The sequence below is a fragment of the Paraburkholderia hiiakae genome (assembly GCF_904848665.1).
In the GTDB taxonomy this organism is placed as follows: domain Bacteria; phylum Pseudomonadota; class Gammaproteobacteria; order Burkholderiales; family Burkholderiaceae; genus Paraburkholderia; species Paraburkholderia hiiakae.
Window position 1 is genome coordinate 1 of sequence record NZ_CAJHCQ010000020.1, and the last position, 56936, is coordinate 56936.

General features: G+C 65.3%; 52 protein-coding genes (1 of these 52 running past the window's edge). 24 read left to right on the forward strand and 28 right to left on the reverse strand.

The window, feature by feature from the left end; genetic code table 11:
- The 7 genes from JMY28_RS29675 to JMY28_RS29705 all read left to right on the forward strand — a co-directional run.
- The coding region (locus JMY28_RS29675) for a TOBE domain-containing protein (RefSeq protein WP_201699487.1) at window positions 1–613 on the forward strand (613 nt) is incomplete at its 5' end.
- Window positions 614–626: 13 nt separating this feature from the next.
- Window positions 627–1598 carry an ABC transporter permease subunit gene (locus JMY28_RS29680; protein WP_201699488.1) on the forward strand — a complete coding sequence of 324 codons (972 nt, stop codon included), beginning with the start codon at window positions 627–629 and terminating at the stop codon, window positions 1596–1598.
- Complete coding sequence (locus JMY28_RS29685) at window positions 1595–2506, forward strand: ABC transporter permease subunit (protein ID WP_201699489.1); 912 nt, start codon at window positions 1595–1597, stop codon at window positions 2504–2506. The genes JMY28_RS29680 and JMY28_RS29685 overlap by 4 nt, the downstream gene beginning before the upstream one ends.
- Before the next feature lie 88 nt (window positions 2507–2594).
- Entirely contained in the window at window positions 2595–4187 is a 1593-nt protein-coding gene (locus tag JMY28_RS29690) for a DUF3138 family protein (protein WP_201699490.1), read from the forward strand.
- Window positions 4188–4248: 61 nt separating this feature from the next.
- Entirely contained in the window at window positions 4249–5541 is a 1293-nt protein-coding gene (locus JMY28_RS29695) for an NAD(P)/FAD-dependent oxidoreductase (RefSeq protein ID WP_201699491.1), read from the forward strand.
- Window positions 5541–6845, forward strand: coding sequence for an NAD(P)/FAD-dependent oxidoreductase (locus JMY28_RS29700; protein ID WP_201699492.1), 1305 nt, complete (start codon window positions 5541–5543; stop codon window positions 6843–6845). Before JMY28_RS29695 ends, JMY28_RS29700 begins: the two co-directional genes overlap by 1 nt.
- Before the next feature lie 115 nt (window positions 6846–6960).
- Window positions 6961–7935, forward strand: a complete 975-nt coding sequence (locus JMY28_RS29705; protein WP_201699493.1) for an aldo/keto reductase — start codon at window positions 6961–6963, stop codon at window positions 7933–7935.
- Here the strand turns inward: JMY28_RS29705 and pdxR are convergent.
- Window positions 7883–9415, reverse strand: a complete 1533-nt coding sequence (gene pdxR / locus JMY28_RS29710; RefSeq protein WP_201699494.1) for a MocR-like pyridoxine biosynthesis transcription factor PdxR — start codon at window positions 9413–9415, stop codon at window positions 7883–7885. The two genes, JMY28_RS29705 and pdxR, sit on opposite strands and share 53 nt — an antisense overlap.
- 102 nt (window positions 9416–9517) lie before the next feature.
- Here pdxR and JMY28_RS29715 point away from each other — a divergent pair, with 102 nt between their 5' ends.
- Window positions 9518–9982, forward strand: coding sequence for a GNAT family N-acetyltransferase (locus tag JMY28_RS29715; RefSeq protein WP_201699495.1), 465 nt, complete (start codon window positions 9518–9520; stop codon window positions 9980–9982).
- A 24-nt stretch (window positions 9983–10006) separates the two neighbouring features.
- Here JMY28_RS29715 and JMY28_RS29720 read toward each other — a convergent pair whose 3' ends face one another.
- The 3 genes from JMY28_RS29720 to JMY28_RS29730 all read right to left on the reverse strand — a co-directional run bounded on the left by JMY28_RS29720 (window position 10007) and on the right by JMY28_RS29730 (window position 12535).
- Window positions 10007–10585: a DUF3501 family protein gene (locus JMY28_RS29720; RefSeq protein ID WP_201699496.1), complete on the reverse strand. Its 579-nt coding sequence runs from the start codon at window positions 10583–10585 to the stop codon at window positions 10007–10009.
- A gap of 39 nt (window positions 10586–10624) precedes the next feature.
- Window positions 10625–11977 carry a heterodisulfide reductase-related iron-sulfur binding cluster gene (locus tag JMY28_RS29725; protein WP_201699497.1) on the reverse strand — a complete coding sequence of 451 codons (1353 nt, stop codon included), beginning with the start codon at window positions 11975–11977 and terminating at the stop codon, window positions 10625–10627.
- 135 nt (window positions 11978–12112) lie between these two features.
- Window positions 12113–12535: a rubrerythrin family protein gene (locus JMY28_RS29730; RefSeq protein WP_158760823.1), complete on the reverse strand. Its 423-nt coding sequence runs from the start codon at window positions 12533–12535 to the stop codon at window positions 12113–12115.
- Window positions 12536–12842: 307 nt separating this feature from the next.
- Between JMY28_RS29730 and JMY28_RS29735 the strand changes: the two genes are divergently transcribed.
- Window positions 12843–13202, forward strand: a complete 360-nt coding sequence (locus tag JMY28_RS29735) for a DUF3564 domain-containing protein (protein ID WP_042268533.1) — start codon at window positions 12843–12845, stop codon at window positions 13200–13202.
- Between the two features lie 243 nt (window positions 13203–13445).
- Window positions 13446–14234, forward strand: coding sequence for a DNA/RNA non-specific endonuclease (locus JMY28_RS29740; RefSeq protein ID WP_201699498.1), 789 nt, complete (start codon window positions 13446–13448; stop codon window positions 14232–14234).
- A gap of 32 nt (window positions 14235–14266) precedes the next feature.
- Here JMY28_RS29740 and JMY28_RS29745 read toward each other — a convergent pair whose 3' ends face one another.
- The gene (locus JMY28_RS29745; protein ID WP_201699499.1) at window positions 14267–14857 is read right to left on the reverse strand and encodes a BPSL1445 family SYLF domain-containing lipoprotein; all 591 of its coding nucleotides are present in this window, start codon (window positions 14855–14857) and stop codon (window positions 14267–14269) included.
- A gap of 22 nt (window positions 14858–14879) precedes the next feature.
- A complete protein-coding gene (locus JMY28_RS29750) occupies window positions 14880–15812 on the reverse strand; it encodes a M23 family metallopeptidase (protein ID WP_236597106.1) in 933 nt (310 codons plus the stop codon).
- Window positions 15813–16156: 344 nt separating this feature from the next.
- On the opposite strand from JMY28_RS29750, the gene JMY28_RS29755 reads away from it, so the two are divergent.
- Complete coding sequence (locus JMY28_RS29755) at window positions 16157–16417, forward strand: hypothetical protein (RefSeq protein ID WP_201699618.1); 261 nt, start codon at window positions 16157–16159, stop codon at window positions 16415–16417.
- A 24-nt stretch (window positions 16418–16441) separates the two neighbouring features.
- On the opposite strand, the gene JMY28_RS29760 is transcribed toward JMY28_RS29755, so the two are convergent.
- The 3 genes from JMY28_RS29760 to JMY28_RS29770 all read right to left on the reverse strand — a co-directional run bounded on the left by JMY28_RS29760 (window position 16442) and on the right by JMY28_RS29770 (window position 19313).
- Window positions 16442–17683 (reverse strand): dienelactone hydrolase family protein, encoded by a 1242-nt coding sequence (locus tag JMY28_RS29760; protein ID WP_201699500.1) that lies wholly within the window; start codon window positions 17681–17683, stop codon window positions 16442–16444.
- A 79-nt stretch (window positions 17684–17762) separates the two neighbouring features.
- A complete protein-coding gene (locus JMY28_RS29765) occupies window positions 17763–18404 on the reverse strand; it encodes an HAD family hydrolase (RefSeq protein WP_201699501.1) in 642 nt (213 codons plus the stop codon).
- A 177-nt stretch (window positions 18405–18581) separates the two neighbouring features.
- Window positions 18582–19313: a Crp/Fnr family transcriptional regulator gene (locus tag JMY28_RS29770; protein ID WP_407945554.1), complete on the reverse strand. Its 732-nt coding sequence runs from the start codon at window positions 19311–19313 to the stop codon at window positions 18582–18584.
- Between the two features lie 125 nt (window positions 19314–19438).
- On the opposite strand from JMY28_RS29770, the gene JMY28_RS29775 reads away from it, so the two are divergent.
- Window positions 19439–19987: an Mpo1 family 2-hydroxy fatty acid dioxygenase gene (locus tag JMY28_RS29775; protein ID WP_201699502.1), complete on the forward strand. Its 549-nt coding sequence runs from the start codon at window positions 19439–19441 to the stop codon at window positions 19985–19987.
- 19 nt (window positions 19988–20006) lie between these two features.
- Here JMY28_RS29775 and rarD read toward each other — a convergent pair whose 3' ends face one another.
- Window positions 20007–20900 (reverse strand): EamA family transporter RarD, encoded by an 894-nt coding sequence (gene rarD / locus JMY28_RS29780; protein WP_201699503.1) that lies wholly within the window; start codon window positions 20898–20900, stop codon window positions 20007–20009.
- Window positions 20901–21362: 462 nt separating this feature from the next.
- On the opposite strand from rarD, the gene egtD reads away from it, so the two are divergent.
- Window positions 21363–22367: an L-histidine N(alpha)-methyltransferase gene (gene egtD / locus JMY28_RS29785; RefSeq protein ID WP_201699504.1), complete on the forward strand. Its 1005-nt coding sequence runs from the start codon at window positions 21363–21365 to the stop codon at window positions 22365–22367.
- 66 nt (window positions 22368–22433) lie between these two features.
- Here the strand turns inward: egtD and JMY28_RS29790 are convergent, their stop codons facing one another.
- Window positions 22434–22730, reverse strand: coding sequence for an acylphosphatase (locus JMY28_RS29790; RefSeq protein ID WP_201699505.1), 297 nt, complete (start codon window positions 22728–22730; stop codon window positions 22434–22436).
- A 134-nt stretch (window positions 22731–22864) separates the two neighbouring features.
- Between JMY28_RS29790 and hpnA the strand changes: the two genes are divergently transcribed.
- Both hpnA and JMY28_RS29800 read left to right on the forward strand, forming a co-directional pair.
- Entirely contained in the window at window positions 22865–23887 is a 1023-nt protein-coding gene (hpnA, locus tag JMY28_RS29795) for a hopanoid-associated sugar epimerase (protein WP_201699506.1), read from the forward strand.
- A 120-nt stretch (window positions 23888–24007) separates the two neighbouring features.
- On the forward strand, window positions 24008–24652 hold the full coding sequence (locus JMY28_RS29800; protein ID WP_201699507.1) for a hypothetical protein: 645 nt from the start codon (window positions 24008–24010) through the stop codon (window positions 24650–24652).
- 81 nt (window positions 24653–24733) lie between these two features.
- Here the strand turns inward: JMY28_RS29800 and JMY28_RS29805 are convergent, their stop codons facing one another.
- Window positions 24734–25912, reverse strand: a complete 1179-nt coding sequence (locus tag JMY28_RS29805; RefSeq protein ID WP_201699508.1) for a glycosyltransferase — start codon at window positions 25910–25912, stop codon at window positions 24734–24736.
- Window positions 25909–26778, reverse strand: coding sequence for a squalene synthase HpnC (gene hpnC / locus JMY28_RS29810; protein WP_201699509.1), 870 nt, complete (start codon window positions 26776–26778; stop codon window positions 25909–25911). Before hpnC ends, JMY28_RS29805 begins: the two co-directional genes overlap by 4 nt.
- 421 nt (window positions 26779–27199) lie before the next feature.
- Here hpnC and ispH point away from each other — a divergent pair, with 421 nt between their 5' ends.
- Complete coding sequence (ispH, locus tag JMY28_RS29815) at window positions 27200–28144, forward strand: 4-hydroxy-3-methylbut-2-enyl diphosphate reductase (protein WP_201699510.1); 945 nt, start codon at window positions 27200–27202, stop codon at window positions 28142–28144.
- Between the two features lie 12 nt (window positions 28145–28156).
- The gene (gene hpnH, locus JMY28_RS29820; protein WP_201699511.1) at window positions 28157–29308 is read left to right on the forward strand and encodes an adenosyl-hopene transferase HpnH; all 1152 of its coding nucleotides are present in this window, start codon (window positions 28157–28159) and stop codon (window positions 29306–29308) included.
- A gap of 105 nt (window positions 29309–29413) precedes the next feature.
- On the opposite strand, the gene JMY28_RS29825 is transcribed toward hpnH, so the two are convergent.
- Both JMY28_RS29825 and speB read right to left on the reverse strand, forming a co-directional pair.
- On the reverse strand, window positions 29414–30925 hold the full coding sequence (locus JMY28_RS29825; RefSeq protein ID WP_201699512.1) for a purine-cytosine permease family protein: 1512 nt from the start codon (window positions 30923–30925) through the stop codon (window positions 29414–29416).
- A gap of 52 nt (window positions 30926–30977) precedes the next feature.
- Window positions 30978–31931, reverse strand: a complete 954-nt coding sequence (gene speB, locus JMY28_RS29830) for an agmatinase (RefSeq protein WP_201699513.1) — start codon at window positions 31929–31931, stop codon at window positions 30978–30980.
- Window positions 31932–32080: 149 nt separating this feature from the next.
- Here speB and JMY28_RS29835 point away from each other — a divergent pair, with 149 nt between their 5' ends.
- A complete protein-coding gene (locus JMY28_RS29835) occupies window positions 32081–33001 on the forward strand; it encodes a LysR family transcriptional regulator (RefSeq protein ID WP_201699514.1) in 921 nt (306 codons plus the stop codon).
- 51 nt (window positions 33002–33052) lie between these two features.
- Here JMY28_RS29835 and JMY28_RS29840 read toward each other — a convergent pair whose 3' ends face one another.
- The 3 genes from JMY28_RS29840 to JMY28_RS29850 form a co-directional block, all read right to left on the reverse strand.
- Window positions 33053–35017 (reverse strand): SMP-30/gluconolactonase/LRE family protein, encoded by a 1965-nt coding sequence (locus JMY28_RS29840; protein ID WP_201699515.1) that lies wholly within the window; start codon window positions 35015–35017, stop codon window positions 33053–33055.
- A gap of 287 nt (window positions 35018–35304) precedes the next feature.
- Window positions 35305–35511, reverse strand: a complete 207-nt coding sequence (locus tag JMY28_RS29845) for a YbdD/YjiX family protein (protein WP_091995870.1) — start codon at window positions 35509–35511, stop codon at window positions 35305–35307.
- Window positions 35512–35542: 31 nt separating this feature from the next.
- Entirely contained in the window at window positions 35543–37630 is a 2088-nt protein-coding gene (locus JMY28_RS29850) for a carbon starvation CstA family protein (protein ID WP_201699516.1), read from the reverse strand.
- Between the two features lie 377 nt (window positions 37631–38007).
- On the opposite strand from JMY28_RS29850, the gene JMY28_RS29855 reads away from it, so the two are divergent.
- Together JMY28_RS29855 and JMY28_RS29860 are read left to right on the forward strand one after the other, a co-directional pair.
- The gene (locus JMY28_RS29855) at window positions 38008–39489 is read left to right on the forward strand and encodes a cache domain-containing protein (RefSeq protein ID WP_201699517.1); all 1482 of its coding nucleotides are present in this window, start codon (window positions 38008–38010) and stop codon (window positions 39487–39489) included.
- Complete coding sequence (locus JMY28_RS29860) at window positions 39486–40157, forward strand: response regulator (protein ID WP_201699518.1); 672 nt, start codon at window positions 39486–39488, stop codon at window positions 40155–40157. Before JMY28_RS29855 ends, JMY28_RS29860 begins: the two co-directional genes overlap by 4 nt.
- Before the next feature lie 68 nt (window positions 40158–40225).
- Here JMY28_RS29860 and JMY28_RS29865 read toward each other — a convergent pair whose 3' ends face one another.
- Window positions 40226–40834, reverse strand: a complete 609-nt coding sequence (locus tag JMY28_RS29865) for an MlaC/ttg2D family ABC transporter substrate-binding protein (protein WP_201699519.1) — start codon at window positions 40832–40834, stop codon at window positions 40226–40228.
- Between the two features lie 236 nt (window positions 40835–41070).
- Between JMY28_RS29865 and hpnN the strand changes: the two genes are divergently transcribed.
- A complete protein-coding gene (gene hpnN, locus JMY28_RS29870) occupies window positions 41071–43698 on the forward strand; it encodes a hopanoid transporter HpnN (RefSeq protein ID WP_201699520.1) in 2628 nt (875 codons plus the stop codon).
- Window positions 43695–44795 carry an MlaA family lipoprotein gene (locus JMY28_RS29875; protein WP_236597107.1) on the forward strand — a complete coding sequence of 367 codons (1101 nt, stop codon included), beginning with the start codon at window positions 43695–43697 and terminating at the stop codon, window positions 44793–44795. The genes hpnN and JMY28_RS29875 overlap by 4 nt, the downstream gene beginning before the upstream one ends.
- A gap of 105 nt (window positions 44796–44900) precedes the next feature.
- Here the strand turns inward: JMY28_RS29875 and JMY28_RS29880 are convergent, their stop codons facing one another.
- The 8 genes from JMY28_RS29880 to JMY28_RS29915 form a co-directional block, all read right to left on the reverse strand.
- Window positions 44901–45389 carry an acyl-CoA thioesterase gene (locus JMY28_RS29880; RefSeq protein ID WP_201699521.1) on the reverse strand — a complete coding sequence of 163 codons (489 nt, stop codon included), beginning with the start codon at window positions 45387–45389 and terminating at the stop codon, window positions 44901–44903.
- Between the two features lie 119 nt (window positions 45390–45508).
- A complete protein-coding gene (locus JMY28_RS29885) occupies window positions 45509–46174 on the reverse strand; it encodes a phosphorylase (RefSeq protein ID WP_201699621.1) in 666 nt (221 codons plus the stop codon).
- 53 nt (window positions 46175–46227) lie between these two features.
- The gene (shc, locus tag JMY28_RS29890) at window positions 46228–48303 is read right to left on the reverse strand and encodes a squalene--hopene cyclase (RefSeq protein ID WP_201699522.1); all 2076 of its coding nucleotides are present in this window, start codon (window positions 48301–48303) and stop codon (window positions 46228–46230) included.
- Window positions 48300–49568, reverse strand: coding sequence for a hydroxysqualene dehydroxylase HpnE (gene hpnE, locus JMY28_RS29895; protein WP_201699523.1), 1269 nt, complete (start codon window positions 49566–49568; stop codon window positions 48300–48302). Before hpnE ends, shc begins: the two co-directional genes overlap by 4 nt.
- Window positions 49568–50419, reverse strand: coding sequence for a presqualene diphosphate synthase HpnD (hpnD, locus tag JMY28_RS29900; RefSeq protein WP_201699524.1), 852 nt, complete (start codon window positions 50417–50419; stop codon window positions 49568–49570). Before hpnD ends, hpnE begins: the two co-directional genes overlap by 1 nt.
- 283 nt (window positions 50420–50702) lie before the next feature.
- A complete protein-coding gene (locus tag JMY28_RS29905; RefSeq protein WP_201699525.1) occupies window positions 50703–51647 on the reverse strand; it encodes a sensor domain-containing diguanylate cyclase in 945 nt (314 codons plus the stop codon).
- Entirely contained in the window at window positions 51644–52267 is a 624-nt protein-coding gene (locus tag JMY28_RS29910; RefSeq protein WP_110383369.1) for a chemotaxis protein CheC, read from the reverse strand. Before JMY28_RS29910 ends, JMY28_RS29905 begins: the two co-directional genes overlap by 4 nt.
- Window positions 52260–52628 (reverse strand): response regulator, encoded by a 369-nt coding sequence (locus JMY28_RS29915; RefSeq protein WP_201699526.1) that lies wholly within the window; start codon window positions 52626–52628, stop codon window positions 52260–52262. Before JMY28_RS29915 ends, JMY28_RS29910 begins: the two co-directional genes overlap by 8 nt.
- A 630-nt stretch (window positions 52629–53258) precedes the next feature.
- Here JMY28_RS29915 and JMY28_RS29920 point away from each other — a divergent pair.
- Together JMY28_RS29920 and JMY28_RS29925 are read left to right on the forward strand one after the other, a co-directional pair.
- The gene (locus JMY28_RS29920) at window positions 53259–55538 is read left to right on the forward strand and encodes a hybrid sensor histidine kinase/response regulator (protein WP_201699527.1); all 2280 of its coding nucleotides are present in this window, start codon (window positions 53259–53261) and stop codon (window positions 55536–55538) included.
- 177 nt (window positions 55539–55715) lie between these two features.
- Window positions 55716–56435 (forward strand): hypothetical protein, encoded by a 720-nt coding sequence (locus JMY28_RS29925; RefSeq protein WP_201699528.1) that lies wholly within the window; start codon window positions 55716–55718, stop codon window positions 56433–56435.
- Between the two features lie 38 nt (window positions 56436–56473).
- Here JMY28_RS29925 and JMY28_RS29930 read toward each other — a convergent pair whose 3' ends face one another.
- On the reverse strand, window positions 56474–56936 hold the 3' portion of the coding sequence (locus JMY28_RS29930) for an NADPH-dependent FMN reductase (protein WP_201699529.1). It continues 92 nt past the right edge of the window; the window shows 463 of its 555 coding nt (coding positions 93–555); the start codon falls outside the window, past its right edge; it ends in the stop codon at window positions 56474–56476.

Sequence of the window (56936 nt, forward strand, 5' to 3'; positions counted from 1 at the left end):
CGAACCGATGTCGGCGCTCGACAAGAAGATCCGCCAGAAGACCCAGCTCGAACTCGTGAACATCATCGAGAAAGTCGATGTCACCTGTGTGATGGTCACGCACGATCAGGAAGAGGCGATGACCATGGCCAACCGCCTCGCCGTCATGAGCGAAGGCCGCATCGTGCAGATCGGCTCGCCGGGCGAAGTCTACGAATTCCCCAACAGCCGCTTCTCGGCCGAGTTCATCGGCTCGACCAACCTGTTCGAAGGCAAGGTCGTCGAGGACGAGCCCGATCACATCTTCGTGGAAAGCGAAGACCTCGAAACGCGCATGTATGTGAGCCATGGCGTAACCGGGCCGCTCGGCATGCCCGTTGGTATTTCGGTGCGCCCGGAGCGTGTGCGGGTGACGCGCGAAAAGCCTGGCACGCCGCACAACTGGGCGCGCGGCGTGGTCACGGACGTTGCCTACATGGGCAGCTATTCGCTTTATCACGTGCGTCTTCCGGGCGGCAAGGTGGTCGTCTCGAACCTCTCCAGCTCGCACCTCATGAACGAGGGCGCGCCCGCCTGGAACGACGACGTTTATGTGTCCTGGTCGCCGGCCAGCGGCGTCGTGCTCACGCAGTAAGGAGGCCTGAATCATGAGTACCTCTCTTCCCGCTACGCCTGCTGCCGGCAATACCGGCAGCGGCGCCCGCCGCGGCGCACTCGCGCGCCTCTTCTCGCGCTTCGTGCCCTCGGGCCGCACCGCCGTGATCGGCGTGCCGTTCGTGTGGCTCACGCTGTTCTTTGCCGTGCCGTTCGTGCTCGTGTTCAAGATCAGCTTCGCCGACCAGATGATGGCGGTGCCGCCCTACACGAACCTGGTGCAGATGAAGGACGGCGTCGTGCATTTCGCACTGCAGCTCGGCCACTACGCGTTCCTGCTGCAGGACGACCTGTACATCGCCACCTACATCAGCTCGCTGAAGATGGCGGCGGTGTCCACCGTCCTCTGCCTTCTGATCGGCTATCCGATCGCCTATTACATTGCGCGCTCGAATCCGGCCACGCGCAACCTGCTCATGATGGGCGTGATGCTGCCGTTCTGGACGTCGTTCCTGATCCGCGTGTATGCGTGGATCGGCATCCTCAAGGACGACGGCCTGCTCAATCACACACTCGTGGCCATCGGCCTCATCCATTCGCCGCTTCGGCTCTATCACAGCGACGCGGGCGTCTATATCGGCATGGTCTATTCGTACCTGCCGTTCATGGTGATGCCGCTCTACGCGCACCTCGTGAAGATGGACCTCACGCTGCTCGAAGCCGCCTATGACCTGGGCGCGAAGCCCTGGGTGGCGTTCACGCGGATCACGCTGCCGCTCTCGAAGAACGGGATCATCGCGGGCAGCCTGCTCGTCTTCATCCCAGCTGTTGGCGAGTACGTGATTCCCGAACTGCTCGGCGGCGCCGACACGCTCATGATCGGCCGCGTGATGTGGGACGAGTTCTTCAACAACATGGACTGGCCGATGGCCTCTGCCGTGACGGTCGCGATGGTGCTGCTGCTGCTCGTGCCGATGGCCCTCTTTCAGCACAACCAGGTCAAGCAACTGGAGGACGGCAAATGATCAAGCCCAACCGTACACTTTCCGCGGGCGTTCTTACCCTCGGCTTCCTGTTCCTCTACATCCCGATCATCAGCCTCGTCGTGTACTCGTTCAACGAGTCCAAGCTCGTCACGGTGTGGTCCGGCTTCTCGCTGAAGTGGTACGCGGCGCTGCTGCAGGATGACGAACTGCTCAGCGCGGCGTGGCTGTCGCTGAAGATCGGTCTGATGACGGCATTCGCATCCGTCGTGATCGGCACGTGGGCCGGCTACGTGCTCGCGCGCATGGGCCGCTTCAGGGGCTTCGCGCTCTTCGCCGGCATGATCAACGCGCCGCTCGTGATTCCCGAAGTCATTCAGGGCATTTCGTTGCTGCTGCTGTTCGTCGCGATGGAACAGCTCCTCGGCTGGCCGAAGGGTCGTGGCGTCCTGACCATGTGGATCGGTCACGTGATGCTGTGCGTGTCCTATGTGGCGATCATCGTGCAGTCGCGCGTGAAGGAGATGAACCGCTCGCTCGAGGAGGCCGCGCTCGATCTTGGCGCTACGCCCTTCAAGGTGTTCTTCGTAATCACGCTGCCGCTGATCTCGCAGGCGCTCATTTCGGGCTGGCTGCTCTCGTTCACGCTTTCGATCGACGACCTCGTGCTCTCCGCGTTCCTCTCGGGCCCGGGCTCGACCACGCTGCCGCTCGTGGTGTTCTCGCGTGTGCGTCTCGGCCTGAATCCGGAGATGAATGCGCTTGCCACGCTCTTCATCAGCGCGGTGACGATCGGCGTGATCGCGGCCAACCAGATCATGTCGGCCCGCGAAAGAAAGCGCCTGCGCGACATGCAGCTCGCCTTCGTCCAGCCCGATGCCGCAGAAGCCATCAAGCCAGCCGCGCCCGCTGGCGCGGTGGGCGCACCTATCGGTCGCCGCGCGGCCTGATGAGGATTGCCAGGTAAGGAGGCGCGGCGCATGCCGCTCCTCACCGCACTCGAACCGATTGCAATAACGACCAACAAGGAGAATTTCGATGAAGAAGAAGTTAATCTGTCTGCTGGTGGCCGGGGCGCTGCCAGGGCTCGCGCTAGCGGACTCGACCAGCGAACAGATCAAAGCCCTGCAGGCACAGCTGAATGCCCTGCAAAAAGAGGTGAAATCGCTCAAGACCGAACTGGCGCAATCGAAGCCCACCGCGAAAACGGCAGCCGCAGCGCCGGCCACACCGGTTACACCGGCCACCGCCGCCGCTCCGGTCGTGGACATCAGCTCGCCCGATTACGGCAAGGCGCAGGCGAATCTGACCAACGACCAGGTCGACGCGATGAAGCAACAAATCGCCAGTCAGCAGCTCAAGGTCGATTCGCTCACCGACGCCGCCAATACCGGTCCGCTCGCGGGCCTTTCGATCACCGGCTACATCGACCCGACGTATATCTACAACCGCGCGCCGGGCACGTCGTCGTTCCTGTTCGCGAACCATACGGGTGCGTACAACTACTTCAACAGCACGTTCGGCGATGTCTACCTCGACATCAAGAAGACCTTCGGCGTGGGCCCGATGGCACCTTCGGCCGAAATCACGCTCATGCCCAACCGCGGCAACGGCATCACGCTGCTGCAGAACGAGCATGGCGAGATCGGCAACAACATCCTGAACACGGCTGTCGTTACCGTGCCGGTGACCTCGACGGGCACGTTCGTCGCGGGTCTCATGCCGAGCTTCGGCGGCTATGAGGTGCAGCAGTCCAACCAGATGCTCACGCTCACGCATAACCTGCTCTACGATTTCTCGGATCCGGGCAGCTATGTGGGCGTCGGCTGGAACTACACGCCGGACGGCAGCCAGTGGGCGTTCAAGTTCATGGTCGGCAACGAGCAGTACCGCACCAACGGCGCGGTCGTGCAGACGGGCCAGAACGCGCTGGGCGACCCGATCACCACGAGCAACAAGATCCCGACGTTCACGGCGCGCGCGGATTACACGTGGTCGAGCGCGCTCGACATTGGCGGCTCGTTCAATATCGGTCGCCAGACGCTGCCGAGCGCATTCGATTCGACGACGGGTCAGGCCGTGTACGGCGTGGGTGGCCAGGCATCGAGCTCGGGCGGCTACTTCTTCTTTGGCGAAATGGACGCGACCTACACGCTCGCGGACATCCAGTACAACGCCGAAGTCGATTACGGCCAGCAGCAGCGCGCCGCGTTCAACGGCGGCAACGCGCAGTGGTACGGCTTCTCGCTGCTCGCGCACCGCAAGTTCAACGCGCCGGTGGTTGGCCGCATGGGCGTGACGGCACGCTACGACCTGCTCGCGAACGGCAAGAACGGCGGCGGCGGCGGCGGCATCGTGCTGAATTCGAACGGCATGGACACGGCCAACGGCTTCGGCATTGGTGCGGACTGCCTGGCGAATTCGCAGGCAGGCGGCGGATTCGGCTTCGAGTGCAAGGGCGCGACGCGCCAGGACGTGGCGCTCGACCTGCTGTTCTACCCGACGCAGCAAATCCAGGTGAAGGTGGAATATCGCCACGACTGGGCAACGCAGCGCGTGTTCCTGCACGACGACGGCTCGTACGGCAAGAGCAACGACTTGCTCGGCGCGCAGTTCATCTACTCGTTCTGATGAAGTCGCGGCGGGCGGCGCCCTTGTGCTGTCGCCCGCTGCTTCCTGGTACGCTTTTCCTATGCTCAAATTCGCCAATCAGCCTCATGCCCCGTCCTGGTACGCGGCCACCGCCAACGACACCACCACGCACCCTGCGCTGGAAGGTGCGATCGATGCCGATGTCTGCGTGGTCGGCGCGGGCCTCACGGGCATTTCCGCCGCGCTCAACCTCGCGGAACGCGGCCACCGCGTCGCGCTCGTGGAAGCCTCGCGAGTGGGGTGGGCTGCAAGCGGGCGCAACGGCGGGCAGTTGATTGGCGGTTTTGCCTGCGATATCGACACGTTCGCGCAGTTCATGCCCGAAGCCGAGGTCCGTCAGGTCTGGGACATGGGCCTGGAAACACTCGACATCGTGAAGCGGCGCGTCAAGCAGCACAACATCGACTGCGCGCTCACGGCAGGCTATTTCACCGCGGCGAACAAGGCGCGCGACGTGGATGCACTCCAGCGCTGGCGCGACGAAGCGGCGCAGCGCTTCGGTTACGACCGCTTCCAGTACGTGGACGGCGACGATGTGGGGCGCTATGTGGCGTCGGCGCGCTATGCGGGCGGCCTCTACGATCCCGATAGCGGCCATCTGCATCCCCTCAACTACACGCTCGGTCTGGCGCGCGCGGCGCGCGAAGCGGGCGTGCGCGTGTATGAGAACAGCCCCGTCACACGTCTGCGCGAAGAAAACGGCGGGCATGTGGTCGAAACCGCGCGGGGCAACGTGCGTGCGAAATTCGTTGTGCTCGCATGCAATACGTATTTGGGCGATCTCGCGCCGGCACTCTCGCGCAAGATCATGCCCGTGGGCACCTATGTGATCGCAACGGAAAAGCTGGGTGCCGAGCGCATGAATGCGCTGATGCCGGCTCAGGCCGCCGTATGCGACAGCCGCTTCGTGCTCGACTACTTCCGTCCTGCGCCGGACACGCGCCTGCTCTGGGGCGGGAAGGTGAGCTATTCCACCTTCGCGCCGCCCAATCTCGGCGACGCCATGCGCCGCGACATGCTGAAAACGTTTCCGCAACTCGCCGATGTGAAGGTGGATTACGCGTGGGGCGGCTATGTGGATATCACGATGAACCGCGCGCCGCACTTCGGCCGCCTCTCGCCCACGGTGTATTTCGCGCAGGGCTTCTCGGGCCACGGCGTGAACACGACGGGACTCGCGGGCACGCTGATCGCCGAAGCCATTCATGGCCAGGCCGCGCGCTTCGATCTGTTCGGCAAGATCCGACACCGCGATTTTCCCGGCGGCGCTACACTGCGAACCCCTGCCCTCGTGCTCGCGATGGCGTGGTATCGAATGAAGGACCTGCTTTGATGACACTCGACCTCGACGCCCAGGCGGACGCTCTCGCCCGCCACTCGTACTACGAAGCCACCGCCACGCGCCCCGCCGACGACGACCCCATGCTGGAAGGCACGCTCGACGCCGACGTCTGCGTGATCGGCGCGGGCTTCGCCGGGCTCTCGGTTGCGCTGGAGTGCCGCGCGCGCGGCCTTTCGGTCGCGGTGCTCGACGCGCATCGTCCCGGCTGGGGCGCCTCGGGCCGCAACGGCGGGCAGACGCTCGTGGGCTTCGCGAAAGACGAAGTGCTCGAAAAGCAGCTCGGCGCGCAAGGCATACGCGCGGCGTGGGCACTTTCCATCGAAGGCGTGAACCTCGTGCGCGAGCGCATTGCGCGCTATGGCATCGATTGCGACTTCACGCCGGGTTATCTGACCGTTGCGACGAAGACAAAACGCGTGCCCGATCTGCGCGCGTGGATGGACGCGGCGCGCGCACGGTGGGGCTACGACCGCCTCGAATGGCTCGATACCGACGCCACGCGCGCACGTGTGGCGTCGCAGCGTTATATCGCGGGCGTCTACGATCCGGTCTCGGGCCATCTTCATCCGCTCAAGTACTGTCTTGGCCTCGCTGCCGCCGCGCGCAGCGAAGGCGCGCAACTCTTCGCCCATACGCGCGCGCTCGAAGTCGTGCGCGGCGCACGGCCCGTGGTGAAAACCGCGCACGGCGAGGTGCGCTGCCGCTTCGTGGTGTCGTGCAGCAACGCTGCTCCGGGCGGCGTGTTGCCAGGCGCCGTGGCCGCACGCATCGCGCCCATCGCGTCGTACATCATTGCGACCGAGCCGCTGGGGCGCGAGCTGGCCGACTCGTTGATCGCGCAACGTTCCGCCGTGTGCGACAACAACTTCTTTCTCGACTATTTCCGCGTCTCGGCTGACGACCGCATGCTGTTCGGCGGCCGCGCCGATTCGACCGGCGCCGCGCCCGAACGCCTGACTGCGGCCATGCAAACGCGCATGAGCGACACGTTCCCGCAACTCGCCGCGGCGCGCGTGGAATACGCGTGGGGCGGCTTCGTCGATGTCACGCGTAACCGCGCACCCGACTTCGGCGCGATCGACGCGAATTATTACTACGTGCAAGGTTTTTCGGGGCACGGGGTCGCGCTCACGGGCATTGCCGGGCGTCTCGTTGCGCAGGCCATCGTGGGTGAGCGCGCCTCGTTCGATCTGTTCGTGCAACTGCGGCACGCGCGCTTCCCCGGCGGCCCCGCGTGGCGGCGGCCCGCGCTCGAAGTCGGCATGCTTTATCACCGCGTGATGGAAATGTTCTGAAACGGCACGGCCAGCACGTTCTCCCCGCTTGTTATACCCTTGCGAAAGTCCGCCGCCCTCGCGCGGCGCACGCACTTCTTCTGCTTGTATCGCCTTTTCGCCAGGAGCAACAGCAATGGATTACGTCAGGTTCGGCTCGACAGGGCTGCAGGTTTCGCGTCTTTGCCTCGGTTGTATGACTTACGGCGTGGCCGAGCGCGGCACGCACCCTTGGACGCTCGGCGAGGACGCCAGCCGTCCGCTGATCCGCCAGGCGCTCGACGCCGGCATCAACTTCTTCGACACCGCGAACACCTACTCGGACGGCACCTCGGAGGAGATCGTCGGGCGCGCGCTGCGCGACTTCGTCAAGCGCGACGACATCGTGCTCGCAACGAAGGTGTACAACCGCATGCGGCCCGGTCCGAACGGCCAGGGCCTTTCGCGCAAGGCCATCCTCACGGAAATCGACCATAGCCTCAAGCGGCTCGGCACCGATTACGTCGATCTCTACCAGATCCATCGCTGGGACTACAACACGCCCATCGAAGAAACGCTCGAAGCGCTGCACGATGTGGTGAAGGCGGGCAAGGCGCGTTACATCGGCGCTTCGTCCATGCATGCGTGGCAGTTCAGCAAGGCGCTCTACACCTCACGCCTGAACGGCTGGACCGAGTTCGTGAGCATGCAGGACCACGTGAACCTGCTGTATCGCGAGGAAGAGCGCGAAATGCTGCCGTTGTGCGCCGATCAGGGCATTGCCGTGATGCCCTGGAGCCCGCTCGCGCGCGGCCGCCTCACGCGCGACTGGAACGAGACGAGCGAGCGCGAGGCAACCGACAAGTTCGGCAAGACGCTCTACGGCGCCGACGCGGATAAAGCCATTATCGATGCGGTCGCAACGATCGCGCGTGCGCACAACGTTCCGCGCGCACAGGTCGCGCTCGCGTGGCTGCTGCACAAGCCGGGCATCACTTCGCCGATCATCGGCGCCTCGAAGCCGCAGCATCTCGAAGACGCCGTCGCGGCCCTCTCGCTCAAGCTATCCGACGAAGAGATCAAATCGCTTGAAGCGCCTTATCTGCCGCATGTGATCGCGGGCCATCAGTAAGCGACGAGGCCGCGGCCAAACGCTCGCGCACGATGCGCGCGAGCGTCTGCATAAGCGTGTCGGCAACGTGCGGCGGTGTTTCCGCATAGCCGAGCAGGAAGCCGTTGTAGCGCGTGGCGTCCGGTGCATCGACGCAATACGCGCTCAATGGCGAGAGATGCAGGCCGTGCGCGCGCGCGGCTTCGCTCACATCGGCGTCGGTGAGCGCTGCATCGAGACGCACGCTCAGATGCATGCCGCCCGCGTCCGCCGATACCGTCATCACCCCTGCCAGATGTTTGTCGATTGCCGCGACAAGGCCGTCGCGGCGCTCTTCGTAGAGCTTGCGCATGCGCCGCAAGTGGCGCGCGTAGCGCCCGCTTTCGATGAATTCCGCCAGCGCCAGCTGTTCCGCCACGCGCCCCTGGCGCACGAGCGTGTGATGCGCCTGCGCGAACTGCGCCGCCACACGCTGCGGCACGATCATGAAGCCGATGCGCAGGGCCGGAAAGAGCGTCTTGCTGAAGGTGCCGAGATAGATCACGGGCGCGTCGTCCGCGAGGCCCTGGATCGACGGCAGCGGCGGTCCATCGTGGCGCAGCTCGCTGTCGTAGTCGTCCTCGACGATCCACGCGCCGCACGCACGCGCCTGCTCGATCAGCGCGAGCCGCCGCTCGAGGCTCAGCACGCAGCCGAGCGGATACTGGTGCGACGGCGTGAGATAAACGAGTCGCGGCGGACGCTCGCGCCAGTCCTCGGCGCGCGCCGCCATGCCCGCGGCATCCACGCTCATCGGCACGAGTTGCAGCCCCGCCGCCGTAAAAGCCACACGTGCGCCCAGATAGCCCGGATTTTCGATCCACGCGCGTTCGCCCTCGTCCGCGAACAGACGCGCGCATAAATCGAGGCTCGACTGCGTGCCGTCCGTGACGAACACCTGGCCGGCCTGGCAGCGCACGCCGCGCGAAACCCGCACGTATTGCGCAATCGCCTGGCGCAGCGCCGGCATACCCGCGCTGTCGCCATAGCCAAGATCGTGCGCGCGCAACTCGCGCAACGCGCGCTCGACGGCGGTGCGCCATTGCGCGTAGGGAAACGCGTCGAGCGCGGGCACGCCTGGGCGCAGCGCCTTGGGACCGTCGCGGCCGGTGCGGCGCGGCGGCAGTTCGCGCACGCGGCGCGCGAGCGCAGGCGCGGGATCTTCGCGCAGCGCGGATTGCGCGGGCGTGGCCGCCGCAGTCGCATTGACCGCGTTGACGACCGAACCGTGGCGCGTAGCGCTGACAAAGCCCTCTTCCACGAGCCGCTCGTACGCATAGAGCACCGAATTGCGCGCAATGCCGAGTTGCTCTGCGAGCGCACGGCTCGACGCGAGGCGCGTGCCGCGGCCAATGTCGCCGTCGAGAATCGCGCGGCGCAGGCTCTCGTAAAGCAGGTCCTGCTGCGTGAGCTTGCGCACGGCGCGCTTCGCATAGGCCGTCATCATCAACGCGTAGTCCAAACCCGTGGCTCCATTGTTCTCGGTTTCGGTGGGACTAACAATGGTGCCACAAGTCGCTTACGCTTGGGGGTTTGGGCAAGCCTGCAAACAAGGAGACAACGCATGACCGACACGACGCTTCAAGTACGCGCCGTCGCACCCGACGATTTCGAGGCATGGCTGCCGCTATGGGACGGCTATAACCGCTTCTATGGCCGCTTCGACACAACCGCGCTGCCGGAGCACATCACGCGCACGACATGGTCGCGCTTCTTCGACGGCTATGAGCCCATGCACGCGTTCATCGCCGTGCGCGGCGAACGCGTGCTCGGCCTCGTGCATTTCATCTATCACCGCAACACGATTCTGGAAGGGCCGATCTGCTATTTGCAGGATCTCTTCACCGTGGAGGACGCGCGCGGCCAGGGCGTGGGCCGCGCGCTGATCGAGGCCGTGTATGCGCACGCGAAGGCGTCGAATTCGTCTCGCGTGTACTGGCACACGCACGAAACGAATCACACGGCGATGCGGCTTTACGACGACGTGGCCGTGAAGCCCGGCTTCGTCATGTACCGCAAGGACGTTTGATCAGGCGTGTGAAGCGCCTCGTCCTCAGGCGAGATCCTTGAGCAATGAGGCGCGCACTTCGCCGTCGATGGTCTGTGTCGGCACGCGGTAGTTCGGGTGATCGCAGCCTATCGTAAGCACGGCGCCTTCGCGCAGGCGCATTTTCATCTGCGGCGTGAGTTCGAAACGCACGAAGTGCACCGCCGAGGTCTTTTCGGCGTTTTCGCGTTCGAGGTCTTCATCGGCAATCGCGTAGACGGGCGGCTCGCCTTCCACCTGAACGAACACCTTGTCCTCGATGCCGATGAGCCGCGCGAGCGCCGCGCGCCGTTCGACTTCGCTTTCATATTCGAGCTGCATGGTCGCCTTCAGGTTGCCGTCGGGCACGAGCGGCAGATAAGCCGCGAGTTCGCCCTGAATGCCGTCTTCGTCGAAGATCTTTTCGATGTGCAGCATCTCCTGAATCTGATAGCGGATCGTGGTTTCGTCCTCGAACAAGAACGTGAGGTGATTGCCGAGCGACACCACGCGCTGCTTCTTGTGCTCGATGATGCGTTTGCGCATATCGCCCCGCACCCTGGCGTAGGCTTCCAGCGTCAACAGCGAATTTCTCGCGATCGTCATGAGTCTTGCCTCGTATATGTTGCGTGTTGGCGTCGGGACCTAAATGCCATAGGCGCGGCGCAGCAGGGTAATGGGGTGAGCGAGCGGCGGCTCGCCTAGCTGGTTTTCCGCGATGCCCTGCGCAATGTGATGACCGGCAAGCTGGCAATCGGACGAGATGAAGTTCGGCCCGGCCTGGCCTGGCTCGGCCTGGCCCATCTGCTTGAACACGGGCGTGCCGATCTTCATCGACATGGCGTGGAATTCCTTCTTCACGCCAAACGTGCCCGCGTGGCCCGAACAGCGCTCGACCACGGTCACTTTCGTCTCCGGCACGAGCGAAAGCAAATCGAAGGTCTTGCGGCCGATGTTCTGTACGCGCGCATGACACGGCACGTGATACGACACGTTGCCAAGCGGCGCGCGGAAATCGGTCTTGAGCAAGCCGTCGCGATGACGCGCCACGAGATACTCGAACGGGTCCCAGAACGCGTCGCTCACGGCTTTCGTGTTGGCGTCGTCGGGGAACATCAGCGGCAGTTCGTGCTTGTACATGAGCACGCAGCTCGGCACCGCGCCGATCAGCGCGTAACCTTCGCGCGCGTAACGCACGAGCATGGGCATGTTCTGCGACTGCTTGTGCGCCACGCCCTCCAGATTGCCCTGCTCGAGCAGCGGCATGCCGCAGCACCATTCGCTCTTTACCAGCTCGTAGGGGATCTCGTTGTGGTCGAGCACCGCGAGCAAATCGTGGCCAATGCCGGGCTCGTTGAAATTCACGTAACAGGTCGCGTAGATGGCCACCTTGCCCGGCGTGCGCTCGCCGTCGCGCACTTCGCTCGATGCCGCGCGTTTTGCAACGTTACGAAACTTATGCGTCGCGAAGTCGGGGAGCCACGCTTTGCGATCGACGCCCAGCATGTCTTCCATCGCGCCGCGCATCGCCTTCGTGTGGTTGATCGCGTTGACCGCTTGCGTGACGACGGGAATGCCGGCGATCTGGCCTAGCGCGTCGGTGTTCGAAAGCACGCGGTCGCGAAACTTCACTTCGCCCTTGCGATAGTGAACCGCTTTGGCCCGCAGCATGAGATGCGGAAAGTCCACATTCCACGGATGCGGCGGCACATAGGGGCACTTCGTCATGTAGCAGAGATCGCACAGATAGCACTGGTCGACGACCTTGTCGAAAGACGCCTTGTCGACGTCGTGCGCTTCGCCGGTATCGGTTTCATCGACGAGGTCGAAGAGCGCGGGAAACGCGCCGCATAACGACACGCAGCGCCGGCAGCCCGCACAGATATCGAACACGCGTGCGAGTTCCGTATCGAGCTGGGCCTGATCGTAAAAAGCGTCGGAGCGCCAGTCGAGCGGATGGCGCGTCGGCGCTTCGAGACTGCCTTCCTTGTGGGGCATGACGTCTCCTTCTTTTATTTATCAGCTAAATACGCGGCTAAACGAGCGCGCGCGTACGCGCGCCGGTGCTTGCCCGGCACGCGAAAGAAAAAGCGCGCGCGTCATGGGTGCGTGCCGGGAAGCACGCGACGACGCTCAATCCGCCAGAACCTCCAGCGCCTTCGTATAACGGTTGGCGTGGCTGCGCTCGGCCTTGGCGAGCGTCTCGAACCAGTTCGCGATCTCGTCGAAGCCTTCGTCGCGCGCGACCTTGGCCATGCCGGGATACATGTCGGTGTATTCGTGCGTTTCGCCCGCAATCGCTGCCTGCAGATTCAGGCGCGAGCTGCCGAACGGCAGCCCGGTTGCCGGGTCGCCTACCGCTTCCAGATATTCGAGGTGGCCGTGCGCGTGGCCGGTTTCGCCTTCAGCGGTCGAGCGAAACAGTGCCGCGACATCGTTTTGTCCTTCTACGTCGGCCTTGGCTGCGAAATACAGATAACGGCGGTTGGCCTGTGATTCGCCGGCAAATGCATCCTTGAGGTTCTGTTCCGTCTTCGAGCCCTTGAGCTGTGACATCTGTGCCTCCATCGTTCGACCTGATATGTGGGGACGCGACGCAATTCACCTTCGTGCAATGCAGCATGCGTGGGCGACTTCGCCGCACTATCAATCTAGGCTGTGGTGTTTGCGTTCCCAATTGTGAATTTCAATCCCCGCGATAGCGTCACCGGGTTTACGCGGGCGCAAACTTACATAAACGGGGCCGGTCGAGGCACGCGCGGTGCGCGCGACGATCTGTCCTGCACTCTTCGCTTTGCGCGCGCGCGGAGTCGTCCTAGACTTTAAAATTGCCGACGCCCCCGATCAATTTTGCGGAGATGCCATGCGACTTACAATCCTGATCAACGGTTCCGATCCAACCGTCAATCACGACTATGCAGTGCTTTGGCTCGACACCGACCAGCAACGCTGGTCCCGCGAGTCTCACGAAGGGATCGACCTGCCAGAATGGGGTGAATTACGCGACGTGAATGGTGTCACGTCGTTATGCGCGCCGCTCGAAAACGAGCCGCTGTGCACTCTGCGCGGTCTGCATGTCAACCGCCGCCAGGAAATCAGTTCCGCGCACGGCGACGCGACATGGTCGTGTGAAACCTCGCACTCGCCGATGGAAGGCCAATGGCGACTCCAGGCCGTGGACCGCCAGATGGTCCGCGCCGAGCATTCGCTTTTTGCAGGCTGATTTGTTGGTGGTGACCTGATCGATTGAATGCAGGCGGCATCATTTGCCGCCTCGCTCCCCGCGCAGCAACGCAACGCTGCCGCGCTCATTGCAGCTGCTTTAGCATCACCTCCCGCTTGCGCCCGCCCACCCGGCGGGCGCGCGTTTTTTTGCGCCGCGCTTTCCTCGCGCCTCCACGTGCCTGCATGCGCCCGCTATACTTTCAGCCCGCTTGATCCCACCCCAGTCCAGCCAGTCCCCTCGATGAAGAAGCTGTTCGCCTCACTGATTTCCTCCCTGCTGCTCGTCGCCGCCAGCCATGCTTACGCCGCGCCTGCCTGTTCGCAATTCGTACCCGACGGCCAGTTCCCGACGCTCACGAATCAACGGATGGCGCCTAAGACGCGCATGCTTTGCTACTCGGATTTCGTCGTGCTGCATTCGGGCGTTACGCACGGTCCGCTGTGGTCCGCCGAGCATCTGACGCGCGATCACCTCGAAGCCGCGAAGGACATGACGCGCACGAACCGCTTTTTCGAAGACGACCGCCTGCCCGAAGGTGAAGGCGCGACGCTCGCCGACTACAAGCGCAGCGGTTTCGACCGGGGCCACATGAGCCCGGCAGGCAACCGCTGGAATGCACAGGCGATGGCGGAATCGTTTTCACTCGCCAACATCGTTCCGCAGAATCGCGAGAACAATCAGCGCCTTTGGGCGCATATCGAATCCGCTGTGCGCAAGCTCGCATCGAAGTATGGCGAAGCCTATGTCGTGACCGGCCCGCTCTTCACGGGCGCACAACTGCAGACCGTCGGCGCGACGCGCGTGCTCGTCCCGACGCAGATCTTCAAGGTCGTGTACGTGCCTTCGCAGCAACTCGCGTTCGCCATCGTCGCCGACAATACGGCTGTCGATCGCTATGACGTGCGCTCGGTGCGCGATCTCGAAGCGCAGAGCGGCATTGCGTTCCCGGGCATTCCGGCGGATGTCGCGGCCAAGGAAAAGGTCTCGTTCAACGGCCGCGGCTTTGCCGTGAGCAAATGGGGCTGGTAGGCGGGTAAGGCGGGAGCCGCGCGACTGTAGCGCTAGATATCGAGCCGCGAGACTTTCGATCCCTCCAGCGAAACGCCCGCCATGAGGCCGCCGTTCGTCAGCACGAAGGCTTCGATGGGGTTCACCGCCGTCGAGGTATCGATCTTGCCGTTGGCGCCCATTTTCACGAGCGCGACGGTGGCGTCCGCGCCCACGCTCCAGCCGCTGCTGCGCTTGAAGCGGTCGAGCGAGGATCGCGTCATGAACGCATAGACGACGGCGCGCGACTGCGCGCCGATCTGGGCGCCGAACGAGCCCCCCATCGTCGTGAAGTAGCCAGGCGTGCGGCCTTCCACGCGCAGCGCGCCGCGTCCATATTCGGCGCCGATCACGAAACCCGCGCCCACGACTTCCGGAAACACGAGCACGCCACGCGCCTTGGCAATGAGTTCGCGAGCGCCCGACACGGTCCGATAAAGGCGTTCGAGGGTTTCATCGACACGCATGTCGATCTCGCGGCGCGCAACGGCATTCTCCGTGGCGGGATCGGCATCGGCGGAACCGGAGGTCGTCGTGCAGCCCGCGCTCGCCGCGAGCCATCCGGCAATGGCCAGCGAGCCGGCGAGGAATTCCCTTCTCTTCATCTTGATTCGGTATCCTTTGTAATTATCGAGGCGCCTTTGGCAGCCACGCGAGCGGATCGACGGGCTTGCCGTTCTCGCGCACCTCGAACATGAGGGCGGAGATGCCCGCGCCATCCGTGCCGCTCACGGCAATCGCCTGGCCCTGTTTCACCACGTCGCCCTCCTTCACGAGCAGCCTGGCGTTGCGGCCGTAGGCCGTGACCAGACGCGCGTCGTGCTTCACGATGACGAGCTTGCCGTACTCCTTCATGCCACTGCCGGCATAGACCACGCGGCCCGATGCCGCTGCTTTCACCTGTTGGCCCGGCGGCCCGGCAATCACCACACCCTTCGATTTCCCCTTGAAGGGCTGCGCAACACTGCCCTCGATCGGCCAGATGAAACGGGCGTTGCTGCGCGCGGCGGCGGGTTTCGGTGTGGCTGCGGGTGGCGCGCTCGCTGCGGTTGCCGACGGGGTTGCGGGCGTGGTCTCCGCATTGGCCGCCTTTGCGGCGGAAGGCTTCGCGGTCGTAGTCGCGGGCGCGGCAGCGGCAGCTGTGGCGGCCGCGGGCGGCGCGACGCGCAAGATCTGTCCCACTTGGACCTTCCCGTCGGCGGGCAGCTTGTTCCAGCTCACGAGGTCGGCGGGGCGCTGTCCTGAGGCTTTGGCAATGCGATAAAGCGTGTCGCCGGACTTCACGCGATAAAAGCCGGACGGGCTCGTTTCGGCCGCGCCGGAGCCCGAAGGCAACGCCGAAGCGCCAACGGCCGGAGGCGGCACGGCGGTCGTCGTGACGCCGGCGTCCGCGGCCTCCCCGGCCTCGTCGCTTTGCGCAGGACGCCACGGCGTGATCGTGCAGCCGCTCAATGTCAAATCAAGCGCGATGGCTAACGCGAGCGTTGCGCCGACCGCGATGCGCGAGGCCTCGGCACGTCGCGTGGCCCCTTGGTACTGGCCGCGCATCGTCAGGCCCACGGATCAGCGTTATCCGCCGTGTCCGCTCCCGCGTTTTCAGATACCTTATCCAGAATTTCCATCGATGACTCCTTGCTCGTACTGAGACAGATCGCCCGCGCCTGCGCGCGCGGGTGCGTCATCATCGTTGGTTTGCCTGTGGATGCCGTGGTTTAGCGCGAACGAGTTGACCTGTATCAGCGGGTGCGGCGTGGCTGCGTGTGGCTTTGACATCGACGTGACAAGTCCGCCTCAAATTTAGGCAGAAAAGACGAAGCGACCGACAGGAATCGACGAAGAGAATTGAAGGTGGGGGATTGGCTTTCTATAATGCAGCCCCCGTCACGCAGAAGGAGGATCAAACGGTGTTCGACTCATACGCAAACGACAACGACGTGCTCAACGTACAAGGCGACGCGCTCACGCTCACGAACGGCACGACGCGCGTGACGCTCGCCGGCACGCTGGAATTCACGCGCGACAAGCGCGGCCTCGCCGCCGCGCTGGCGCTGAAGGCGGTGCTCGACGACGTCGTGAAGAAGTTGCAGGCCGACCCGCACCTGCCCGCGAAGGTCGCCGACGAGCCGGACCAGAAACCCGGCGTCGTCGACAATCCGTTCAATTGATCACGCTTATGCGAATCAAGCGCTTTAAAACGGCTTGCCTTCGCTCTCGCGCCAGGCGCGCGCCATGAGCGTGTTCGACGGCAGCGTTTCGTCGAGCAGCTTCTTCGCGCTTTGGGCGCCCGCGATCGGCAGGCCGGTGGGATCGATCGCGCCGATCTGCGCAAGCACCGAAGCCTGGTCCCAGTAGATGTGCTCGTTATAGAGCTTGTTGCCGCGAAAGCAGATCACAGCAAGCATCGGCACTTCGAAGTATTTCCCCGTGGGCGCGAGGCCCGGCAGCAGCCAGTCGATTTCGCGGTCGTGCGTGCAGCAGAAGATGAACTCGTCGACCACGCGGTCCGAGCCGATCGTGCGCGAGATCGGGATCAGGCGTGTGTCCTCCGGGTTCGAATGCACGAAGTGGTGTGTGTAGAAGCGCTTGAGCTCGTCGTGGCCCACACCGCCAGTCATCGTGGGAATGTGGTTGACGTAGGGTTGCGCGACCATCGTCGGCATCACGTCACTCGGGTTGCGCGCGACGAACTCGTGATAACAGTGCTCTTCCCACAGCGCGTTGAAGTCGTAGATCGGGCCGAGCACGCGGCGCAGCATGGCGAGCGTGCGCGAGTACGCCATCATCGTGGCCGGCTTGTCGTACGTCGAGCGCGAAGACGAAGCGAACGCGTGATCGCAGCCTGGGTACGTATACAGCTCGACGCCAGGCTTGCCCGCCAGCGCCTGCGCGATGCGTTCTCGCGTCGATGCATCGCAATGGGCGTCGTCGGCGCCGAAATGCAGCATGAGCGGACACGTGATGCGTGCGGCTTCGTCCAGATTGTTTTCGAGGCCCACGGCGTAATAGCCGATCGCACAATCGACGTCGGTGCGCGTCGCGCTCAGGTACGCGAGCTTGCCGCCGAGGCAAAAACCCACCACGCCGACCTTGCCGCGATGCTGCTCATGCGCGCGCAGCGCGGCGAGCGTTTGCGCCACGTCTTGCATCGCAAGCTCGACGTCGAAGCGCTCGTAGAGCGAGAACGCCTTTTGCGCGTCGGCGCCTTCGTAGCCGAGATCGACGTTCGGCTCCAGACGCCAGAACAGGTCCGGCACCATCACAACGTAGCCTTCCTCGGCGTAGCGGTCGGCGAGCGCGCGCATGTAGCCGTTGACTCCGAAGATCTCCTGCAGCAGCACGAGGCCAGGGCCGCTACCCTCGGGCGGCAGCGCCGTGTAAGCGCGAAATTCGCCGCCGTCGTGCGACTTCACCTGGGTCCATTGTCCGTTCATCGGTGTGTCTCCTCCGTTCGTCCTGGTTAGTTGCGGTAGGTTAGCGTCGATCTCGCGCCGACGCAGCGCGTCGAACCATTCACGCCGCGCCGAAGCCGCCCGCCGCCGCGAGCGGCGGCAATGCCGACTCGCCACGTATCCACGCGTACTGTGCAAGCTCGGCCATTTCCTTGTCGCCGCGGCTGTCGCCATAAGCGTAGAGCGTGGCAGGCGGATTCGTCCCCCACCATGCGCGCAGCCGCGCGACCTTCTCCGGGCCCCAGCAGTTATTGCCCGCCAGATGGCCCGTGTACACGCCATCGCGCCATTCGAGCTCGCTCGAAAGCACGGTGCCGATGCCGATCGCCTTAGCCCACATACGCAGATAGATCGACGGCGACGCGCTCACGAGCACGACCTCGTGCCCGAGCGCCTGGTGTTCGGCCACGCGCGCGAGCATGTCGGGGCGCAGCAGCGCCGGCAGACGCCGCTCGACGAAGCGCTGCGCAGCGGCTTCGAGCACCTCGCGCCGCACGGGGCCCATGGCGGCGTACAGGAAGCGCGCCTTGGTCGGCCCGCGCGGCGACCAGCCGAGCGGAACGCCGATGAGCGAGGGCAAGCAGCGCAGCGCGGCGACAGCGAAGCGGGCGGGGCCGACGGCGTCGAGCATGAAGGCGCGAAAGCTGTCGGACGTGGTGATGGTGCCGTCAAAGTCGAATGCGGCGACGACGCGGTCGTTCATGAAGCGATATGAGCCATGCGTGGAAGAAAAGGCGACGCGACTGGGCGCGCCGAACGGCCGTCATTGTCAGCGCAAACGCGATGTGGCTGCAAACGGCGCGCAAGCGCGTTCTGTGATATTGACGTAATTCGTCAATGTGTATCGATATGGACATGCATTGACGCTCAAACATTGGCGTCACTGTGCTTGTGCCGTGAGACCCGCGGCATCGACGATCTCGATTTCGCCATAGCGCAACGCGAGCAACCCCTCACGCTCGAACTGGCGCAGGATCTGGTTCACCGTTTGCCGCGAGAGCGCGAGCATCAGCGCGAGATCCTCCTGAGGCACGTTGATCACGAGGCGCGAGCGCGACGCGTCGTGCGTGGCAGCGGCGGCCTCCCCGTACTCGTTCGAGAGCAGCAGCAAACGGCGCGCAACGCGCGCGCAAGCGCCCAGCAGCGCGCTTTCCTCGATGGCGTCGAACGCCAGCCGCAGCTTTTGCGCGAGCAGCAGGCCAAACGCGTGCCAGTACGCAGGCGTTGCGTCGAGCAGCGCCAAGAGCGCCGCGCGCGGCACGTGAAAGAGCGTGGCGTCGCGCTCGGCGTAGGCGTCGTGCGTGCGCGCGCCGCCGTCGAAGAGCGCGACCTCGCCGAACCACTGCGCGGGCCCGACCACGGCGAGCAGCGCCTCACGGCCCGCTACGCTCGCCGCCCCCACACGCACCGCGCCTTCCAGCACGCAGTAGAGGCCGTCGTCGGGGTCGCCGCGCATGAAGAGGCGCTCGCCCGCCCGCAGCGTGCGCACGCGCCCCGCCGCGCGCAACGCGTCTCGCAACGGTTCAGGCGCGCCGCGAAACCACGCGCTGCGTTCGAGCGCGGCGGCGGACGGTGAACTGGCGGCGATGGGCGGTGCGGAACGTGAGGTCATCGGGACTGGGCAAGTGGGCCGAGCGGGCCAGGCGGCCCAAAGAAAGCAGCGCAATTGTCGGCTAGCCGAAGGTTTGCGCTCGTCAGCCCGACGATCATAATGATTTTGGAGACAGAGAGACACCCATGAGAAACCTGACCGAGCAACTCACCCAGTACGCGGCTTATCACCGCGACGCGCGCAACATCGGCACCCATTTCGTCGGCATTCCGCTCATCGTGCTCGCGCTTGCGGTGCTGCTTTCGCGCCCTGTGATCGCGCTCGCCGCGTTTGGCCTCCCGGTTCCGGTGTCGCCTGCGTGGCTCCTCTTCGGCGCCTCCACGATCTACTACCTCGTGCTGGACGTGCCGCTCGGCCTCATGATGGCGGTCGTCAGCGCCGCGTGCGTGGCGTTTGGCGCATGGCTCGCTCAGCAAGGCACCGCGGCGTGGCTGGGCGGCGGCGTGGGTCTGTTCGTGGTCGGCTGGATCTTCCAGTTCGTCGGGCACATTGCGTGGGAGCATCGCAAGCCCGCCTTCGTCGACGATCTCATCGGCCTCTTGATCGGCCCGCTTTTCGTGCTCGCCGAAGCGCTGTTCAGCATCGGCTGGCGCCCGCAGCTGCGGGCGGCTATCGAGGCAAAGGTGGGACCCACGCGCATCAATCCGCCGCGCGCTCAGGAAGCGCGGCAGTAGCCCGCCGTTGAAAAGACCCTCAGCGTTCGAACCGTATGAGCCGCGCCGCGTGCACTGCCGTGAGCGCGACGGCGAGCCAGATCGGCACGTAAGTCCCCAGTTGGCGCATGCCGAGATGCTCGCCCAGCAGCGTGACCGAAACGATCACGAGAAGCACCGGCTCGACATAGCCGAGGATGCCGAAGAGCGCCATCGGCAGCAGCCGGCTCGCCTTCAGGTATGACGCGAGCGCGACGGTGCTGAGCACGCCGAGTCCGGGCAGCAGCACGAAGGCGAGAAACTTGTGCGCGTCGAGCAGCGCGAGCGAGCCGCCCGCGCGCACTTCGATCACCGCCACCGGCACGAGCAGCAGCATCTCCACGGCAAAGGTGACGAGCGAATCCGCGTGAATCTTGCGGCGCAGCACGAAATACGGCGGATAGCCAAACGCAACGAGCAGCGTGGGCCAGGAGAACGCGTGCGTGGCCCATAACTCGTGCGCCACGCCCACGGCGGCGCACACCACTGCGAGCCATTGCAGCGGTTCGAGGCGCTCGTGATAGTAAAAGCGCCCCACCAGAACCATGATGAGCGGCAGCAGGAAGTAGCCGAGCGACACCTCCAGCATGCGCCCGTGCAGCGGCGCCCACAGAAACACCCACAGTTGCGAGCCCAGCAGCGCGGCGCTCGCCACCAGCGCGAGTGCGGTGCGCGGCTCACGCGCCATGCGCGCGACGAGCGCGCGCAATTGCGGCGCGCGCTTGCGCAGCACCAGCAGGGCCAGCGCGCCGGGCGCGGTCCAGATCACGCGCCACGCAAAAATATCGAGGCCGCCGAGCGGCGCGAGCAGGAGCGTGTAGGCCGACATCAGCGCGAACAGCGCCGAAGCGCCCACGGAAAGCGCAATGCCGCGCCCGGGTTCGTACTGGTTCATCGGGACGCGCGGGGACGGAAAGCGAAAACGCGGAGAGCGCAAGCGGCGCGGCGCGTGGATTTCGCGCGCGCAGGTAAAAACGTTGTCATTTGAATTGGCTATTGAATAAGGCGTGGGCGGGCGTCGCCGTCGCCGAGACCGCATTCTAGTCGCGTTTTGGCGACGGCAGGCGGCGCAAACCCATGCCAGACAAGGCGGGCACACGTCGTGCGCGCTTGTGGGCCTGGTACAGGCGGAGCAATTTAGTCCGGCAGATCACGCAACGATGGACTAGAACGTAAGTCTCGCCACGCCAGGCCGCTGCCTTAACTGGTTGGAATTCGCAGCTGGAATTCGCTTCGACGTGCGAGATTTCACCGGGGCCGCTGGAGCCGCGCCTCGCTTGTCCCGGAGCGCCACGCCTTCGCCGGTCGCCGCGATTCACGACGCCGTCCCCAACGTCCAACGCCCCCTGGAGCCCGCATGCCACTTTCTGCGCCCCGCCCCGCCGTTGCCGACCCCGCCCGCGCCTTCGCCCTTTCCCCCGCCGCCAGCGAATTCGCCGTCGAAGTGCGCGCGGGTTTGATGCGATCGCCGCAAAAGGAATTGCCGTCGAAGTATTTGTACGACGAAGTCGGCTCGGCCCTCTTCGAGGTCATCACCGTGCTGCCCGAATATGGCGTCACGCGCAGCGAGGAGCGCCTGCTCACGCGCTACGCGGGCGAGATCGTCGACGCGCTGCCCACCGATGTGAAAGTCGCCGAACTCGGCAGCGGCAGCGGCCGCAAGACGCGCCGCATTCTCGAAGCGCTGTGCCGCAAGCGCCCCACGTCGTACTACCCGATCGAGATCTCGCGCGCCGCCCTGCAGCTGTGCCGGCGCGAGCTGGCCGACATCGAGCGCATTTCGATCGTCGGTTACGAGCGCGACTATCTCGCCGGCCTATCCGAAGTGAGCCGCCAGCGCAGAGAAGGCGAGCAGCTGCTCGTGCTCTTTCTCGGCAGCACGATTGGCAATTTCGCGCGCCTTGCGGCGACGCGCTTCTTACGCGACATCCGCGCGATGCTGCGTCCCGGCGACACGCTCCTGCTCGGCACCGACCTCGTGAAGCCCGTCGATACGCTGATCGCCGCCTACGACGACGCCATCGGCGCCACGGCCGCGTTCAACCTGAACCTGCTTTCGCGCATCAACCGCGAGTTGGACGCCGACTTCGACCTGCGCGACTTCGAGCACGTCGCGCGCTTCAATCCGGACGTGCGCAGCATCGAGATGCATCTGCGCGCGAAGCGCGACGTGCACGCCGAGGTGCACTCGGCGAATCTCACCGTCGAGATCGGTGCAGGCGAGACGATCTGGACCGAGAGCAGCCACAAGTACCATGCCGACGAAATCCCGGCGATCGCCGCCGACGCCGGCTTCGAATGCACGCGCCAGTGGGTCGAAAAGGAATGGGGATTCGCGGAGAGCCTGCTCGCCGTGAAGTAAGCGACGTCTGAAACGAAAAAGCGGTGCGCCAATTCCCTGGCGCACCGCTTTTTTATCGGGCGATTTTCAGTGCTGCTCGAAGCGTTCGTAACGTCTTTCGGTCACGCGCTCCTCGCTTTCCACCCCACTGACGCGTGCGGCCGGGGGCCCGTGGCGCAGCCACGAAAGCATGCGGTCCACCTGGTTCGCCGTGCCCTGAATCACGGCTTCAACCGAGCCGTCCTCCATGTTCGCGACGTAGCCGCGAATGCGCAGCGCGTGCGCCTGGCGCACCGTCGCGTGACGAAAGCCCACGCCCTGCACGATCCCGTGCACGCGCACGTAGTACGTTTCGAGGCGCGTATCCAGATCCGGTTCGCTCATTGTTCGTTTCTCCATGCATCCTTTACGGTCGGCATTGTAGACGCCAACGCACGCCCGCGCCGGGCCCACGCCACGTACAATCCGTGCCACGCCGCGCACGCGGCGCCGTCACCGAACATGGAAACGACCCTGCAATGACCGACACCTCCCGAGCCAACCGCGATCTCGTACTGATCACCGGCGCGTCCGGCTTCGTCGGCTCGGCCGTCGCCCGCATCGCGCAGGAAAAGGGCTATGCCGTGCGCGTGCTGGTGCGCGCGACGAGCCCGCGCAAGAACCTCGAAGCGCTCGACGCCGAGATCGTCACCGGCGATATGCGCGACGCCGCCTCCATGCGCAAAGCGCTCGACGGCGTGCGCTACCTCTTCCACGTCGCCGCCGACTATCGCCTGTGGGCGTCCGATCCGCACGAAATCGAGCGCGCCAACCTCGAAGGCGCCGAAGCCACCATGCGCGCGGCGCTCGACGCGGGCGTGGAGCGCATCGTCTATACGAGCAGCGTGGCCACGCTCAAGGTCACGAGTTCGGGCAACTCCGCCGACGAAACCTCGCCGCTCACCCCCGAGCAGGCCATTGGCGTGTACAAGCGCAGCAAGGTGCTGTCCGAGCGCGCCGTGGAGCGCATGATCGAGCGCGACGGCCTGCCCGCCGTGATCGTCAATCCGTCCACGCCGATCGGCCCGCGCGACGTGAAACCGACGCCCACGGGCCGCATCATCGTCGAAGCGGCAACGGGCAAGATCCCCGCTTTCGTCGACACCGGCCTGAACCTCGCGCACGTGGACGACGTGGCGAACGGCCACTTCCTCGCACTGGAGCGCGGGCGCATTGGCGAGCGCTATATCCTCGGCGGGGAGAATTTGCCGCTGCAGCAAATGCTCACCGACATCGCCGGCATGGTGGGCCGCAGACCGCCTACGATCGCGCTGCCGCGCTGGCCGCTCTATCCGCTTGCGATGGGCGCGGAAGCCGTGGCGCGCTTCACGAAGCGCGAGCCGTTCGTGACCGTCGATGCACTCAAGATGTCGAAAAACAAGATGTATTTCACGTCGGCGAAGGCGGAGCGCGAGCTGGGTTATCGCGCGCGGCCGTATCGCGAGGGCTTGAAGGATGCGCTCGCGTGGTTCCGCGAAGCGGGATACCTGAACGCAAAATGAGCGCGAAATGAGCCAAGCTGAGGAAACTGTTACAACTTTTCTTGCGACATGCGTACAACGCCTGAAGGGCAATGCGCGTGAGCTACGGGTAGAATCGCGGGTCTTACCTGAGAAGCTCGCATGAATCTTCAAGACCAGATTGGCGTGCTCGAAGCGGGCGTCGATCAGCTCCTTCAGGCCGCCGCCGCCGCGCACGCACCGCGCGCCGACGAACGTGCCGCCGCAGTTCCCCAGCAGGAATCTCCCGTTGCAAGCAGCGAAGCGGAGCAAGCCTTCGCTGAGCAGCCGCAAACCGTTGCCGTCGATACGGCCGTGAATGCGGTCGACATCGCCGCGGCCGCAGAAACCGTTGAAGCCGCCAATGCAACCGTGACCGAAACTGCCGAAGCCATCGAACCCGCTGCCGAGGTGGCCAACGAAGCGACAAACGCCGCGCACGCGCAGCCCGAACTGCACGTTGCGCGCCCGTCGCAGAACGAGATCACGCTGACGATCGGCGGCCAGACGGTGACGCTCAACGCGCTGCAAGTCGGCCAGATGATCGAGGAGCTGTCGAACGCGCGCGCCTCGATGCAGCCCGAACCGCCGCCGGGCATTCCGCCAGGGTGGCGTTTCGCATCGACGAAGAATCCGATGATGGCCGTGCAGAAACAAACCAACGGCGACCGCCTGCTGGTGCTGCGCCACACGGGCCACGGGTGGGTGCCGTTCACGTTCTCGCCCGACATCGTCGTGCAGATGTACATGATGCTCACGCAGCGCTAACGCGCGAGCGGGCATCGATAAAACGAAAAAGCCGTCGAAACCGACGGCTTTTTTCATTTGCAGGCCCTATTTGGAGGCCCCTTAGCGCCCCTGCACCGGCGCCTGCACGCGCGCCTTCCACTGACCGCCTTTGCCCCGCCAGAAGCGCCAGGCCGAAGCGAACGTCGCGCCCACATAGAACAGCGCGACGAGCGGCAGGAACGGCGCCCACAGCGGCGAGCGCCGGTAGTAGGCAAGCATGGGCGAGTAGGCGCAGCACATCAGCGCCCAGGCGATCCACGCGGGCCAGCCCTTCGGCCCGAGCACGAGCGCGACCACGGGCGGCGCGAGATAGATGATCGTCATGCCGAGAAGCGTGCCCGCGAGCTGCCACGCCGAGTAACGCAACTGCGTGAACGCCGTGCGCGCGATCATGTTCCAGATGTCCTTCCACGAATCGTACGGGCGCAACGACACGCTCTTCGCGGCAACATCGAGCCGGATCGGATGATGCCCTTCGCCGCGATGCTTGATCCGCGCGGCCAGGCTGCAGTCGTCGATCAGTTCGGCGCGGATCGACTCGATGCCACCCGCCTCTTCGAGCGCCTCGCGACGCACCAGCATGCAGCCGCCGGCCGCGGCCGCCGTGCGGTTCTTCGGGTTGTTGACCCACGAGAACGGGTAGAGCTTCGCGAAGAAGAACACGAACGCCGGGATCAGCGCCTTTTCCCAGAAGGAATCGCAGCGCAGCCGCACCATCAGCGAGACGAGGTCGCGGCCTTCGGCCTGCGCGCGCACCACAAGTTGCGCCAGCGCTTCGGGCGGATGGCCGATGTCGGCGTCGGTCAGGAGCAGGTAGTCTGCGGGCAGCTTGAGCGTGCGCACGGCCTCGATACCCTGCGACTGCGCCCAAACCTTGCCTGACCAGCCAGCCGGCAGCGGCTTGGCCGTAATCACGCTGAGCTTTTCCGGGCACTGCAGCGCGAGCGCGGCGGCGCGGGCGGCTTCGGCGGTGCCGTCGGTGCTGTGGTCGTCGATCACGATCACGTGAAACGCGCCGCCGTAGTCCTGCTGGAGTAGCGAGCTCACGGCCTCGCCAATCGCGTCGGCCTCGTTGCGCGCGGGCACCACCGCGCACGCGGCAGGCCAACCGGCCGCGGGCTCGACGATCGGCAGCGGTTCGGCCGGGCGGGCGCGCCAGAAACCGCCGCGCCCGAACAGCAGCACGAGCCAGATCAGCAGCGAGAGGCAGGAGACGGCAAACAGGATGGTCGTAGTCATGCGTTGTTACTCTCGATCGAAGGTGCGCGCACGCTCACGCGGCGCGACAGCCACATGGCCGCAGTGCGCAGGAGCACCACGGCCCAGTCGGGGGCGCGCAGCGCAGGCCGCGCGCGGAACACATCGTAGCCGCCGCGCTCGATGATTTCGAGCACGCGCAGTCCGCCATGCACGACGCTGCACAGCTCGAGGCCGAAGCGCCCTGGCACGCGCAGCGCGAGCGGCGCGCCGCTCACCATGAGCGAGCGCGCGAGCGCCACCTCGTGCGCCATCAACGCGCGCCAGGCGTCGTCCACCTTGCCGGCGGCGATCTGCGCTTCGGTCACGCCAAAGCGCTCCCGGTCGGCTAGCGGCAGGTAGATGCGGCCGCGCGCCCAGTCGGCGCTCACGTCCTGCAAGAAGGTGACGAGTTGCAAGGCGGTGCAGATCGCGTCGGAATCGGCAAGATTTTCGGGCGTCGCTTCGTGGATCAGATGCAGCATCAGATGGCCGATCGGGTTCGCTGAGCGCCGGCAAAAGTCCAGCAGCTCAAAGCGGTCGGCATAGCGCGACGCGTCGATATCCTGATCGAACGCCGCAACGAGATCGTAAAACGGCGCGAGCGGCAGGCGGCACTCGCGCACCATCTCCGCGAGCTTCGCGAACAGCATGGGATGGACGCGCGCGGGGCGGCCTTCGGCCACCGCGTTCAGGCCTTCGCGAAAATCGGCGAGGCGCGTGTGGCGCTCTTCGGGGCTCCAGTCGCCTTCGTCTGCGATGTCGTCGAGCGTGCGCGCGACGTGGTAGATCACGCCGACCGGCGCGCGCAGCGCCTTCGGCAGCAGTACGCGTGCTACCGGAAAATCGTCGTAGTGGTCGGGTTCCATCGAGGCGTCCAGAATGGGGTCGTATCCCCGGGCGCCATCCAGGCGGCCCGCAGGACGCGATATTTTAAGGGTTCCCGTGGTATGTTGCACCGCGCAACGCCGGGACGCCGACTGCGGGTACCGACCTTTGCGGCGTGCGCGACGCGCTTTGCGCAGGCCGTGACGCATACCGCAGGAGGGCCACGCAGTGGGCTTTTCGGGGAAAAATGGCCGCTGCCGAGGCACCGCCGTCGCGCGCACGCCTCACCGGCGAGCGCTCCGCACAGCAAACGAAAGGCGAAGGGGTTAAAATGCGCGTCTAGTTTTTACTCCGTCACCCCCTTGGCGGATTTTTGCATTCTTAATAATTAGACAGCCGCCGGCGATCAGGTCATTTTTACCGACTCGCTCGCCTACTGCGGCAGTCGGAGTTCGCCACCCTATGCGAGTGATCCTTGCCCAACCCCGCGGCTTTTGCGCGGGGGTTGTCCGCGCTATCGAAATTGTCGATCGCGCACTGCAGAAACACGGCGCGCCGGTCTACGTGCGCCATGAAATCGTCCACAACCGTCACGTGGTCGAAAACCTGCGCAACAAGGGCGCGCGTTTCGTGGAAGAGCTCGACGAAGTGCCGGAAGGCGCCGTGGCGATTTTCAGTGCTCACGGCGTGGCCAAGACCGTGGAACGCGCCGCCGAGGAACGCGACCTCGACGTGCTCGACGCCACCTGCCCGCTCGTCACGAAGGTTCATGTGCAGGGCCGCCAGTACGTTGCGGCGGGCCGCACGCTGATCCTGATCGGTCATGCCGGTCACCCTGAAGTGGAAGGCACGATCGGCCAGATTCCCGGCACCGTGCTCCTCGTGCAGAGCGAAGCCGATGTTTCGAAGCTCGATCTGCCGCTCGATGCACCGCTCGCGTACGTGACGCAAACCACCCTTTCGGTGGACGACACGCGCGGGATCATCGACGCGCTGCTCGCGCGGTTCTCCGACATCGTCGGGCCGGACACGCGCGACATCTGCTACGCGACGCAGAACCGGCAGGCCGCGGTGCGCGAACTGGCTGATCAGGTGGATGTTCTGCTCGTCGTAGGCGCAACGAACAGTTCGAACTCGAATCGTCTGCGTGAAATCGGCAGCGAAACGGGGGTGCCGAGTTATCTCGTGGCCGACGGCTCGGAAGTGAAGTCCGAGTGGTTCGCCAACGTGCAAACGGTCGGCATCACGGCCGGTGCATCGGCGCCTGAAGAAATGGTTGAGAACGTGATTGACGCGCTGCGCGCGTTGGGGCCTGTCGAGGTGTCGACGATGGCGGGCCGTGAAGAAAAAGTCGAATTCAAGCTGCCGTCGAAGCTCTTGCAACCGCTCGTCGCACGCGAAGTTTAAGGAGGACACGCTTTGTCTATTCCGCTGCTACAAAAAGTCCGCGTTGGCTCGTACATCTTTCGCCAGCATTTCAGCGGCAACAAGCGCTATCCGCTCGCGCTCATGCTCGAGCCGCTGTTCCGCTGCAATCTCGCCTGCAATGGCTGCGGCAAGATCGACTATCCGGACCCCATCCTGAATCAGCGCCTGTCGCTGCAGGAATGCCTCGAAGCCGTCGATGAGTGCGGCGCGCCGGTCGTTTCCATCGCAGGCGGCGAGCCGCTGCTGCATAAGGAAATGCCGCAGATCGTGAAGGGCATCATGGCGCGCAAGAAGTTCGTGTATCTCTGCACGAACGCGCTGCTCATGGAAAAGAAGATGGACGATTACGAGCCGAACCCGTACTTCGTCTGGTCGGTGCACCTCGACGGCGACCGCGAGGCACACGATCACTCGGTTTCGCAGGATGGCGTCTACGACAAGGCCGTCGCGGCCATCAAGGAAGCGAAGCGCCGCGGTTTCCGCGTGAACATCAACTGCACGCTGTTCAACGACGCTCAACCCGAGCGCGTCGCAAAGTTCTTCGACACGGTCGGCGAGATCGGCGTCGATGGCATCACGGTTTCGCCGGGTTATGCCTACGAGCGCGCGCCGGACCAGCAGCACTTCCTGAACCGCGAAAAGACGAAGAACCTGTTCCGCGAGATCTTCAAGCGCGGCAACAATGGCAAGAAGTGGTCGTTCAGCCAGTCGAGCCTGTTCCTCGACTTCCTGGCGGGCAACCAGACGTACCAGTGCACGCCGTGGGGCAACCCGGCGCGCACGGTGTTCGGTTGGCAAAAGCCCTGCTATCTGGTCGGCGAAGGCTATGTGAAGACCTTCAAGGAACTGATGGAAACCACCGACTGGGACAAGTACGGCACGGGCAAGTACGAGAAGTGCGCGGACTGCATGGTCCACTGCGGCTTCGAGGCGACCGCCGTGATGGATACGGTGGCGCACCCGCTCAAGGCAGCGCGCGTCGCCCTTACGGGTCCGCGCACGCAAGGTGCATTCGCGAAGGATATTTCGCTGGATGGTCAACGTCCGGCTGAGTACGTGTTCTCGCGTCACGTCGAGATCAAGCTCGACGAGATCAAGAACGCGGCCAAGACGAAGAAGCCGGTTACGGTCGCGGCTAGCTAATACGCTTCGATACGCTTCTCGCGTTCAGCAAGCGAAAAGGGCGCAACGGTTTTGACCGTTGTGCCCTTTGTTTTTTGCGGCGCAGATTCGCGCGCCGCGCGTCCTTCAATGCCCAGCCGACTGCCGCGCCATCGCGACGATATCGCTTTCCTTGATGGTGCGAATCACCTTCTCCTCCGCGCGCAGATCGAGCGAACGGCTCAGCACATAGTACGTCGCGCCTGCCACGATCAGCCCGACGAGCCACGCGAGGTCGATACCGCTCATCAGGTGAGCGAAGTAACCGACGAAGATTTCCTTGCCCGACTCATTGTCGACAATGGCGAAGAACGGAATCATCGAAGCGAAGCCGATCAGATACGCGGCAATCCCCCGCGCCTGCCACGCGCCGTATATGCCGTCCGGCGTGAAGAAGTGCGAGATCGCGTAACGGCCCTTGCGCACGAAGAAGTAATCGACGAGATTCACCGCGGTCCACGGCACGAGGAAGTACAGCATCAGCACCAGGAACGTGTTGAGCAGCGCCACGCCGTTACCCTTGATCGACAGCGTGCACGCCAGCAGGATCGCGCTGATCGTCATCACCGCGCCAATGCGGGCGCGGCGCGTGGGCTTGATCTTGCGGAACGAGTCGACGCCCGTGAGCAGCGTGAGCATCGCGCTGTACGTGTTGAGCGCGATGATCGGCAGGAAGCCCGCCACGGAAACAATGACGAGCAGGCTGCCGCAGCCAGGGAACAGCGAAGCGCCGACCTGATTGAGCGCGACGAGCGCATCGGAGGCTTTCAACTGCTGCGCGAGCCACGCGCCGAGACCGATCATCCAGGCGCCCGAGAGCGAGGCGCCGAGGAAAATCGCGGAGATCAGCTTCGCACGGCTCGTGTGCTTCGGCAGATACCGCGAGTAGTCGGAGACGTACGGCGCGTACGAGATGTTGTAGCTCGCGCCAATGGCGAACTGCGTGAGGAACGCGACCCAGTTGAAGCCGAGGTGCGCACCCGCACCCGATGCAGCGGCAGCGATGGGAGCGGCACCCTTGCCCGCGCCGAACGCGAGCGCAATCGTAACTAACGCATAGAGCGGCAGCGTCGCGATCAACGCCCACTTGAACGCCTTGTGCATGACGTCGTGCCCGTAGATCGCGAGTGCGCCGCCCGCGACTGCCGCCACGATCGCGACCACGGAAGGATTCACGCCGAACACGTTCTTCAGGCCGTCCATGATCAGCGAGATGTTCACGACGTTGAAGCCCACGAACACGAAAAGCGTGGCAAGCAGCGCGAGCGCGACGCCGCGATAGCCGAACTGAGCGCGCGACTGGATCATCTGCGGCAGGCCCATCTCCGGGCCCTGCGAGCCGTGGAACGCCATGAAAATCGTGCCGAACATGATGCCGAGTGCGCCGCCCAGCGTGGTCCAGCCGGCGGAAAGGCCCATGCTCGGGCCAACGAAGCCGATGGAGATGGTGAAGAAGTGGAAGTTACCGAGGAACCAGAACGGGCCCTGGCTGCTGAGTTTCGCGTGACGCTCGCGTTCCGGAATGTAATCGATTGACCGGCTCTCGATTTCGAGACCGGCCGTCTCGGCCGCGAGGCCGGCGTTTTCGTGGGCATTCATGCTGCTTGTCTCCAGATTTTCGTAGTGTTTTCGGGTGGCGGGGCGCGACCGCTCAGTCGCGGCGCTTCACGCCCGGCAGCACGCAAAGCAGTTCGAACGCGAGATTGGCCCCGAGCAGCGCCGTGGTGCCGAACGGGTCGTACGGCGGCGCCACTTCCACGAGATCCGCGCCGACGATATCGAGCCCCCACGAGCCGCGGATGATCTCGAGCGCCTGCGGCACGGTCAGCCCGGCAATCTCCGGCGTGCCAGTGCCCGGCGCATAGGCGGGATCGATGCCGTCGATGTCGAAGCTCACGTAGACCGGTCCGCCCTGCACACGCGCGCGCACCTCTTCCATCAGCGGCGCCAGCGAACGGTTCCAGCATTCCTCGGCCTGCACGACCTTGAAGCCTTGCTGGCGGCACCAGTCGAAGTCCTCGGCCTCGTAGCCGGTGCCGCGCAAACCGATCTGCACGACGCGATCGCAGTCGAGCAGCCCTTCTTCCACGGCGCGGCGAAACGGCGTGCCATGCGCGATCTTTTCGCCGAACATCGTGTCGTTGACGTCGGCGTGCGCGTCCACATGGATGAGGCCCACGCGGCCATGCTTGCGATGGATCGCGCGCAGGATCGGCAGCGTGATCGTGTGATCGCCGCCGAGCGAGATCGGGCGGCAGTCATGTTCGAGGATCGCGTCGTAGGCGGCTTCGATGCGTGTGATCGAATCGGCGAGATTGTAGGGATTCGTCGCGACGTCGCCAATGTCGGCCACGCGCAGCGAATCGAACGGCGCCGCGCGCGTCGCCATGTTGTACGGGCGCAGCAGCACGGACTCCGAGCGAACCTGACGCGGGCCGAAGCGCGCACCGGTGCGGTTCGAGGTGCCGAGATCGAACGGCACGCCTACGAAACAGGCATCGAGGCCCGATGCGTTCTCGACCTGCGGCAGACGCATCATCGTCGCGATCCCGCCGCAGCGGGGCATGGCATTGCCGCTGAGCGGCTGGAAGTATTGATCAGACATTACGACGCTCCACTTTCATTTACCGTGCCGTATCATTCGAAACGGCCATAGCCGCAGTTGTAAGCGCGCATCAATGAAAGATGAATAACGATCCCGTCGTTGTTCACATAGATTACGATCTATGTATCGATGTTTTCCCCGGAGAATCCATGCTCGGCAGCCTGACCGATCTCGATCTGCGCCTGCTGCGCGTCTTCGTCGCCGTGGCGGACGCCGGCGGTGTCAGCATTGCGCAGACCACGCTGAACGTGAGCCAGCCCACCATCAGCGCCCAACTTTCGACGCTCGAGACCCGGCTCGGCTACCGGCTCTGCGAGCGTGGGCGCAGCGGCTTCAGGCTGACGGAAAAAGGGGAGCGCCTTTACGAACTGGCGATCACGCTGCTCGCCGCAGCGGAGGATTTCACGCTCAAGGCGCGGCACCTGGACCGCAAGCTCGTGGGGACATTGAGCATCGGCTTGATCGGCCATACGCCGACCAGCCAGAACGCGCGCATCAGCGAGGCGATCGCTTCGTTCCGGCAACGTGACGAAGCGGTGCGTTTCTCGATTTCGGTGAAGTCGCCGGGTGAACTAGAGGAGCAGTTGCTCAATGGCGAGACGCAGATTGCGGTCGGCTATTTCTGGCACCGCGTGCCGACGCTCGAATACACGCCGCTTTTCATCGAGCGGCAGATCGCGTATTGCGGACGCGGGCATCCGCTGTTCGAACGCGCGGGACAGCTCGATCCGCTAGCGGCCGCGGAATTCGAATGGGTTTGGCGCACGTATCCCACGCCCGAGGCCCAGCACTCGACGAGACAAAGCAAGGTCACCGCCCAGGCCGACAACATGGAGGCCGTTTCGCTGCTGATTCTCTCCGGCCACCATCTCGGCTACCTGCCTCAGCAGTTTGCGGCGCCGCATGTGCGGCGTGGCCTGCTCGCCGCGCTCAATCCGAAGCAGCTCAGCTACGAGGTCACGTTTCATGTGGTTACGCAAAAGCGCAATCGGCATAGCCCGATCGTGCGTGCGTTTTTAGAGGACTTGAAGAACGCGCATTTGCACGAGGCAGAGGACGATGCGCACTGAAATCGGCGCGACAGACTCAACACCGTCGCGCCCTTCATGCGTCACTTCAGGCTAAAACGGCGATACCGTTGCCGCCGCCGCGCTTGCGCTCGCCACCGCTGGCGTCCATCGATACACCACGGCGCTCGCGGCGTTGTAGTTGTCCTTCGTCACGACATACTCGCCAGTCGAGCGCAGATACGCGCGCAGGCCATACATCGAATCCACATCGTTGCCCACGTACACCGTATTCGGATTGCTATCGATGAGCGTCGCGTCGATCGCGCCCGTGGTGAGGTTGAAGGCATCGATGTTGGGCACAGTGTGCACGTAACCCACGAAGAGATAGTTACCGGCGGCGGCAATGGACTTGGGATTCGCGCTCGTGAGCGTAATCACCGGATTCGGAGCGCTCGTATTGCCAGCGAGCCAGCCGTGATACACCTCGACGCGCGTGCCGACCGCAGTCCAATCAGTCATGCTGGCGTCCTCTCCCGTGAGTATCATCGTGTCGCTTTCGGGCAGGTAGACGATGCGCGTGAGCCGCGAGATCGTGGCGGGAATCGGCGTCGTGAGCGCGGCGCCCCAGAGCGGCTTGCCAGTCGAGTCGAAGCCGGTCAGCGGGTAGTGGGAAATGACGTTGGTCTTGTCGAGGCCCACCCAGAGGCCGCCCCGGCTGTCGAGGCAAAAGCCGTTTCGCACCGGGGCCGCCGTATTGAACGCCGACCCCGGCAGCGTGTAATCGGGAATGGCGATATAGCCACTCGCCGCGTTGAAGTGGAAGAAGTAGAACGTATCGGGGTTCTGACCGGCGGCCACGAGAATGCGCTGCCCACCCACGCTCGCCACTTGCGCGAAATGCTCGCCGCGCGCGGTGTCCGCGAGATTGATGCGCGGATCGGATGGATACGTGAACGGATCGATGGTGTTGGCGACGAAGGTGCCGCCGGCCGTGCCCGAATACAGGTTCATGCCGCCGTAGAACATCGCGCCATCGGTGCCCGGATCCGGCGCCGCGTTGCCTTCGAAGTTGAGCGACTGAAGCTTCCAGCGCAGCGTGCCGGTGCCATCGTAAGCCTGCAGATCGGTGCCGCCGTTGCGGCCGAGGTCCCACGAGCCGCCCCACGGATTGTTCAGCACGTACAGCGTGCCCGCGGCATCCTTGCCGATACCGGCCACGCGTGTAAAGCGCTTGTCGCCCACCTGCCCCTTGATGCCCGCCGTCGTGTCGAGATAACCGCCCTGAATGCCGAACGTGCCCGTTTGAGAGGGCGTGCCCGTTACGGTGAAGTTCTTGATGTTCATGTCGGGCCCCGAGTCGCCGATCATCAACTGTGAGGTCTGCGAATCGAAGTACAGCGACGATGGCCGCGCAGTGGACGCCAACTGGATCGTGTTCAAGAGTTGGCCACCGGCACTGAATTCGAGCACGGCGCTCGCGCTTTTTTGCGCGACCCAGAGATTGCCGCTCGCGTCGAGCGTCAGCGCGCCTGGGCCCGTCACGCTGATGTCGCGCTGCCAGACGCCGTCCGTGGTGTACACGCGCACGCGGTTGCCGGGGAAATCGCTTGCATAGAGCAGTGAGCCGGAGGTCGCGAGTCCGGTGATGACATCGGCGAGCTTTTCGGTCGTATCGGCGCTCACGGCGATGAGCAGGTCGCGCGCGCCGCTCGCGCGGTTGTACCGCCCGACGTTGCCGCTGCCATACGTCGTGTTGTACTGCATCGCGACGAACAGTGAGGTCGCGTTGCCCGTGATCGCGCCGCCCTGGAAGTCGCCGTGCCCACCGATCGAACCGAGGCTCTGGCCGTTCTGGTAGATCGCCACGCCGCCTTCGTTTTCATCCCACATCGACGACGTATAGATCACGCCTTCGGGCGCGACCCACATCGAGCGGGCCACGTTGCCCACGTGCGTCGCGCTGGTGCCGTAGGTGTTCGCGATCCAGTCGGTGGAGTATTGCGCTTCGCAAACAGGCGTAACCGTTGCGGTGAGGGCGGCCGCGAGCATTGCTGCGCCAATTCGATGCAAGATCATGAAAGATTTTTTGATTCGTACACCTTACGGTGCAGGTGTTGAAGGTGCAATGTTGCCACCACGGCAAACACGCAGTCCGATTCCTGACGATTCGAATCCGTGCGCGCCGCACGTGCGGCGTCGTGCGTCGAATTGGTGTGGAGCTTCGTCAAAGTTAACGGCAGCCGCACTGCGAGAATTGAGCGCTTTTTGATAGCGCCCCGAACCGGGCCAATTACAGGCGTAAAAAAAGGCGCGACGGCCTTCGCCGTCGCGCCTTGCCTTGAACGTATCCGCTCAGTCGGGCGTTAGCAGCACTTCCCCGCGCCCGATCCATATCGGGCGTTTTGCCGCTCGCGGAAGAACGCCTCATAGGTCATCACCGGGCGGTCGGGATGCGTCGCACGCATATGCGCGACGTAGCCCTCATAGTCAGGCAGACCGACCATCAACCGCATGGCCTGGCCGAGATAGCGCCCAGCCGTTTGTACGTTGTCGCGAAGTCCCGAGAACATGGTGTGCTCCGTTCAGTAGCGTAGCGTCGATTCAATGGACGCGATTCGTCGCGACGGCCGCGCCGCCAGCCGGCATCGCCTGGTAAGGCGTTTCCTGCACGGTCGGGCGGTCGATGCGACGTGCGCGCGCAATCGCGATCAGGCCATACACGACAATGCTCACCACCACGAAAATGAACAGGCCCGACAGCGCGGCGTCCACGTAGTCGTTGAAGACCATGCGTTGCATCTGCTCGAGCGACTTCGCGGGCGCGACGATCTTGCCTTCCGCGATCGCCGCCGAAAGCTTCTGCGCGTGCGCGACGAAGCTCACCTTCGGGTTGCTGTCGAAAATCTTCTGCCAGCCTGCAGTAAGCGTGCAGATGAGCAGCCACACCGTCGGCACCGCGGTCACCCATGCGAATTTCTCGCGCTTCATCTTGAACAGCACGACGGTGCCGAGCATCAGCGCGATACCGGCGAGCATCTGGTTCGAGATACCGAAGAGCGGCCACAATGTGTTGATGCCGCCGAGCGGATCGACCACACCTTGATAGAGGAAGTAGCCCCACGCGGCCACGCACAAGCCAGTGGCGATCAGGTTGGCCGGCAGCGACTCCGTGCGCTTGAGCGACGGGTGGAACGTGCCGAGCAAGTCTTGCAGCATGAAGCGGCCGGCGCGCGTGCCCGCGTCGACGGCGGTCAGGATGAAGAGCGCTTCGAACAGGATGGCGAAGTGATACCAGAACGCCATCATCGCTTCGCCGCCCACCACCTGGTGCAGAATCTGCGCCATGCCCACGGCCAGCGTGGGCGCGCCGCCCGCGCGCGCGACGATGGTCGTCTCGCCCACGGCCTGCGCGGTGTGCGTAAGCATCTCCGGCGTGAGCACGAAGCCCCAGTGGCCCACGGTTTGGGCGACGGCGTCCGGCGTCGTGCCGAGCACGGCGAGCGGCGCGTTCATCGCGAAGTACACACCCGGCTCGATCACCGACGCGGCGACGAGCGCCATGATCGCGACGAACGACTCCATCAGCATCGCGCCGTAACCGATGAAGCGCGCGTTGGTTTCGTTATCGAGCAGCTTGGGCGTCGTGCCCGACGAGATCAGCGCATGGAAGCCCGACACCGAGCCGCACGCGATCGTGATGAAGAGGAACGGGAACAGGTTGCCGGACCAGACCGGGCCCGTACCGTCGATGAACTTCGTGAAGGCCGGCATCTTCAGTTCCGGCGCGACGATCAGAATGCCGATCGCGAGCGCGAGGATCGTGCCGATCTTCAGGAACGTCGAGAGGTAGTCGCGCGGCGCGAGCAGCAGCCACACCGGCAGCACCGAAGCGACGAAGCCGTAGCCGATCAGAATCCACGTGAGCTGCGTGCCCGTGAACGTGAACCAGGCTGCGAGCGTGGGCGAATCATGCACGTGCTGGCCGAAGGCGATGGAAGCCATCAGCAGGACGAAACCCATGATCGAGATCTCGCCGATCTTGCCCGGGCGGATGTAGCGCACATAGAGGCCCATGAAGATCGCGATGGGAATCGTCGCGGCCACGGTGAACGTGCCCCACGGCGAGTTCGTGAGCGCCTTCACCACGATCAGCGCGAGCACCGCGAGAATGATGATCATGATGAGGAAGGTGCCGAACAGCGCGATCACGCCGGGCACGGGACCCAGCTCCATCTTCACGAGGTCGCCGAGCGAGCGGCCGTCACGGCGCGTCGAGAGGAACAGCACCACGAAGTCCTGCACGGCGCCCGCGAACACCACGCCCGCGAGAATCCACAGCATGCCGGGCATGTAGCCCATCTGCGCGGCCAGTACCGGGCCCACGAGCGGCCCCGCGCCTGCGATCGCCGCGAAGTGATGGCCGAACAGCACGTACTTGTTGGTGGGCACGTAGTCGAGCCCGTCGTTGTGGCGCACGGCCGGCGTCATGCGCAGGCCGTCCAGCTGCAGGACAGTGCTCGCGATGAAACGGCTGTAGAAGCGATACGCGATCAGATAGACGCACACGGCGCAGATCACGATCCACAGTGCGCTGATTCGCTCGCCGTGCGCGAGCGCGATGGTGCCGAACGCGAACGCGCCAAGCAGCGCGACCAACGTCCAGACGACAAAACTGGATGTCCGACTCATGCGGTGTCTCCGTTCCATGGTTTTGGTTTTATGCCCGGAATCGAGTCCGCGCGTGTGTGCGCCGTCGGATGCCGGCGCATGCATGACGCATTGCGCCATGTCGTGGGCCGTAGTATTCGCTTTCAGACCGTCAGCCACAACCGGACAACTACGTAAGCGCGCTACGTAGAATTACGTAGGAAAGACCACAGTTCGTTGTGTACTCAACGACAGTCATACCCGCCGCGCAACACGTCGCGTACGGGCGCAATCTTGCGCGGCGAGTCGGAGAGCGCAGCGTCCGCGTACGCCGCCTTGTAGTTGGCCTCATTGTCGACGGCTATCGCCCCGCCGTGCACGCCCGGTTATGCTTGAAGACTCAGCTCCCGAACATCGTCATGCCAGCCCCATTTTTCTTCGCCGAGCGCCGCCTGAAGACGAAAATCTTCCTGCTCGCGGTCGTGCCGTTCCTCGCCGCCATTGCCGGCATCGGGATCGGCGTGCGCCAGCAGGCCACGCAGCTCGCCCAAACGCAGCACGCGACCATGCAAAGCGCCTATCTGTCGAGCAAGGAGATCGAGCTGCGTCACTACGTGGAGCTGGCAACGAGCGCCATCGCGCCGCTCTACGCGCCCGAGGCGAACGCCAGCGCCGCGTTGCCCGCTCCCGCCGACGAAGCCAACCGCCAGCTAGCCGCGCTAGCCGTGCTGCAGAAGATGGACTTCGGCCCCGATGGCTATTTCTTCGTCTACGACATGCATGGCCGCTCGCTCATGCATCCGCGCGAGCCCGCTCTCGTCGGCCAGGATCTCTGGAACCTGCGCGACCCACAAGGCGCCCTCACGATCCAGCAGCTGATTGCCGCAGCTCAGCGCGGCGGCGGCTACGTGCGCTACATGTGGCACCGCCCGTCCACGGGCAAGCTCGCGCCGAAGCTCGGCTATGTGGTGCCGCTGCCGCGCTGGGGCTGGATGATCGGCACCGGCATCTATCTCGACGACGTCGATTCGACGCTCGCGCACATCGACGAGCGCGCCTCCGCGAATATCGAGCACACCATTCAGTGGCTCGGCGTGATCGCACTCGCGGGCGTACTCGTGATCGCGCTCGGCGCGCTCGTGCTCAATGTGAGCGAACACCGCAGCACCGACGCCAAGCTCAAGCGCCTTGCGCAGCAGGTGGTCGAGTCGCAGGAGCAGGAGCGCGCGCGGCTCTCGCGCGAACTGCACGACGGCATTAGCCAGATGCTCGTTTCGGTGAAGCTGCTGCTGGAGTCGGCGCTCGCGCGCTTCGAGCGCGGCGAAACGCGCGTGCCCGCCGCCGAAGCGTCGCTCGCCACCGGCCTCTCGCGGCTGTCGGACACACTGCGCGAAGTGCGCAGCATCTCGCACGCGCTGCGCCCCTCGATGCTCGACGACCTGGGCCTCGGCGCCGCGCTGGAGCAACTCACGCGCGAACTGGCCGAGCAAACGGGCATCGAGATCGCCTTCACGCAAGCCGCGCCGAAGCCTGCGAGCAGGAAAGCGCAAGCGAGCGCGCTGCCCGACGCCGTCAACACGGTGCTCTTTCGCATTGCGCAGGAAGCGCTTACCAACATCGTGCGGCACGCGCAAGCGGCGCGCGCCGCACTTACGCTGGAGGTCGCGGAGAGTGGCGTGACGCTCGGCATTGCCGACAATGGCCGCGGCTTCGATGTGGCGCACGCGCTGGCCGACCCGCGCGCGGGTCTGGGCCTGCGCAACATGCGCGAGCGGCTGGAGTCGCTGGGCGGCCGCCTCGACATCACCTCGCAGCCTGGCCATACGCTCGTCACCGCATGGGTGCCTGTTGCGTCCAATGCCGCACCCAAAGCCGCCGCCGTATCAGGAACGCCGACATGACGCCGACGAATGCAAACGTGAACGAATTGACCAGCCCTGGCGCGAGACCCGCGCGCCTTGTCCTCGTGGACGACCATCCTCTCGTGCGCGACGGCCTGCGCGCGCGGCTCGAAGCCGTGCCGGGTTTCGAGGTGGCAGGCGAGGCCGGCAACGCCGACGAGGCTATTGCGCTCGCGGCGTCGCTCGAACCCGATCTCGTGCTGATGGACGTGGGCATGGCCGGCGTGAACGGCATCGCGCTTGCGGGCATCTTCCACGAGCGCTTTCCGGCTATCCGCGTGCTCATGCTTTCGATGCACGACAACATCGAATACGTGACCGAGGCGGTGCGCGCGGGCGCAAGCGGCTATGTGCTCAAGGATTCGCCGGCCACCGAGATCATCCGGGCGATCGAGGCGGTGCTGGCCGGGCGCACGTACTTCAGCGCGGGGTTGAGTGCGCGCATGATCCAGGCGTCGGCACGCAGCACGCCAGTGGAGCGGCTCACGCCGCGCGAGCGGGACATTCTCGACGCGCTGGCGCAAGGGCTATCGAGCAAGCAGATCGCGCAGCGCGAGGGGCTCTCGGTGCGCACGGTGGAAACGCACCGGCTCAATCTCAAGCGCAAGCTGGAGATCGAAGGCCAGGCGGAGTTGATCAAGTTCGCGGTGGAGCACCGCAGGAAGTGAAAAGGGCGCTCCGGATTACCCGGAGCGCCCACGAAAGGCACAATGCGTGTGCAACCACTGGTCGGCGATCAGCTGCGCGCGTTGTGGTCGACGAGGAACTTGATGAGCCCGTCGATGCCGCCCTTGGCGATCTGGTCGGCAAATTGCGTCTGGTAGACCTGGATCAGCCACGCGCCCATCATGTTGATGTCGTAGATCTTCCAGCCGTTGGGCGTTTGCGTGAGACGGTAGTCGATGGCGTCGTCGCCGCCGTTGCTGAGGACGTGCGACTGCACTACGGTGTCCTTCGCGGCGGCACCCGTGTTCGAGGGCGCGAACTTGAAGTTCACCTGAGTATCGCGAAGTTGCGAGAGCGACGATGCGTAAGTCTTCACGAGCAGGAGTTGAAATTGCTCATACAGCTTCTGCTGCTGTTCGGGCGTGGCCGTCGCCCAGGGTTTGCCAACGGCGATACGCGTGGTGCGTTTGAAGTCCGTGGCGGGAACGAAATGGGTCTCGACCACCTGGGTGATCTGGTTCATGTCGCCGCCGCGCGCCTTCGGGTCGGCCTGCATCGCCTTCACGGTGCCTTCCACGGCGGCTTTGACAGTGGCGTCCGGCGAGGTCTGCGCGAACGCGGCGCCCGAAACGCCCGTGAAAAAGGCGGCGACGAAAAATGCGGTCAGGTAACGTTTCATACGCTCTTCTGGAACAGTGAAATTCAGGCGCCGGTACAGTGCGGTTCAGTGCGCGCGCTTCAGTGCATTCACGCAACCGTCGCGCGGCCGGCTGAGCCAGTATAACGGCTTTGGCGCATACGCTGCCCAGGCGCCGCCCGACGCTCGGAGTGCGTGAGCCGCGCCGGGACGGGCGGGGCCGGTATACTTGTGCGCTTCGCGTCAAAGAACCTAATTGACAGGGCCCCCTCGCCTGTATGCTCAAGCCATTCATCATTAGCCTCGTCGCCTGGTCGGTGCGCCGCGCGGCGTGGGTGATCACACTTGCAATCGTGCTTGCCGTGCTCTCCGGCGTGTACGTCGCAAGAAATTTCAAGATCAACACCGACGTCAGCGGTCTCGTCGAGAACACGGCCCAATGGGCCGCGTTGAGCGAAGCCAAGGACAAGGCGTTCCCGCAACGCGCGAGCTCGCTGCTCGTGGTCGTCGAAGCCGACGCGCCCGAGCTCGCCGACGCCGCCGCCGACAAGCTCGCGCAGGCGCTCAAAGCCGACTCGCGCGAATTCAGCGCCGTCTCGCAGCCCGCGGGCGGCCCGTTCTTCCAGCACAACGGCCTGCTCTTTCCGTCCACGGCCACCGTGCTCTCGACCACGGGCCAGCTCGTGCAGGCGCGCCCGCTCGTGAACCAGCTCGCGAAGGACCCAAGCCTCGCGGGTCTTGCCGGTACGCTCACGACCACACTGCAATTGCCGCTCACGATCGGTCAGATCAAATTGCCGCAAATGGCAAATCTGCTTGGCAGCGCCGCCAACGTCGTCGACGAGGTCCTGGCCGGCAAGCCCGCTGCGTTCTCGTGGCGCGCGCTCGTCGACAAGGACTCGGCGACGAAGCCCGCGTTCGCGTTCGTCACCGTGCAGCCGGTGCTCAACTTCGCCGCGCTCAAGGCGGGCGCGAACGCAGCGGAGGCGATCCGCGCGACCGCCGCCTCGCTTCATCTCGACACCGAATTCGGCGCGCGCGTGCGCCTCACGGGCGAACAGCCGCTCGCCGATGACGAGTTCGCCTCGGTTCAGGACGGCGCCGCGCTCAACGGCGTGATCACGATCATCGTCGTGCTCGCCATCCTGTGGCTCGCGCTGCGCTCGGGCAAGCTGATCGGCGCAACGCTCATCACGCTCGTGATCGGCCTCGTCATCACGGCCGCGCTCGGCCTCATGATGATCGGCTCGTTCAACATGCTCTCGGTCGCGTTCATGGTGCTGTTCGTCGGGCTAGGCGTCGATTTCGGCGTGCAGTTCGGCGTGAAGTATCGCGAGGAGCGCTTTCAGGACGAGCGGCTCGACGCCGCGCTCCTCAAGACCGCCCGCACCATCGGCGTGCCGCTCACGCTCGCGGCGATCGCCGTGGCCGAAAGTTTCTTTTCCTTCCTGCCCACCGCGTACAAGGGCCTTTCGGAACTCGGGCAGATCGCGGGCGTGGGCATGTTCGTGGCGTATGTCTGCAATATGACGGTGCTGCCGGCGCTCATCCTCGTGTTCAACCCCAGGGGCGAGCGCGCCTCGCCTGGCTTCGCGTTCCTCGCACCGGTCGACACGTGGCTCGCCGAGCATCGCAAGCCGGTGCTGCTCACCACGCTCGTCATCGTGGTGGGCGCGACGCCTTTGCTGTTCCATCTGCGCTTCGACTTCAACCCGCTGCATCTGAAGGATCCGCATACCGAGTCGATGGCGACGCTGCTCGCGCTCAAGAACTCGCCCGTCATCTCGATCAACGACGTGAGCGTGCTCGCGCCGTCGCTCGAAGAAGCCGACAAGATCGCCGCGCGGCTCTCGAAGCTGCCCGAGGTGGCGCGCGCAACCACGCTCAGCTCGCTCATTCCCGACGATCAGCAGCAAAAGCTCATGCTGATCTCGAGCGCCGCACAGCAGCTTCTGCCTGCGCTCACGCAGCAGCCGTCCACGCCCGTGACCGACGAAGTGCGTGTGCAGACGCTCAAGCGCGCGGCCAACCAGCTCTCGCTCGCCGCGAGCGATCATCCAGGGCCGGGCGCGGCCGAGGCGCAGCATCTGTCCGACTCGCTCAACAAGCTCGCGAACGCGAGCCCGGCCACGCGCGAGCGCGCGGAAACCGCTTTCAGCCTCACGCTCAAGCTCGCCTTCGCGCAGCTCGCGCGCCTCTTGCAGCCCACGGAAATCACGCGTGAAAACCTGCCACCCGAGATGGCGCGCGACTGGGTGGCGCCGACTGGCCAGGCGATCGTCGACGTGGCGCCGCGCGTGCCGCCGGGTGTCGATTCCAACGACGACGTGATGCTCGCGCGCTTCGCACACGCCGTGAAGGCGGCGGAGCCCAACGCGATCGGCGGCCCGATCTCGATCCTGCACTCGGCGAACGTGATCATCCTCGCGTTCTTCCAGGCGGCGGGCTGGTCGGTACTGGTCATCACGGCCCTCCTCTGGATCACGCTGCGCAATTTCGGCGACGTGCTGCGCACGCTCATTCCTCTGCTGGTATCGGCGCTCGTTACGCTCGAACTGTGCGTGGTATTTGGAATTCAGCTAAATTTCGCGAACATCATCGCGCTTCCCCTGATGCTCGGCGTCGGCGTCGCGTTCAAAATCTATTTCGTGATGGCCTGGCGCGCGGGGCAAACCGGCCTCCTGCATTCGAGCCTCACACACGCTGTGCTCTTTTCCGCCGCGACCACGGCCACGGCGTTCGGGAGCCTGTGGCTATCGCATCACCCGGGCACGTCGAGCATGGGCAAGCTGCTCGCGTTGTCCTTGTTCTGTACGCTGATAGGCGCCGTGGTATTCCAGCCGGTGCTGATGGGCAAGCCGCGCGCAAAACGCGCAAGATCGGAAATTCAGGGGATCGACCAATGAAGAAGAATCAAGCCGCGCTCACCATGGCGGCGGCTGGCCTGGCGCTCCTCGTGACGTCGGGTTGCGCCACCGGCCCCGACCGCAAGCCGGGCGATCCGTTCGAGCCCGCGAATCGCGCGATTTTCACGTTCAACGACAAACTCGACACCTACGTCGCGCAGCCGGTCGCCAAGGGCTACCAGAAGGTGACGCCGCAGCCGCTGCGCCAGGCGATCACGAACTTCTTCTCGAACATCGGAGACGTCGACAACCTCGCAAACAACCTGCTGCAACTGAAGATCACCGACGCCGTCGAGGATCTCATGCGCATTGCGATGAACACGACCTTCGGTCTGGGCGGGCTGATCGACTTCGCGACGGCGGCGGGGCTCCCCAAGCATCACCAGGACTTCGGCCTCACGATGGGCCACTACGGCATGCCGGCCGGCCCGTATCTCGTGCTGCCGCTGTTCGGGCCGAGCTCGGTGCGCGACGGCATCGGCATGGCCGTGGACGTGAAATTCAACGTCATCAACTACTTCGAGCCGGCGGTGCGCAATCCGATGTATCTCGCGCAGTTCATTAGCGCGCGCGCCGACCTGCTCGGCGCGACCGACCTGCTCAAGCAGGCCGCGCTCGATCCGTATTCGTTTGTGCGCGACGCGTACCGCCAGCAACGCGAATCGCTGATTCGCGCCGGGCGTGGCAACAATGCGGCGTTGCCCAATTACGGCGAGCCGGGCGGGGAGGGAGCGCCGAACGAGAACGGTGCGCCCAATTACGAGGACCCGGGCGAGTCGGGTGGTGCGGGCGGCGGCGCAGGTGCCACCGGCGGTTCCGGCGCTTCGAACAATGGTCTGCCGAACTACGAGGATCCGGGCGAGGGGAGCGCGGCGGGTGCCGCCGTGGCCGCTGCCGCGAGCGGCGCGGCGACGACGGGTGCAGCAGCGGCTGGCGCAGGTCCAGGTGCTGCTGCGGCGGCGGGTACGGCTGGCGTGGCGGCGGCGGCACCGGCCGCTTCCGCACCGGCTACGGCATCGGCGCCTGTTGCGGCTTCGGCTGCTGCGCCGGCATCCGGTGTGACGGCAGCGCCTGCGAAACCGGCGTCGGCGCCCTGAACTCGATATAGCAGCCGCCCGTGTGCGGGCGGACAGCGTGAAGACGAAAAAAACCCGGCAACCTTTCCAGGTTGCCGGGTTTTTCGTTCGCGCCGTGCGTACCGCTCAATGCACCGAAGCGTCCTCGCTCTCGGCCAGGCGCTCCGCCTCGTTTGCCGCTGCTGCCATAGCCGTGGCGTCCGCCGACGTCTGCACGGCCTGTCGATAGCGCTCGTAGGCTTCGTCGGCATAGCGGATGCGTTCGCGGCCGTGCGGGGCCGGCACGCCGTCCGCGCCGAGGTTCACGAACACCATCTTTTCGATCGTCAAAATGCTCTTGCGCGTGATCTTGTTGCGCACTTCGGCGCGCAGCGTGATCGACGTGCGACCGAAATCCGTGGCCGTTATGCCGAGCTCGATGATGTCGCCCTGACGCGCCGAACTCACGAAGTTGATCTCGGACATGAACTTGGTCACCACGCGCTGGTTGTCGAGCTGGCAGATCGCGTAAATCGCCGCTTCTTCGTCGATCCAGCGCAGCAGACTGCCGCCGAACAACGTGCCGTTCGGATTCAGGTCTTCAGGCTTGACCCACTTGCGAGTATGAAAATTCATGGCTGGTAACTCCCCGAAATGTGATTCGTCCCCAGACTCGCTGAGATGATCCTAGGGTTAACACTGAGATGTTACCAGAGATAGGGGTTTACCCTAGGTATTTCAATAGCCCGCGAAGATCACGTAGGGAAAAAAGCGCCGCTGGCCGTCAACACCTGGCGCGCAGCGCTCAGCGACTGGCGTGCGGCTTTCGCATCCGCCGCCACGCGCAGCAAGCCGCCTAGTTGCGCCGGGTCGCGCGCCAGTTCGCGCAGGATGGGGAACACCGCCGTCGTGCCGTCGTCGCGCAAGCCGGCCATTGCCGCCCTCGGCAGGCTGCGCCAGGCCGGATCGACGATCGCGCGGCACACCGCGAACGGCACGCCATGCGCGGCTGCCGCTGCCGCAGCCAGATGCGATTCCATGTCGACGGCGAGTGCGCCGCACGCGCCGAACAGTGCCGCCTTGTCCGCCGCACCGGTAAGCGGCGCGGCAACGGCTGCCTCCACGCCGCGCCGGGTTTTCGCGGCGAGCGGCGAGGCCATCAGCGCGTCGGCCATGCGTGCGCTCCAGGCGGGATCGGTCGCAACGCGCCCGAACGGGCCGTCGATCGCTTGCGCGATCACCAGGGTGCCCGGCTCGAGATCGGGCGCAAGACCGCCCGCCGTGCCGAAGCTGACGATGCCCGCCGCGCCGTCCTTGAGCGCCGCCGCGAGCGCGCTTTGCAGGAGATCCGCGCGCGCGGCGTAGACGGCGCGCACGCCGTCCCGGCCTTTGCCCGCGGCAATGCTCGCCTCGAAGGCCATGCCCGTCACCGCGATCACCGGCAAGGCGCGCGCCTTGACACCCGCCGCCGCGCTCACAGACCGACCGTGACGCGCGTCACGCCCGCGCGCTTGAGGTTGCGGTAGCGCGCGAGCGCCCACAGCGGGAAGAACTTGCGATAGCCGTGGTAGCGCAGATAGAACACGCGCGGAAAACCTGTGGCCGTGAAGCGCGTTTCGTCCCAAAGGCCATGTTCCTGCTGCGTCTTCTGCAGGTATTCGATACCGCGCGCGACCGCCGGATGATCGACCGCGCCCGCGGCCATCAGCCCGAGCAGCGCCCACGCCGTTTGCGAAGCGGTGCTCGTGGCGCGCTCGTAGCCGCGGTATTCGAGCTTGTAGCTCGTGCCGTCTTCGCCCCAGCCGCCGTCGTCGTTCTGGATCTGCACGAGCCATTGCACCGCGCGCTTCATGCGCGGGTCGTCGTGCGCGAGGCCGGCCGCGTTGAGCGCGCACAGCGCCGTCCACGTGCCGTAGATGTAGTTCATGCCCCAGCGGCCATACCAGCTGCCGTCGGCCTCCTGCTCTTCGAGCAGGTAGTTGTACGCACGGCGCGCGTGCTCGTTCGCGGCAGGCAGTTCGCCGAGCTGCGCGAGCATCGACAGGCAGCGGCCCGAGACGTCGGCGGTCGGCGGATCGAGCAGTGCCCCGTGGTCCGAGAACGGGATGTTGTTCAGGTAGTACTGCGTGTTTTCCGGCTCGAACGCACCCCAGCCGCCGTTGCTGCTCTGCATGCCGACCACCCACTCGCGCGCGCGGGCGATCGGGGCGTCGTAGGCCTTCGTGTTGTCGAGCTTGTCCACGCGATCCATCGCGGCCACGACCACGGCCGTGTCGTCGACGTCGGGATAGTGCGGGTTGGCATACTGGAACGCCCAGCCGCCCGGACGCACCGCCTCGCGGCGCGAGATCCAGTCGCCGCGCACGTCGAGAATCTGCAGCGGACGCAGCCATTCGAGGCCGCGGCGCGCAGCTTCCTCGGCACGCGCGTCGCCAGTCTCCAGCAACGCGTGCGCCGCAAGCGACGTGTCCCACACCGGCGAAAGACAGGGCTGGACGTACGCTTCCTCTGTGTGAATCGTCACCAGCTTTTCGAGCGCCTGGCGCGCGATGGCGCGATGCGGATGATCGGCGGGATAGCCCAGCACGTCGTACATCATCACGGCGTTGGCCATGGCCGGGAAGATCGCGCCCAGACCGTCCTCGCCGTTCAGGCGTTCGTCCACGAACGCGACCGCGGCGTCGATCGCGCGCTGGCGCAGGTAGGTCGGAAAGAGCGGATCGGTCACGCGCAGCACGCCGTCCACGGCGCGGAAGAAGCCGAACCAGCCCTTGCTCTGATGCGGGGAGCGCGCGTTCAGGCCCACGCTCACCGGTGCGCCGCGGAACAGCTCGTCGATGCGCACGCCGCGCGGGTTGCGCGCGACCGGGCGCTTCGCGCCCAGTACGAGCAGCGGCACGATCACCGTGCGCGCCCAGTACGACACCTTCGAAAGATGGAACGGGAACCACTGCGGCAGCAGCGTGATCTCGACGGGCATCATCGGGACTGCGTACCACGTCACCACGCCAAAGAGCGCAAGCAGGATGCGCGTGAACACATTGACCTGCTCCGCGCCGCCCGCCGCGAGAATCGCCTCGCGCGCGCGCACCATGTGCTCGGCGTCTTCGGCGTCTCCGATCATCTTGAGTGCGAAGTAAGCCTTCACGCTCGCGCTCACGTCCATGGCGCCGTCGGTGAAGAGCGGCCAGCCGCCTTCCGGCAACTGGATGCGGCGCAGGTAGCGCGCGATCTTCTGTTCGAGCTCGAGATTCGCTTCTTCGCCGAGGTAATGCACGAGCAGCACGTATTCGGCCGGGATCGTGGCGTCCGCTTCGAGTTCGTAGACCCAATGGCCATCGGCGCGCTGGTCGGCGAGGATCGCGTCGGTCGCGCGCGCGACGGCGGCTTCGAGCGATGCGGGCGGTACACACGGTGCGGCGACCGCTGCAGCCGTCTCGTCGGCAAACGTGGGAGTGGGCATCGCCACGGCCGACGCTTCGGCAACGTCAGCGCCGCTGAGGCTGCTGGCGAGGTCTTCGGTCGGCGTGGCTTGGGATAAATCGTTCATCTACGTTCCAAATTTTCGGTCAGGAGCAGCTCGGCGGCCTTGCGGCCCGAGCGGATCGCTCCTTCGATCGTTGCGGGCAAACCGGTAGCCGTCCAGTCGCCTGCAAGCATCAGATTGTTCCAGCGCGTGCGCGTCGCGGGACGGCGCCACTCCTCGTCGGGCACCGCGGCGAAGGTCGCGCGCGCATCGGCGCACACCCGCCAGGCGGGCAGCGGCTCGAGCGGCAGCGAGGCCGCCTCGGCCACGTCGGCCCACACGCGGCGCGCGATTTCCTCGGGATCGAGGTCGAGCACGCCGTGCGCGTCGTGGATCGTCGCCGAGAGTCGCCCTTCGGCCGCGCACAGCCAGTGGGCCGTGCCGTTGACGAGCGCCATGGGCGTCACGAGGCCAGGCGGCGCCGACACGGCGAAGTGCACCGTGACGATCGCATTGTGGCGCTGCGGGGCCTGCAGCGCCGGCACGAGCGCGGCGGCGGCCTCACCGGGCACGGCCAGCACCACGGCTTCGTCGGGAGCGAGCGTGATGCGCCCGTCTGCAAAATCGAGTGCGGCGACGCGGGCCGCCGTGTCGTCGTACACGATCTCCCTGAGCGGCGAGTCAAGGCGAATCGCCGCGCCGCCGTGCTGAAGCATGCGCAAGGCCGGATCGACGAACGCGCTGGAAAGCCCACCGCGCGCCGCCAACGGCCGGAACGACTCGCCGCCTGCCGTGAGCGACTCGCGCAGCATCGCGCCCGCCAGCTCCGCACTGCCGACGCGCGGCTCGACATTGAGCGCCGTGAGAAAAAACGGGTGCAGCAGCCGGTCCCACAGCACGCCTTCACAGCGCATGGTCTGCGCCATCGTGCGGCCTGGCTTGGCGAACAACAGCGGCAGCAGCCCCAGATAGTCAGCGGCACGCGTACCCGGCACGCGCGAGCGCGAATCGCCGATCCAGAACGGCATGCGCGAGCGCGAGAAGCGCACCGTCCAGCGCGAGCGCGCCGCGATATCCATGAACGCGAAGCCTGGCTCGGTGGGGCCGGAAAGCGCGTCGCCGGCACCGATCGTGCGCACGTATTCGAGCGTGCGCGCATGTCCCGCCAGCACCAGATGATTGCCCGTGTCGAGCGTCGCCGAAAGCGTGCGGTCGTAGTACGAGCGGCAGCGCCCGCCTGCCTGGCCGGCGGCCTCGTAGAGCGCCACCTGCACGCCGCGCCGCTGAAGCCGCACGGCCGTCGCGAGGCCCGCAAGCCCAGCGCCGATGACGTGGACTAGCCGAGGCATCAGAACAACGCGTAACGCGCGACGATCCACATCAGCCGTGCGCGCGGCTTGCTGACTTTCGTGCGCGGCAGGTCGAAGCCGCGATCCACGGTGCGCTCGAGCAGCACGCGATAGACGCCCGACATGATGCGCGGCGCTTTCACTTGCGCGCGGGGCGCGGCGTCCATGATCGCGTCGGCTTGCGCGAAGTGCGCGCGGGCGCGTTGCACGAGCGTCTCGCACACGCGCGGCAGCGACGGGTCGGCGGCAATCGCGTGCGGATTGCCCGCTGCGATCCCTTCGCGCGCGAGCAGCTCGCGCGGCAGGTAGCAGCGGTTGATGTCCGCGTCTTCGTCGATGTCGCGCAGGATGTTGGTGAGCTGCAGCGCGCGCCCCAGATGGTGCGAGAGCAAGCGGCCCGGCTCCTCCTGCATCCCGAAAATTCTGACCGACAGCCGGCCCGCGGCACTCGCCACGCGGTCGCAGTACAGGTCGAGCGTGTCCTCGTCGGGCGCGCAGATGTCCTCGGCGGCGTCCATGGCCATGCCGTCGATCATCGCGTGGAAGTCTCCGCGCTGAAGCCCGAACGTATGGATGTGACGCGTGAGCGCCGCGAGCGAGGGGCGCGGCGTGCCGGCGTAGCACGCATCGATGTCGGCGCGCCATTGGTCGAGCCCCGCCGCGCGCTCGGCGCGCGGCAGGTCGCTGTCCGCGATGTCGTCGACAGCGCGGCAAAAGGCGTAGACCTGATACATGGCGTCGCGCTGCGCAGGAGGCAGTATCCGCATCGCCAGATAAAACGAACTGCCCGACGAAGCGGCGGCGGCGTCGGTTTGTTGTGTATCGTCCACGACGAGATTGGAAACAGCCAAGACGATCTCCGCTGGGGGCGCCCTCAACGGGCGTTCGACTCTATTCGGGCCCGCATTGCCGCGGGTCGCCCGCGCGCGCGGACACGCGCGAGGCACCCGACCCTAAAATTGCCCGCCAAGGGGCGCGCAAGGCCGGAAACGGCCAAAAGTATAGCAACCTTTGGGGCGACCCGCGCAGGGCGGCCCGCGCAGGGCGACCCGTAGTCGAGACAGGGGCGCGTAGCCCGGGAGCCAGGGGCGATGAGGCTGATTGAGCCGGGAGCGGTCGGCGCCCCGGCAAGTCTCAGGCGAGCGCGACCGAGCGGTTGCGCCCCTGGCGCTTCGCGGTGTAGAGGGCGGCGTCCGCCTCGTTGATCATGCCTTCGTAGTCGGGCGCCCCCGTGCGCGCGGTGGCGGCGCCCACGCTGGCCGTCACGGGCACGATCACGCCCTGCACCTCGATCGGCTCGTCGCCGATCGTGCGGCGGATCTTCTCCGCCACGTAGAGCGCGTCGTCCAGCGGCGTGCACGGCAACAGCAGCGCGAATTCCTCGCCGCCGAAGCGCCCGAACACATCCTGTTTGCGCACCACGCCCGACACGCGCTGCGCCATCGAGCGCAGCACCGTGTCGCCGGCCACGTGGCCGAATTCGTCGTTGATGCGCTTGAAGTGGTCGAGGTCGAACAGCAGCATCGAAAGCTCGCCGCCGTAACGTTGCCAGCGCGTGAATTCGTCGGCGAGGCGCGTTTCGAAAAAGCGCCGGTTCGCAATGCCGGTCAGGCCGTCGCGATCGGCGTATTCGCGCAGCTTGGCCACGGCCTCCTCGCGCTCGCGCTGCATGACGCTCACGTGCGTGACATCGGAGAGGGTCACGCACACGGCGATCACGTCGCGCCCGCGCATGAGCGGCATGAAGGTGCAGTCCTGCTGCATGTAGTCCACGCCGCCTGTGATCGGCCGGTCATGGTCGAACTGGAACAGATACGGGCGCTGCTCCCACGAGCTGAACGCGAAGCTGCCCAGCTGGAACACGCTCTCCACCTTGCGCGTGAGCCACGCGCGCGGCAGATCGGGGAAGCGCTCGAAGAGGGAGCGGCCGAGCACGTCCTCGGCCGTCACGCCGCTGTGGTCCTGCATGAAGCGGTTCCAGCTCAGCACGTTCATGTCGCGATCGACCACGAAAATGCCGAAACCTACCCGTTCGACCACGAGATCCGATAGCGATGGCAACCCGGCTGGCTCGTTCATAGGCTATGTAACAACGCGTCGATGGCCCGGCTCACGACATGGATCGATTCCTCGGCCATCAGCATGACGAGGTGGGCCCGAAAGCGCTGGTCTTCCAGCGCGAAATTGACTTCGACGAGCAGCGCGACGTCCCAGGCGAGCAGGCCCGGCTGGAACACCTCGTCGAGCATGATCGCCTCGCCGAGCAGGCCCGGCTGCGAAAACACCGGCATGCGGCCGAGCTGGTCGAGCATCGACGAGACACACGCGCCCGTGAGCGCGTTGGCGACGTCGAACATCAGCTCTTCCTCGGTAAGCGCGTCGTCGCCGATCGTGGCGTAGGGGCCGCCGACCAGGCTGCCCAGCTCGGCGATCTCGCCGCTGCGGCAGATCACCAGTGCCTCGCCCTTGATCTCCGAGCGAAAGCCCTGGCGCACGGCCGCGACCGGGCCGTCGATCCCGGTCATCTCGCGCAGCGCCGCCGCGGCCTCGGAGACGGCGACCACGCGCACGCGCGGCACCGAAAGCTCGATGAACGCATTGAGCAGCCCCGACAGTCGCGTCGCTGCCTGCCCCATGCCGAGATTGGCGATCTCCTGGAGCGCGTCGCGCTGGAGTTCCGTGAACACTCGATCAGGCATACAACCCGTACTCCTTCAGGATGGGCAGCAGCGCCTCCTGGGTTACCGGCTTTGCGACGAACGCCGCCGCGCCGAGCGCCTGCACGCGCTCACGGGCACGAGGCTGGATGTCCGCTGAAACGACGATCACGAACGTGTTCAGGTCTTCGTGCTGCAACGCTTCGAGAACCTGGAAGCCCGTCATGTCGGGCATCGTGAGGTCGAGGAACATGACGGCCGCACGACCGGCGCGGTAATGCGCGAGCGCTTCGTGTCCGTTCGACGCGTACGAAATCGCAACGTCCCAGTCCTCGGGCAGCGCCTTCGTGAGCACCTTGCGGGCTAACAGCGAGTCATCGGCGATCACGATGGGCAAGGACATGGATATGCTGAATGAGTGTGCGTTGGACGGAGTGCGTTTCGACGGATTAACGGCGGCGCGGGCAATTACTTTAGGGAAAACTTCAAAGAAAATTGCGAAGCCGCCGAATAATGCATAGCGCATGAACGGATCCGCGCGCTGGCGTGGCGACACAAGGCGCACGGCCGCGCCGTCGCCCCCCGCTAGCCCAATGGATGCCGGCAACCCGTGCGCCGGTCGTGAAGGCCCTCGTCTGCATGCCTGCAGCCACCCCGTAGCATGGCCATGCGCCTTTGCGGCGACCATGGCTTACATGCGAATGCGTTATTTATCGTGTCCGCGATTCTCGAATCAAATTCAATCAAATGCAACTCGCCGTTAATCGATCAACGAACAAAATCGACTCATTCCGGCTAATTTATGGGAATAAATTATCCACACATTAAATAAAGGGCGTCGATTATCCCTTTGTGGTACGTTTGCGCTACGCCGATTTTCGCGCATTCGGCATGAAGGAAGAGGAAAACCCCTGGGCGGCGTGCTTGCCAGACGATGCGTGCGGCGCGCCGGGCATCCGCTGGCCGTCGGAGCGTCATCACGGTCGTTTATCATGTCGCATGCCCCGCCGTCTTTTCCCTGCTTTTCCGTACGATGATTGCTGACCGGCCCGAGCGGCCAGACGAACGCACCCCCCTGCCGCCCCTTGCCGACGACGCCCCGTTTCCGGCCGCGCCGGGCCACGACTTCACGGTGCGCCGACGCACGTTGCTCGCGCTGCTCGTCGCGGCAATCGTGCTGCCGTGCATCTACGTGGCCGCCATGGCATACAGCGACCTGAGCGCGCGCGAAGCCGACGCCACCGACACCACGCTGCGCACCGTGCGCGTGGCCGAAGAGCACGCGCTCAAGGTGTTCGACATGAACGAGGCGCTCGACGCGCGCGTGGTCGACCTCGTGCGCGGCCTGAACGACGACGGCATCCGCGCCAGCGAGCCGCAGATCCACGAGAAACTCGACGCGATCGGCGGCGGTTACCCGCAGGTGGCCGCGGTGTCGATTTTCGGGAGCGACGGTGGCCTGCTCGCGAGCAGCCGCTACTCGCCGCCGCCGTCGGTGTCGATCGCCGCGCGCGACGACTTCACCGGCATCCGCGACGGCCGCGTGATCGACCACGTCTCGCGCGTGATGCAGAGCCAGGTGAGCGGCGAGACCGTGTTCAACATGGGCGTGGCGCGTCTGAACGACGCCGGCGCGTTCGCGGGTCTTGTCTCGGTCGCGTTGCGCCCCGGCTATTTCAGCTCGTTCTACCGCGACCTGCTCGGCCCCGATTCGCCGATGTCGCTCGGCCTCGTGCGCAGCGACGGCACGATCCTCGCCTTCGATCCGCCGCCGCGCGCTGACGCGTCGGTGATCACGCCGCGCTCGCCGCTTGGCGCAGCGCTGCTGCGCGGCACGGAGTCCGGCGTCGTGCGCATGCATTCCACGCTGCTCGACAGCAACGTGATCCTCGCGTTCCGGCGCGTGGGCGCATACCCCGTCTACGTGACCTGCGCGTATCGCACACCGGCGATCTGGGCGGCCTGGTACCGGCATCTGAGCGTGCTCATCATCTCGATGTTCACGCCGTCGATCGCGCTGTGGTGCGTGATCTGGCTTTCGCTGCGGCGCCTCGCCGCCGAAGAGGAGGCGTGGGAGCGCTGGCAGGCCGAAGCCTCGATGCGCCGTTCGATCGAATCCGCCTACCGGCAATCGCGCAAGATGGAAGCGCTCGGCAACCTCGTGGGCAGTGTCGCGCACGACTTCAACAACCTGCTGATGATCGTCTCGGCCAACGTGCAGATCGCGCGGCGGCGCGGCGCGGCAGGCTTCGAGCGCGAACTCTCGGCGGTCGAGCGCGCGCTCAAGAGCGGCCAGTCGCTCACGCGCCAGTTGCTCGGTGTGGCGCGCAAGCAGCCGCTGCGCAATGAAACGATCCATGTGGGGCGCTGGCTGCCTGCGGCCCGCGAACTGTTGCGCGCGTCGCTGGGCGCGAAGGTATCGCTCGTCGTCAACGTCGATGACGACGTGTGGCCCGTGCTCGTCGATGTGGCCGAATTCGAACTTGCGCTCATCAATCTCGCCGTGAATGCGCGCGACGCGATGCCTAACGGCGGCCGCTTCACCGTGCGTGCGCGCAACATCAGCTTCCGGCCCGACGAAGGTCTTCCGCTCGACGGCGACTTCGTGCACGTCATGCTCGAAGACACCGGCACAGGCATGCCGCCGGACGTGCTCGCGCGCGCGTTCGAGCCGCTCTACACGACCAAATCGAAGGGCACGGGCACCGGTCTCGGGCTGCCGCAGGTGTTTGCGTTCTGCGAGCGCACAGGCGGTCTCGCCGCGATCGACAGCGCGATTGGCGCGGGCACGACGGTGCATCTGTATCTGCCGCGCTCGCTCGCCGAGCCGCCCGCGCAACGTCCGAGCGAGCCGCGCGAGGAGAGCGCCCAGGTGCAGCATGGGCTGAACGTGCTGCTCGTGGAGGACAACGACGAAGTTGCGGCCGGCACCGAGGCGCTCCTGCAGATGATGGGCCACCGCGTGACCTGCGCGAGCGATGCGGTGAGCGCGCTGCAACGGGTCGAAGCGCCGCTTGCCGAGGGCGAGCACACCCCGCGCTTCGACCTCGTGCTTTCCGACATCCACATGCCGGGGACGATGAACGGCATCGATCTGGCCGAGGCGCTGCAGGGGCTCGAGCCGGAACTGCCCGTGATCCTCGTGACGGGTTACGCGGAGGAGCTCGAGCGCACGCGCAATGCCGATGTGCGTGTGCTATCGAAGCCGTTCGACATCGCGCTGCTGGAGAAAATGCTCGAGGCGATTCGCGAGGACCGCCAGGCGCGTGCGAAGCGCGACCACGACACGACACTCCAGAGCCCCCGGGCATGACAGGACGGGCGTGACGAACCTCGCGGCACGAGGATTGCGGCAGGCAGCGCGACCCGCAGAATCAGGCGGTTAGACGTCACGCACGGCATGCGCCAACCGATGCACCGGCGAAGCACGATCAACGCACAATCGGCGCATGATGTAAGCGGGCGTCACCATCTGGCGAAGGAGGCTGCCATGAAACAGACCGTGACCGGCGTTTTTCAAACCTACGACGAAGCACGCCATGCGCAGGACGCGCTGCTGCAACGCGGCTTCGCGGCGAGCGACATCGACCTGCCGGTGCGCACAGAGGGCGTGCTCGCTGGCATCGAGCGGCTCGTGGGAAGTTTTTTCTCGACGACGGGCGACGTGCGCCGAACCACCGAGGCTCAGACCGGCATGACGCCGCCGCCGGGCGAATCGGTGCGCATCGGCGTGCATGTGAGCGACGAGGCGCACGCCAATCTCGCGTACGAGACGCTGCGCGAGGAGCACGCGACGGACGTCGCGCTGCGCGGCACACCGTGGGCGTGGCCAGCGACGGACAGTCCAGTCGCGCGCGAGCACTCGGCGCTCGATGAACTGGGTCTCTCCGAGTTCGCCGATGCCCTGCGCCGCCGTGGCGCGCAAACGGAAGCCGCGCGCGAACAAACCGCTGTCGAGCCCACGCTCGACCCCACCGTCGAACCGATGCGGCAGACGAGCGAGGCCGAGGCGACCGTGCTCACTGCCGCAAGCGCGCCCGGCGCCGGAGCGGTGATGGGCGCACATCATGTGGACGTTCCAGCCGCGCCCGAAGCGACGCGGCCCGCCGCGGGCGCCGCGCCGCAGATTCCGGACGAATTCCTCGAATACGAGGAAGACACGCCCGATCATCACAAGGACATGCCGGGGCAGCGTCGCACGTTGCATTGAACCCATTCTCGCAGTGGGGCGTTCGGCGTGATCAGGCGTCAGCGGCCGAGTTGGCGCTTGATCCAGGCCACGTACGTATCGACGAAGCGTTGCAGGAACTTGCGCGTGTCGTCGCTTACGATCTCGCCTTTCTCGTTGATGCGGTTCGTGTCGTGCTTGATGAACATCTCGGGCTGACCGAGCACCACGACGTCGAGATAGGCGAGCACGTTACGTAGATGTTGTTGCGAAAGCGCCGTGCCGGTCGCCCCCGGCGACGTACCGAGCACCGCGCCCGGCTTGCCGCGCCACACATTCGCGCCCCACGGCCGCGAACCCCAGTCGAGCGCATTTTTCAGCCCGCCCGGAATCGAGCGGTTGTATTCGGGCGTGACGAAGAGCAGCCCGTCGGCGGCTTCGACCTGCTGCTTGAAGCGGCGCGCCACCTCGGGATAGTCCGCGTCGTATTCCTGGCTGTAGAGCGGCAGCACACCGATGTCCAGGTACTCGAAAGTGAATTCA

Coding starts and splice junctions, on each gene's coding strand:
- JMY28_RS29680 (WP_201699488.1), top strand. CDS start 627: ATGAGTACCTCTCTTCCCGCTACGCCTGCTGCCGGCAATACCGGCAGC.
- JMY28_RS29685 (WP_201699489.1), top strand. CDS start 1,595: ATGATCAAGCCCAACCGTACACTTTCCGCGGGCGTTCTTACCCTCGGC.
- JMY28_RS29690 (WP_201699490.1), top strand. CDS start 2,595: ATGAAGAAGAAGTTAATCTGTCTGCTGGTGGCCGGGGCGCTGCCAGGG.
- JMY28_RS29695 (WP_201699491.1), top strand. CDS start 4,249: ATGCTCAAATTCGCCAATCAGCCTCATGCCCCGTCCTGGTACGCGGCC.
- JMY28_RS29700 (WP_201699492.1), top strand. CDS start 5,541: ATGACACTCGACCTCGACGCCCAGGCGGACGCTCTCGCCCGCCACTCG.
- JMY28_RS29705 (WP_201699493.1), top strand. CDS start 6,961: ATGGATTACGTCAGGTTCGGCTCGACAGGGCTGCAGGTTTCGCGTCTT.
- JMY28_RS29715 (WP_201699495.1), top strand. CDS start 9,518: ATGACCGACACGACGCTTCAAGTACGCGCCGTCGCACCCGACGATTTC.
- JMY28_RS29720 (WP_201699496.1), bottom strand. CDS start 10,585: ATGACGATCGCGAGAAATTCGCTGTTGACGCTGGAAGCCTACGCCAGG.
- JMY28_RS29725 (WP_201699497.1), bottom strand. CDS start 11,977: ATGCCCCACAAGGAAGGCAGTCTCGAAGCGCCGACGCGCCATCCGCTC.
- JMY28_RS29730 (WP_158760823.1), bottom strand. CDS start 12,535: ATGTCACAGCTCAAGGGCTCGAAGACGGAACAGAACCTCAAGGATGCA.
- JMY28_RS29735 (WP_042268533.1), top strand. CDS start 12,843: ATGCGACTTACAATCCTGATCAACGGTTCCGATCCAACCGTCAATCAC.
- JMY28_RS29740 (WP_201699498.1), top strand. CDS start 13,446: ATGAAGAAGCTGTTCGCCTCACTGATTTCCTCCCTGCTGCTCGTCGCC.
- JMY28_RS29745 (WP_201699499.1), bottom strand. CDS start 14,857: ATGAAGAGAAGGGAATTCCTCGCCGGCTCGCTGGCCATTGCCGGATGG.
- JMY28_RS29760 (WP_201699500.1), bottom strand. CDS start 17,683: ATGAACGGACAATGGACCCAGGTGAAGTCGCACGACGGCGGCGAATTT.
- JMY28_RS29765 (WP_201699501.1), bottom strand. CDS start 18,404: ATGAACGACCGCGTCGTCGCCGCATTCGACTTTGACGGCACCATCACC.
- JMY28_RS29770 (WP_407945554.1), bottom strand. CDS start 19,313: ATGACCTCACGTTCCGCACCGCCCATCGCCGCCAGTTCACCGTCCGCC.
- JMY28_RS29775 (WP_201699502.1), top strand. CDS start 19,439: ATGAGAAACCTGACCGAGCAACTCACCCAGTACGCGGCTTATCACCGC.
- rarD (WP_201699503.1), bottom strand. CDS start 20,900: ATGAACCAGTACGAACCCGGGCGCGGCATTGCGCTTTCCGTGGGCGCT.
- egtD (WP_201699504.1), top strand. CDS start 21,363: ATGCCACTTTCTGCGCCCCGCCCCGCCGTTGCCGACCCCGCCCGCGCC.
- JMY28_RS29790 (WP_201699505.1), bottom strand. CDS start 22,730: ATGAGCGAACCGGATCTGGATACGCGCCTCGAAACGTACTACGTGCGC.
- hpnA (WP_201699506.1), top strand. CDS start 22,865: ATGACCGACACCTCCCGAGCCAACCGCGATCTCGTACTGATCACCGGC.
- JMY28_RS29800 (WP_201699507.1), top strand. CDS start 24,008: ATGAATCTTCAAGACCAGATTGGCGTGCTCGAAGCGGGCGTCGATCAG.
- JMY28_RS29805 (WP_201699508.1), bottom strand. CDS start 25,912: ATGACTACGACCATCCTGTTTGCCGTCTCCTGCCTCTCGCTGCTGATC.
- hpnC (WP_201699509.1), bottom strand. CDS start 26,778: ATGGAACCCGACCACTACGACGATTTTCCGGTAGCACGCGTACTGCTG.
- ispH (WP_201699510.1), top strand. CDS start 27,200: ATGCGAGTGATCCTTGCCCAACCCCGCGGCTTTTGCGCGGGGGTTGTC.
- JMY28_RS29825 (WP_201699512.1), bottom strand. CDS start 30,925: ATGAATGCCCACGAAAACGCCGGCCTCGCGGCCGAGACGGCCGGTCTC.
- speB (WP_201699513.1), bottom strand. CDS start 31,931: ATGTCTGATCAATACTTCCAGCCGCTCAGCGGCAATGCCATGCCCCGC.
- JMY28_RS29835 (WP_201699514.1), top strand. CDS start 32,081: ATGCTCGGCAGCCTGACCGATCTCGATCTGCGCCTGCTGCGCGTCTTC.
- JMY28_RS29840 (WP_201699515.1), bottom strand. CDS start 35,017: ATGATCTTGCATCGAATTGGCGCAGCAATGCTCGCGGCCGCCCTCACC.
- JMY28_RS29845 (WP_091995870.1), bottom strand. CDS start 35,511: ATGTTCTCGGGACTTCGCGACAACGTACAAACGGCTGGGCGCTATCTC.
- JMY28_RS29850 (WP_201699516.1), bottom strand. CDS start 37,630: ATGAGTCGGACATCCAGTTTTGTCGTCTGGACGTTGGTCGCGCTGCTT.
- JMY28_RS29855 (WP_201699517.1), top strand. CDS start 38,008: ATGCCAGCCCCATTTTTCTTCGCCGAGCGCCGCCTGAAGACGAAAATC.
- JMY28_RS29860 (WP_201699518.1), top strand. CDS start 39,486: ATGACGCCGACGAATGCAAACGTGAACGAATTGACCAGCCCTGGCGCG.
- JMY28_RS29865 (WP_201699519.1), bottom strand. CDS start 40,834: ATGAAACGTTACCTGACCGCATTTTTCGTCGCCGCCTTTTTCACGGGC.
- hpnN (WP_201699520.1), top strand. CDS start 41,071: ATGCTCAAGCCATTCATCATTAGCCTCGTCGCCTGGTCGGTGCGCCGC.
- JMY28_RS29875 (WP_236597107.1), top strand. CDS start 43,695: ATGAAGAAGAATCAAGCCGCGCTCACCATGGCGGCGGCTGGCCTGGCG.
- JMY28_RS29880 (WP_201699521.1), bottom strand. CDS start 45,389: ATGAATTTTCATACTCGCAAGTGGGTCAAGCCTGAAGACCTGAATCCG.
- JMY28_RS29885 (WP_201699621.1), bottom strand. CDS start 46,174: ATGGCCTTCGAGGCGAGCATTGCCGCGGGCAAAGGCCGGGACGGCGTG.
- shc (WP_201699522.1), bottom strand. CDS start 48,303: ATGAACGATTTATCCCAAGCCACGCCGACCGAAGACCTCGCCAGCAGC.
- hpnE (WP_201699523.1), bottom strand. CDS start 49,568: ATGCCTCGGCTAGTCCACGTCATCGGCGCTGGGCTTGCGGGCCTCGCG.
- JMY28_RS29905 (WP_201699525.1), bottom strand. CDS start 51,647: ATGAACGAGCCAGCCGGGTTGCCATCGCTATCGGATCTCGTGGTCGAA.
- JMY28_RS29910 (WP_110383369.1), bottom strand. CDS start 52,267: ATGCCTGATCGAGTGTTCACGGAACTCCAGCGCGACGCGCTCCAGGAG.
- JMY28_RS29915 (WP_201699526.1), bottom strand. CDS start 52,628: ATGTCCTTGCCCATCGTGATCGCCGATGACTCGCTGTTAGCCCGCAAG.
- JMY28_RS29920 (WP_201699527.1), top strand. CDS start 53,259: ATGATTGCTGACCGGCCCGAGCGGCCAGACGAACGCACCCCCCTGCCG.
- JMY28_RS29925 (WP_201699528.1), top strand. CDS start 55,716: ATGAAACAGACCGTGACCGGCGTTTTTCAAACCTACGACGAAGCACGC.